General features: G+C 70.4%; 45 protein-coding genes and 1 pseudogene (1 of these 46 running past the window's edge). 20 read left to right on the forward strand and 26 right to left on the reverse strand.

Annotation, left to right across the window (positions count from 1 at the left end; all coding sequences use genetic code 11):
• The 3 genes and pseudogenes from AOK17_RS02990 to AOK17_RS03000 form a co-directional block, all read right to left on the reverse strand.
• Positions 1 to 1,425 (reverse strand): AMP-dependent synthetase/ligase (locus tag AOK17_RS02990; protein WP_055610735.1); only part of this gene is annotated, 1,425 nt, incomplete at its 3' end.
• A gap of 149 nt (positions 1,426 to 1,574) precedes the next feature.
• Positions 1,575 to 2,414, reverse strand: a pseudogene (locus AOK17_RS02995) (ThuA domain-containing protein); the annotation flags it as partial.
• Between the two features lie 41 nt (positions 2,415 to 2,455).
• A complete protein-coding gene (locus tag AOK17_RS03000) occupies positions 2,456 to 4,666 on the reverse strand; it encodes an RICIN domain-containing protein (RefSeq protein ID WP_055610686.1) in 2,211 nt (736 codons plus the stop codon).
• A gap of 387 nt (positions 4,667 to 5,053) precedes the next feature.
• Here AOK17_RS03000 and AOK17_RS03005 point away from each other — a divergent pair, with 387 nt between their 5' ends.
• The gene (locus AOK17_RS03005) at positions 5,054 to 5,938 is read left to right on the forward strand and encodes an alpha/beta fold hydrolase (protein ID WP_055610687.1); all 885 of its coding nucleotides are present in this window, start codon (positions 5,054 to 5,056) and stop codon (positions 5,936 to 5,938) included.
• Positions 5,939 to 5,957: 19 nt separating this feature from the next.
• Here the strand turns inward: AOK17_RS03005 and AOK17_RS03010 are convergent, their stop codons facing one another.
• Positions 5,958 to 6,752: an NPP1 family protein gene (locus AOK17_RS03010; protein WP_055610688.1), complete on the reverse strand. Its 795-nt coding sequence runs from the start codon at positions 6,750 to 6,752 to the stop codon at positions 5,958 to 5,960.
• A gap of 185 nt (positions 6,753 to 6,937) precedes the next feature.
• Here AOK17_RS03010 and AOK17_RS03015 point away from each other — a divergent pair, with 185 nt between their 5' ends.
• Together AOK17_RS03015 and AOK17_RS03020 are read left to right on the forward strand one after the other, a co-directional pair.
• Positions 6,938 to 8,671, forward strand: coding sequence for a phospholipid carrier-dependent glycosyltransferase (locus AOK17_RS03015; RefSeq protein WP_079052761.1), 1,734 nt, complete (start codon positions 6,938 to 6,940; stop codon positions 8,669 to 8,671).
• A gap of 88 nt (positions 8,672 to 8,759) precedes the next feature.
• Complete coding sequence (locus tag AOK17_RS03020) at positions 8,760 to 9,671, forward strand: endonuclease/exonuclease/phosphatase family protein (RefSeq protein WP_157881267.1); 912 nt, start codon at positions 8,760 to 8,762, stop codon at positions 9,669 to 9,671.
• Here the strand turns inward: AOK17_RS03020 and AOK17_RS03025 are convergent.
• Positions 9,641 to 11,389 carry an acyltransferase gene (locus AOK17_RS03025; protein WP_055610690.1) on the reverse strand — a complete coding sequence of 583 codons (1,749 nt, stop codon included), beginning with the start codon at positions 11,387 to 11,389 and terminating at the stop codon, positions 9,641 to 9,643. The two genes, AOK17_RS03020 and AOK17_RS03025, sit on opposite strands and share 31 nt — an antisense overlap.
• Before the next feature lie 201 nt (positions 11,390 to 11,590).
• Between AOK17_RS03025 and AOK17_RS03030 the strand changes: the two genes are divergently transcribed.
• Complete coding sequence (locus AOK17_RS03030) at positions 11,591 to 12,235, forward strand: DUF6629 family protein (RefSeq protein ID WP_055610691.1); 645 nt, start codon at positions 11,591 to 11,593, stop codon at positions 12,233 to 12,235.
• A gap of 110 nt (positions 12,236 to 12,345) precedes the next feature.
• Positions 12,346 to 12,963 (forward strand): dihydrofolate reductase family protein, encoded by a 618-nt coding sequence (locus AOK17_RS03035; protein ID WP_055610692.1) that lies wholly within the window; start codon positions 12,346 to 12,348, stop codon positions 12,961 to 12,963.
• Positions 12,964 to 13,078: 115 nt separating this feature from the next.
• On the opposite strand, the gene AOK17_RS03040 is transcribed toward AOK17_RS03035, so the two are convergent.
• From AOK17_RS03040 to AOK17_RS03055, 4 genes are all read right to left on the reverse strand, one after another.
• Positions 13,079 to 15,355 carry a M4 family metallopeptidase gene (locus AOK17_RS03040; RefSeq protein WP_055610693.1) on the reverse strand — a complete coding sequence of 759 codons (2,277 nt, stop codon included), beginning with the start codon at positions 15,353 to 15,355 and terminating at the stop codon, positions 13,079 to 13,081.
• Positions 15,356 to 15,732: 377 nt separating this feature from the next.
• Positions 15,733 to 16,737 (reverse strand): helix-turn-helix transcriptional regulator, encoded by a 1,005-nt coding sequence (locus tag AOK17_RS03045; RefSeq protein WP_055610737.1) that lies wholly within the window; start codon positions 16,735 to 16,737, stop codon positions 15,733 to 15,735.
• A gap of 121 nt (positions 16,738 to 16,858) precedes the next feature.
• A complete protein-coding gene (locus AOK17_RS03050; RefSeq protein WP_055610738.1) occupies positions 16,859 to 20,641 on the reverse strand; it encodes a S8 family serine peptidase in 3,783 nt (1,260 codons plus the stop codon).
• A gap of 237 nt (positions 20,642 to 20,878) precedes the next feature.
• Positions 20,879 to 21,586: an NAD(P)-dependent oxidoreductase gene (locus tag AOK17_RS03055; protein WP_055610694.1), complete on the reverse strand. Its 708-nt coding sequence runs from the start codon at positions 21,584 to 21,586 to the stop codon at positions 20,879 to 20,881.
• 126 nt (positions 21,587 to 21,712) lie between these two features.
• Between AOK17_RS03055 and AOK17_RS03060 the strand changes: the two genes are divergently transcribed.
• The 3 genes from AOK17_RS03060 to AOK17_RS03070 all read left to right on the forward strand — a co-directional run bounded on the left by AOK17_RS03060 (position 21,713) and on the right by AOK17_RS03070 (position 23,755).
• Entirely contained in the window at positions 21,713 to 22,441 is a 729-nt protein-coding gene (locus AOK17_RS03060; protein WP_055610695.1) for a TetR/AcrR family transcriptional regulator, read from the forward strand.
• 134 nt (positions 22,442 to 22,575) lie between these two features.
• Positions 22,576 to 22,878: an SCO4225 family membrane protein gene (locus tag AOK17_RS03065; RefSeq protein WP_055610696.1), complete on the forward strand. Its 303-nt coding sequence runs from the start codon at positions 22,576 to 22,578 to the stop codon at positions 22,876 to 22,878.
• A 70-nt stretch (positions 22,879 to 22,948) separates the two neighbouring features.
• On the forward strand, positions 22,949 to 23,755 hold the full coding sequence (locus tag AOK17_RS03070) for an SDR family NAD(P)-dependent oxidoreductase (protein ID WP_079052762.1): 807 nt from the start codon (positions 22,949 to 22,951) through the stop codon (positions 23,753 to 23,755).
• Between the two features lie 33 nt (positions 23,756 to 23,788).
• Here AOK17_RS03070 and AOK17_RS03075 read toward each other — a convergent pair whose 3' ends face one another.
• On the reverse strand, positions 23,789 to 24,739 hold the full coding sequence (locus AOK17_RS03075; RefSeq protein ID WP_055610697.1) for a TauD/TfdA dioxygenase family protein: 951 nt from the start codon (positions 24,737 to 24,739) through the stop codon (positions 23,789 to 23,791).
• An 88-nt stretch (positions 24,740 to 24,827) separates the two neighbouring features.
• Entirely contained in the window at positions 24,828 to 25,532 is a 705-nt protein-coding gene (locus AOK17_RS03080) for a TetR/AcrR family transcriptional regulator (protein ID WP_055610698.1), read from the reverse strand.
• A 168-nt stretch (positions 25,533 to 25,700) separates the two neighbouring features.
• On the opposite strand from AOK17_RS03080, the gene AOK17_RS03085 reads away from it, so the two are divergent.
• On the forward strand, positions 25,701 to 27,215 hold the full coding sequence (locus AOK17_RS03085; RefSeq protein ID WP_055610699.1) for an APC family permease: 1,515 nt from the start codon (positions 25,701 to 25,703) through the stop codon (positions 27,213 to 27,215).
• A gap of 49 nt (positions 27,216 to 27,264) precedes the next feature.
• A complete protein-coding gene (locus tag AOK17_RS03090; RefSeq protein WP_055610700.1) occupies positions 27,265 to 28,923 on the forward strand; it encodes an amidohydrolase in 1,659 nt (552 codons plus the stop codon).
• 19 nt (positions 28,924 to 28,942) lie between these two features.
• On the opposite strand, the gene AOK17_RS03095 is transcribed toward AOK17_RS03090, so the two are convergent.
• Positions 28,943 to 29,488 (reverse strand): GNAT family N-acetyltransferase, encoded by a 546-nt coding sequence (locus AOK17_RS03095; protein WP_055610701.1) that lies wholly within the window; start codon positions 29,486 to 29,488, stop codon positions 28,943 to 28,945.
• A 102-nt stretch (positions 29,489 to 29,590) separates the two neighbouring features.
• Positions 29,591 to 32,395 (reverse strand): beta-L-arabinofuranosidase domain-containing protein, encoded by a 2,805-nt coding sequence (locus AOK17_RS03100; RefSeq protein ID WP_055610702.1) that lies wholly within the window; start codon positions 32,393 to 32,395, stop codon positions 29,591 to 29,593.
• Positions 32,396 to 32,750: 355 nt separating this feature from the next.
• On the opposite strand from AOK17_RS03100, the gene AOK17_RS03105 reads away from it, so the two are divergent.
• Positions 32,751 to 34,856, forward strand: coding sequence for an RICIN domain-containing protein (locus AOK17_RS03105; RefSeq protein WP_107102279.1), 2,106 nt, complete (start codon positions 32,751 to 32,753; stop codon positions 34,854 to 34,856).
• A 97-nt stretch (positions 34,857 to 34,953) separates the two neighbouring features.
• Here AOK17_RS03105 and AOK17_RS03110 read toward each other — a convergent pair whose 3' ends face one another.
• Complete coding sequence (locus tag AOK17_RS03110) at positions 34,954 to 35,409, reverse strand: MarR family winged helix-turn-helix transcriptional regulator (RefSeq protein WP_206190665.1); 456 nt, start codon at positions 35,407 to 35,409, stop codon at positions 34,954 to 34,956.
• A gap of 198 nt (positions 35,410 to 35,607) precedes the next feature.
• On the opposite strand from AOK17_RS03110, the gene AOK17_RS03115 reads away from it, so the two are divergent.
• Both AOK17_RS03115 and AOK17_RS03120 read left to right on the forward strand, forming a co-directional pair.
• Positions 35,608 to 36,576, forward strand: coding sequence for an alpha/beta hydrolase (locus tag AOK17_RS03115; RefSeq protein ID WP_055610703.1), 969 nt, complete (start codon positions 35,608 to 35,610; stop codon positions 36,574 to 36,576).
• A 196-nt stretch (positions 36,577 to 36,772) separates the two neighbouring features.
• Positions 36,773 to 37,300, forward strand: coding sequence for a MarR family winged helix-turn-helix transcriptional regulator (locus tag AOK17_RS03120; RefSeq protein ID WP_055610704.1), 528 nt, complete (start codon positions 36,773 to 36,775; stop codon positions 37,298 to 37,300).
• 6 nt (positions 37,301 to 37,306) lie between these two features.
• Here AOK17_RS03120 and AOK17_RS03125 read toward each other — a convergent pair whose 3' ends face one another.
• From AOK17_RS03125 to AOK17_RS03150, 6 genes are all read right to left on the reverse strand, one after another.
• Positions 37,307 to 39,070 (reverse strand): PP2C family protein-serine/threonine phosphatase, encoded by a 1,764-nt coding sequence (locus AOK17_RS03125; RefSeq protein WP_055610705.1) that lies wholly within the window; start codon positions 39,068 to 39,070, stop codon positions 37,307 to 37,309.
• Positions 39,067 to 40,170: an ATP-binding SpoIIE family protein phosphatase gene (locus tag AOK17_RS03130; RefSeq protein ID WP_055610706.1), complete on the reverse strand. Its 1,104-nt coding sequence runs from the start codon at positions 40,168 to 40,170 to the stop codon at positions 39,067 to 39,069. The genes AOK17_RS03125 and AOK17_RS03130 overlap by 4 nt, the downstream gene beginning before the upstream one ends.
• The gene (locus AOK17_RS03135) at positions 40,170 to 40,610 is read right to left on the reverse strand and encodes an anti-sigma regulatory factor (protein ID WP_055610707.1); all 441 of its coding nucleotides are present in this window, start codon (positions 40,608 to 40,610) and stop codon (positions 40,170 to 40,172) included. The genes AOK17_RS03130 and AOK17_RS03135 overlap by 1 nt, the downstream gene beginning before the upstream one ends.
• On the reverse strand, positions 40,610 to 41,029 hold the full coding sequence (locus AOK17_RS03140; protein ID WP_055610708.1) for an STAS domain-containing protein: 420 nt from the start codon (positions 41,027 to 41,029) through the stop codon (positions 40,610 to 40,612). Before AOK17_RS03140 ends, AOK17_RS03135 begins: the two co-directional genes overlap by 1 nt.
• Positions 41,026 to 41,925, reverse strand: a complete 900-nt coding sequence (locus tag AOK17_RS03145; RefSeq protein WP_055610709.1) for an STAS domain-containing protein — start codon at positions 41,923 to 41,925, stop codon at positions 41,026 to 41,028. Before AOK17_RS03145 ends, AOK17_RS03140 begins: the two co-directional genes overlap by 4 nt.
• Before the next feature lie 141 nt (positions 41,926 to 42,066).
• Positions 42,067 to 43,239 (reverse strand): PP2C family protein-serine/threonine phosphatase, encoded by a 1,173-nt coding sequence (locus tag AOK17_RS03150; RefSeq protein ID WP_055610710.1) that lies wholly within the window; start codon positions 43,237 to 43,239, stop codon positions 42,067 to 42,069.
• Positions 43,240 to 43,435: 196 nt separating this feature from the next.
• Between AOK17_RS03150 and AOK17_RS03155 the strand changes: the two genes are divergently transcribed.
• Entirely contained in the window at positions 43,436 to 43,867 is a 432-nt protein-coding gene (locus AOK17_RS03155) for a MarR family winged helix-turn-helix transcriptional regulator (protein ID WP_055610711.1), read from the forward strand.
• A 99-nt stretch (positions 43,868 to 43,966) separates the two neighbouring features.
• Here AOK17_RS03155 and AOK17_RS03160 read toward each other — a convergent pair whose 3' ends face one another.
• The 4 genes from AOK17_RS03160 to AOK17_RS03175 all read right to left on the reverse strand — a co-directional run bounded on the left by AOK17_RS03160 (position 43,967) and on the right by AOK17_RS03175 (position 52,170).
• Positions 43,967 to 44,350, reverse strand: a complete 384-nt coding sequence (locus tag AOK17_RS03160) for an STAS domain-containing protein (RefSeq protein WP_055610712.1) — start codon at positions 44,348 to 44,350, stop codon at positions 43,967 to 43,969.
• Positions 44,351 to 44,458: 108 nt separating this feature from the next.
• Entirely contained in the window at positions 44,459 to 46,963 is a 2,505-nt protein-coding gene (locus AOK17_RS03165) for a SpoIIE family protein phosphatase (protein WP_055610742.1), read from the reverse strand.
• Positions 46,960 to 50,961, reverse strand: a complete 4,002-nt coding sequence (locus AOK17_RS03170; RefSeq protein ID WP_055610713.1) for a HAMP domain-containing protein — start codon at positions 50,959 to 50,961, stop codon at positions 46,960 to 46,962. Before AOK17_RS03170 ends, AOK17_RS03165 begins: the two co-directional genes overlap by 4 nt.
• Positions 50,962 to 51,291: 330 nt before the next feature.
• A complete protein-coding gene (locus tag AOK17_RS03175) occupies positions 51,292 to 52,170 on the reverse strand; it encodes an RNA polymerase sigma factor SigF (protein WP_055610743.1) in 879 nt (292 codons plus the stop codon).
• Between the two features lie 442 nt (positions 52,171 to 52,612).
• Here AOK17_RS03175 and AOK17_RS03180 point away from each other — a divergent pair, with 442 nt between their 5' ends.
• The 5 genes from AOK17_RS03180 (at position 52,613) to AOK17_RS03200 (ending at position 56,294) form a co-directional block, all read left to right on the forward strand.
• Positions 52,613 to 53,521, forward strand: a complete 909-nt coding sequence (locus AOK17_RS03180; protein ID WP_107102280.1) for a SigB/SigF/SigG family RNA polymerase sigma factor — start codon at positions 52,613 to 52,615, stop codon at positions 53,519 to 53,521.
• Complete coding sequence (locus AOK17_RS51515; protein WP_425424588.1) at positions 53,518 to 53,913, forward strand: DUF5133 domain-containing protein; 396 nt, start codon at positions 53,518 to 53,520, stop codon at positions 53,911 to 53,913. Before AOK17_RS03180 ends, AOK17_RS51515 begins: the two co-directional genes overlap by 4 nt.
• 295 nt (positions 53,914 to 54,208) lie before the next feature.
• Complete coding sequence (locus AOK17_RS03190; RefSeq protein ID WP_055610715.1) at positions 54,209 to 55,144, forward strand: anti-sigma factor RsbA family regulatory protein; 936 nt, start codon at positions 54,209 to 54,211, stop codon at positions 55,142 to 55,144.
• Between the two features lie 185 nt (positions 55,145 to 55,329).
• On the forward strand, positions 55,330 to 55,701 hold the full coding sequence (locus AOK17_RS03195; RefSeq protein WP_055610716.1) for a hypothetical protein: 372 nt from the start codon (positions 55,330 to 55,332) through the stop codon (positions 55,699 to 55,701).
• A 119-nt stretch (positions 55,702 to 55,820) separates the two neighbouring features.
• Positions 55,821 to 56,294, forward strand: a complete 474-nt coding sequence (locus AOK17_RS03200; RefSeq protein ID WP_245696992.1) for an ATP-binding protein — start codon at positions 55,821 to 55,823, stop codon at positions 56,292 to 56,294.
• A 52-nt stretch (positions 56,295 to 56,346) separates the two neighbouring features.
• Here AOK17_RS03200 and AOK17_RS03205 read toward each other — a convergent pair whose 3' ends face one another.
• On the reverse strand, positions 56,347 to 56,781 hold the full coding sequence (locus AOK17_RS03205) for an ATP-binding protein (protein ID WP_055610717.1): 435 nt from the start codon (positions 56,779 to 56,781) through the stop codon (positions 56,347 to 56,349).
• 266 nt (positions 56,782 to 57,047) lie between these two features.
• Between AOK17_RS03205 and AOK17_RS49800 the strand changes: the two genes are divergently transcribed.
• Positions 57,048 to 57,224, forward strand: coding sequence for a hypothetical protein (locus AOK17_RS49800; RefSeq protein WP_107102281.1), 177 nt, complete (start codon positions 57,048 to 57,050; stop codon positions 57,222 to 57,224).
• 25 nt (positions 57,225 to 57,249) lie between these two features.
• Here AOK17_RS49800 and AOK17_RS03210 read toward each other — a convergent pair whose 3' ends face one another.
• Positions 57,250 to 57,671 carry the end of a dolichyl-phosphate-mannose--protein mannosyltransferase gene (locus AOK17_RS03210; protein ID WP_079052763.1) on the reverse strand. 1,300 nt of this gene lie beyond the right edge of the window, so the window shows 422 of its 1,722 coding nt (coding positions 1,301-1,722); its start codon lies off the right edge, out of view; its stop codon occupies positions 57,250 to 57,252.

Here is a 57,671-nt window from a genome sequence, read left to right on the forward strand (position 1 = left end):
GATGTCCTTCTTGCGCCCGGTGATGCTGAGATAACCCTCGCTGTCGATCCGGCCGATGTCGCCGGTCGCCAGCCAGCCGTTGTACAGCGCGGCCCGGGTGCTCGCCTCGTCGTTGATATAGCCCTGGAAGACCGCGGGGCCCCGCACCAGGATCTCCCCGTCCTCGGCGACATGGACCTCCATGTCGGGCAGGGGGCGTCCGACGGTTCCGAACTTCTCCCGGCCCACCGGCTGCGCCGTAATTCCTCCGCTGGTTTCCGTGAGCCCGTATCCGTCGTGGACGAAAATCCCGATTCCCGAGTAGAAGAGGGCGAGTTCACGGTTGAGGGGCGAGCCGCCCGACACCGCGCCGCGGACTCTTCCGCCCAGCCCCGCACGCAGCTTTCGGTACACCGTTTTCTCGTAGAGGGCGTGTTGCAGCCGCAGATCGAAACCGGGGCCCGGACCCGTTCCCAGCCGCTGCCGCTCGGAGGCCGCGGCGAAATCCTGCGCCGTGCGGACCGCGCGCTCGAACAGGGCGCCGCGGCCCGCCTCCTGAGCCTTGCGCAGGAAGTTCTTGTAGATCTTCTCGAAGACGGACGGGACGGCGTAGAGGAACGTGGGGCGGAAGGACAGGAGGGCGGCGGACAGCGTCTCCGGGCGCAGATCGGGCACGTGCCCCATCAGCATCCCGCCGCGCATGCACAGCCCCTGGATCATGAGGCCGTACACGTGCGAGAAGGGCAGGAAGGCGAGGATGGCCGGCTGCTGCCCGGGGGGTGCCACCGTGTGGCCCCAGCCGGCCAGCAGGGTGTCGCAGGAACTCGCCAGGCTGCGATGGCTCAGGGCGCATCCCTTGGGAGGTCCCGTGGTGCCCGAGGTATAGGCGATGACCGCGGTCGAGTCGGGAAGCACGATCCGGCGCATCGACTCGACGGTGGTGACCGGTACCGACCGGCCCTGTTCCATCAGGTCGGTGAGGGCCCCGGAGTCCAGCTGCCAGACGTGCTGCAGGGTCGGCAGGGTGGCGCACACGGAGCCGACCGTCATGATGCCCTGCTCGTCCTCCACCACGACCGCGACACAGCCGGCGTCCTTGAGGATCCAGCCGACCTGCTCGTGCGACGACGTGGGGTAGATCGGCACGATCTCCGCGCCCACCGACCAGAGCGCGTAGCTGAGCACGGTCCACTCGTAGCGGGTGCGCGCCATGACGGCCACGCGGTGGCCCGGGAAGATCCCGGCGGCGATGAAGCCCCGGGCCACATCCACGACTTCGTCCCGCAGCTCGACCGCGGACACCGGTTCCCAGGCCCCCGGAGCGGCGTCCGAACGACGGGCCAGCTGAGACAGGGTGGGATCGCGTTCAGCCGTCTCGAAGAGACTGTCCGCGAGCCCTCCCTGCATCAATGGCCGAGCCGGTCTGACAACTTCCAAGGGGTGCATGTGCCGCTCCAGAAATTCCGCGCAGAGCGCCCCTCCGATGGAGTCCGGAATCGAGGCGTTCGAAATCTAGCCCACGGCGGCGGTGGGTGTAGCACGAACCGTCGAACGCCTGGCTTGATGTCCTTTCCGGAAAGAGCGGTTCAGGTGGTGCCGAGCCACTTCAGCCCGTCGAGCAGAAAGCGGTTCTGGGTCGCACTCGCGAACGTGGAGGACAGCGGGGTGTTGGAGGCGTAGTCCATTGCGTTGTGGCCGAAGTTTGCATACAGCATGCGGTACTTCGCGTTCGTCCACAGGATCGGGTAGTACCCGCTGTACCAGGTCTGGTTGGGATCCGTGCCCAGCGGGAAACTGCTTGCGTCGACCGAGGCCAAGATCTTGATGTCCGGATTCCGCCGTAGGTCGTTGGACCAGCTGTACCACTCACTGACCGACGAGGTGAACGTGGCGGGCAGGTTCCTGGTCGAGGCGTGCGTGCGGTCCTCGGTCCGCAGGACGGCGGTCGTCGGACCCCAGGTGTTGGACTTGAAGTTCCCGCTGCCCAGGAACTGCTGGTGGTACCAGGGCCAGTTCTGAGCCGCGGTCGTGAACGCCGAGACGTGGAAGCCCAGCCAGCCGCCGCCCCCGCGCATGTACCGCTCGAAGCCCGCCCGCTGGTTGGCGGTCTGCGGCAGTTCGTCGAGGAACAGCACGACCTGGTACGCGTTCACGCCGCCGTTGGCCAGGAGGTTCCAGTCGGTGCTCGACGTGTAGGTGAAGCCGTTCTCGGCGGCCCGGGCCGGGAACCACTGGTTGGCCTCACGGACGAAGCTGATGTGCGCGGCGTCCCACGTACCGCTGTAGAGGGCGAGCACCTTGAACGGGGCCGCCGTGGAGGCCGCCTGGGCGGGCGGCGCGGCGAGGCCCAGCAGAGTTGCCAGCAGTACGAGGACCCGCAGGGCGAGGACCCGCGGAGTGACGCGCGCCGGACCGGAGGATCTGATTCCGAGCATGGAATGTTCCTTCCTTTTTGCGATCAGGGGGCTTTTCGCGATCACGGGTGGCTGACGAGGTTGGCGACGTTGGTGGCGGAGTTGGACGGGCCGCCGCGGTCGTTGATGACGTGCCGGATCGTTCCGGTGCCGCCGAGCGAGACCGTCACCATGCTGCGGAAGCGCACGTTGGCGTTGTTGGGCGCCTCGATGGCGTGCTCCGCGGTGACGCCCGGGTTCACGTTGAAGTAGCAGTAGCTGCCGAAGCCGTACACCTGGTGGCTGGTCACGGAGTTCGCGACCTTGTAGGCGGCGTAGCCCTGGGTGGAGCCGTTCATCCAGGCCGCCTGGTTGGGCGGGTCGTAGGGCATCTCGTTCTGGTAGAAGTACGTCCGGCCGCCGTTGCCGTTCCAGATGGTCTGGTGCTTCTGGTAGTGCTCGACAAACAGGCCGTACATGGTGACGTCGTCGCCGTTGACCACGAGCCCGGTGTCCGCGGTGTTGGTGTTCCAGCCGACACCGCTGCCGTGGTCGGCGCGCCAGATCCACAGGTGGTCGCCGATGACGTCGTCGCTGTTGATCGTGAGGCTGGTGGTGGCCTTGCCGACGGCCGCGCCGCCGACGCGGAAGAACACGTCGTGCAGGGAGCTCGGGTTGGCGCCGTGGTCCGCGGAGGAGCCGCTCGGCCCCATCTCGAGGAGCTGCGCCGAGTTGGTCGTTCCGGCGTCGACGAGGATCCCGGCGAGCTTGACGCCGTCCACGTCGGCGACCGTCATCGCGGTGATGCCGTTGTCCGGGATGAGCGTCGCGAGGCCGAGACCGAGCACGACGGTGTCGGGGCGGGTCACCTTGAGGGTCTGGTTCAGGTGGTAGACGCCAGGGGTGACCAGCAGGTTCTTGCCCTGTGCCAGCGCGTCGTTCATCTGGGCCGCCGTCGCGCCCGGCTTGACGATGAAGAAGTCCGACAGGGGCAGTGAGGCGCCGGCCGGTGCGCCGGACGCCCAGGTGGGGCCGCGCGAGTTGGTGCGTACGGAGGGCACGAACACCTTGTAGGCGCCGGCCGTGTCGACGTACAGGAAGGGCTTCTCACGGGAGACGGGTGTCTGGTCGACCGTCGTGTACGGGGGGTTGGGGAAGGTGGTCGCCGGGGCGTTCTGCGCGCCGACGAAGACCATGTTCCAGTTCGAGCCCGTCCAGCCGGCCCACTCGGTGTTGCGTGACAGCCACTGCTGCTGTGAGCCGGACCTGACCTGTCCGTCGATCTTCGTGTCGGCCATGTAGCCGCCGCTGGACCAGCCGCCGTCGTCGAGCTGGAGGTTGCCGCGCAGATGCATCCGCCGGTACGGGGCCGCCTGCGAGACGGCCCAGCGGTCGGTGCCGGAGGTCGGAGTCACGGACAGGTTCTCCGCCGAACGCCAGAAGTTCTGGGTGCCGTTGCCCTGGAACCAGTCGGCCTCGGCGTGCACCGCGCCGCGGATCGTGACGTCGTCGGGGGAGAGGCCGAGGCCGGCGACCTGGGTGTAGAAGCCGACGTTGGCGTCCGCGTTGTAGGTGCCCGGCTTGAAGAGGAAGGCCTTGCGGGCCGTGCCGAACTGGTTGGTCTCCTGCTGCGCGAAGGCCGAGTTCAGGCTGCTCTGTACGGTGGCGGCCGGGGTGGACGGGTCGAAGACGGTCACGTTGGGCCCGAAGTCCGGTGTCCCGGGCGGCTGTTGGGCATCGACCGGGTTGACGTGGAAGGACTGGGCGGCCGAGCCGTTGCAGGTCCACTGCTGAAGCTGGGTGCCGTCGGAGGTCGAGGCGCTCGGCACGTCGAGGCACTTGCCGCTGTGCCGGTTCACGAAGTGATAGGTCCCGGCGCTCTCGGCGACGGCCTGCCACTGCTGGTTCGTCCCGCCGCCGTACGTCCACAGCTGCACGGCCGCGCCGTCCGCGGCCGAGACGTCGGCGACGTCCCAGGTCTTTGTGACGTCGCCGCGGCTGTCGACGCGGACCCGTCCGTCGGAGGTGTCGCGGAGCTGCCACTGCTGGGCCTGGCTGCTGTTGCACGCGTACTGCTGGACGGCGGTGCCGTCGGCCGTTGCGGCGGCGCGGGCGTCCACGCACTTGCCGCTGCCCGCGTTCACGACCGTGGCCCAGCCGGTGGGGAGGGCAGCGGCCCGATCCGCCTTCGTGGGTGGGGCCGCGGCCACCGCGGTCGCGGCCGACGCCACCAGCGCGAGGGCGGTGAGGAGCGTGGGTATCCGACGGCCGGGTGATCTCTTCGATCTGAGCACGGATTCTCCTGTGCGAGTGGGGGGTTGAAGAATCGCCGTTCATGAATATGAACGATGGGCGCATGTGTGGGAACTCGGCGATCGGTGAACCTAAAGGTCTGAACCAAGCTCGTCAAGATCTGAAGCAAGGACAGCAAGAAATCGCCCCTCGCCCGAAAGGAGTTGAAGGTGGCGCACCCGGGGAAGCCACCGGAAGCTCGCTGAAAAGTCGCCGGCGAACAGCCGGGAGGGCGGCCGGGAAGGCGGCTGGGAGCGCGGCCGGGAGAGCGGCGGACTTTCCCGTCGCGGACAGGCGGTCCGCCGTGCCCGTCATTACGATGAGAGAGATCGTGGCGCCGCCCCGCGGGTCCGCGTGCGAGGGGGCCGACCGACGTCAGGAGGGCCGCCGTGAGCACGATCGCGGTGAAGTCCGCCCAGCTGAGGAGCGGGCTGGTGCTCCCTTATGCCGAGGCGGGCTATCCGGAGGGGCTTCCCGTGGTCTTCGTTCACGGCCTCGCGGACTCCTGGTGGACGTTCGAGCCGCTGCTCAGGCAGCTCCCCGCCGCGGTGCACGGATACGCCCCCACGCAGCGGGGCCACGGCGACGCCGAACGGCCTCCGGACGGCTACCGGCCGGAGGACTTCGCGGGCGACCTGGTGGAATTCCTCGACGCGGTCGGCATCGGCCGAGCCGTCCTGGTCGGGGTGTCGAGCGGCGGGGTGGCCGCACGGATGGTGGCGGGGAGCCATCCCGACCGGGTGGCGGGCCTCGTCCTGGCGGGCGTCCCCGCGACACTCGCCGACAAGCCCGGCATCACTGCTCTGTGGGAGAAGGTCCAGGCCCTCGAAGACCCCGTGCCGCGCGCCTTCGCGGAGGACCTGCTCGGCGACCTCGCGAACCGGCCGCTGGGCCGTGGACTGCTGGCGACGATGGCCGAGGAGAATCTCAAGGTGCCCGCACGGGTGTGGCAGGAGACCATGCGCGGCCTGCTGGAGGCCGACCTCGCCGCGACACTGCGGGGAATCCTCGTACCCACGCTCGTTCTCTGGGGCGACGCGGACAGCGTGCTGCCGCGCGCCGACCAGCAGCGGATCCTCGACGCGATCCACGACTCGGCGCTCGTCGTGTACGAGGGCGCCGGGCACCTTCTGTACTGGGAGGAGCCCGAACGGGTCGTCCAGGACGTCGTCGGCTTCGCCGCCCGGGTCCTGCCGGCCCGCCCCGGCGGCGACACTCCCGGCAGTGCCGGGAGGCCGCAGGCACAGGGCGACGGGGGCGGGCCTTCCGCGTGACGTCGGGTCAGGCGACGGGTCAGGCGTTGGGGTCGAACGCGATCCCGGACGGCTTGGCCGAGGACAGGTGCGAGTTGAACGTGCTGTCCTTGATGCCGAGCGTGGCACTGCCGAAGTTGTACGAGGTCAGCGTGTCGCGCACGCCCGCGGGATAGCCGTTCCAGCCGACCAGCGGCGGGTACTGCCAGGTCCCCTTGTGGTTCTCCGGCGGCTCGTCGCCGGAGGTCGCGGCCCGGAAGCAGTGCGTGCTGATCCCGTCCTTGTGGTAGACGATCTTCGGGTGCGTCCCGTCCCAGCGGATCGCCGAGCGGTTGTGGACCGTGAACGAGCCGTGGTTGGACGTCGAGACGTACTGGGCCTCGTTGTTCTGCACCCACACCACGACGTGCTCCCAGTCGTGCCGGTGCCCGCCGAGGCTGGTGCCGGCCAGCGCCTGGTCCTTCTCGAAGTAGAGGGCGTACACGATCGCGCACCAGCCGTTGTTGCACTTGGAGCGCGAGTAGCCGTTGGTGTTGTCGAGGTCCGAGGCGTCGCGGCACTGGCCGTTGAGGGCGCCGCTCGGGTTGAGGCCGCCGTTGACGACACCGCCGGGGCCGATCGCGGGCGTCGAGTAGCAGCCGTCCGTGTCGTAGTCGTAGGCGGGCTGGAACGTCTGGTCCAGCCCGTCCGCGTTGGCGGGCAGTGCGCCGGGCGGGGCCGCCAGGGCGGTGGACGGGAAGACGAAGACCAGAGCGGCGGCGCCCGCGAGGACGCCGAGTGACCTCCGGCGCAGACGCCGGGATCCGGAAAGCTTCGATGCGGGACTGCCGTTCAAAGTGTCCTCCTGATCGGCCCTGTGCAGGCCAACGCCCTTTGTGACATGTGCAGTTCAGAGTCCCGGGTTTTCACTCGCGTGCCAAGAGGCCGCAGGCGTCACATTGGTTAAGGACCGCCCAACACTTGGGCCCCGCATCGGGAAAGAGCGCCACGGAGGGTGGGGTTGATGGGAAGGTGGGCCCCATGAGCGCGCCGCGGATCACCGGGCTCGACGGTGACGAGCACACCGCGCCCGACCTGCCCGTATCGACGGCAACGGGCGGGTGGCCAGGCAGATTCGGTGGACTCAAGCGCTTTCTGCGGCACCGGCGTTCGCTGTACGTGCTGGCCGTCGTCGCGCTCCTCGCCCAGATGACGGTCGCGATGGTCACCACGGCCGTCGAACAGACCCCGACCATCGACGAGCCCGTGTACGTGGCCTCGGCCGAGGTCTACCTCAAGGAGCACAGCCTCCGTTACAACCCCGAACACCCGCCCCTGGGCAAGCTGATCATCGCCTCCGGACTGGTGTTCACCGACGCGCACCTCGACTCCGGCTTCGTCGGCAGCCAGTCGGCCCTGGGGCGCAGCGTCCTGTACGAGTCGGGCAACGACCCGGAGCGGCTCATGCTGTGGGCACGGCTCCCGGTGATCGCGCTGACACTGCTGTTCGGGCTCGTGGTCCTCGCGTTCGCCCGCGATCTCACCGGCCCGGCGGGCGGGTTGGTGGCCCTCGCCCTGTACGCGTTCTCGCCGGACGTCATCGCCAACGGATCCCTGGCCACACTCGACGTCCCCGCGGCCGGATTCCTGCTCACCTCCGTCTGGCTCCTGTGGCGCGCGCGGAAACGGCCGTACCTCTGCCTCCCGCTCGCCGGGGTGGCGCTGGGCGCGGCCGTGGCCACCAAGATGAGCATGCTCGCGGTGGTTCCCGTCCTGATGCTGCTGGCCGTTCTGTCGTTCTGGTACGCCCGCAGGACACCCGGGCTCGACGCACGCGAACGGCTGCGGATCCTCGCGCGGGGCGCCGCGGTCGCCGTCGGCATGGCCCTCGTGGCGGTCGCCGTCGTGTGGGCCACCTACCTCGTCGTCGACCCCCGGCTGCGCTGGACACAGCCCGAGAACGTGCCGGACATCCGCGGCATGCGCGGCCGTGTCGCCGCGTGGCTGCCCTTCCCGGAGGCGTACCGGGACGGCATGCGCATCCAGTTCGGCTTCGAGTACGACATCTGGCAGGGCTTCCTGTTCGGCCGGCTGTACGAGGGCTCGCTCTGGTACTACCTGCCGGCCGCGCTCCTGGTGAAGACTCCGCTCGGCATGCTCGCCCTGTGGCTCGCCGGCGCAATCGCGGTCCTGTCGCTGCGTCGGCTGCGGCCCGCGGCGCCGTACGTACTCGTCCCCGCGGGCCTGCTCCTGGCCGTGTCCATGAACGGCGCCCGCGACCTCGGCGTCCGGTACGCCATCTTCGTACCGATGTTCGCGGCGGTCGCCGCCGCCGGTGTGACACTCCTGCGCCGCCGGTGGGTGTACGGCGTGACGGCCGCGCTGGTGTGCTTCGTGGCCGTCAGTTCACTGCGGACGTTTCCGTACTACCTGCCGTACTCCAACGAGGCGTTCGGCGGGCCCTCGAAGACCCATCTGCGGCTGCACGACTCGAACGTCGACTGGGGGCAGGACCTCGGCCGCCTCGCCCATCGCCTCCACCGGGACCACCCGGGCGAGCGGGCGTGGCTCGTCTACAAGGGCGCGGGTGTGCCCGCCTACTACGGAATCGACGCGGCCAACCCGCTCAAGGCCCCGCTGGGCGAGGTGCACGGGCTGCTCGTCGTGTCCAACTCCTCGGCGGCCAAGGCCGACGGACGGCTGGCCGCACTGCTCGACACCAGCACACCCCTCGACGACGTCGGCCACTCGATCACGCTCTACCGGCGACGCTGAGCGCCCCAACTGCCATGGGGGACTGCGCCATTCACATCTGACACATTGGTCCGACCGGGTCACAGGTTACGACGGTATCTTCGATGTCATGACAACGCGTCGTACGAGGAGACGCGGCGGGGCCAGAGCAATTGTGCTGGCCCTGTTGTGCGTTCTGGTGGCAGTCCCCGCGGGAAGCGGTGCCACCCCCGACGCGGCTGCCGCACCCGACGTGGCCGCCCGGCCGAACGTCACCCAGGGCCACTACGTCGGCACCTTCAACATCTACGGAAACATCGGCCATCGAGGCGACGCCGGCGACTGGATCGAGGAAGAAGCCGACGCCATCAGAAACCTCAGGCGCGGCGGCATGGACCGCTGGCTGTTCATCGGCCTCCAGGAGGTCTGCCAGGCCCAAGGCGAGCGGTTCGCCCGGGAGTTGGGCCTGCGCAGCGCCTTCATCGACACCGGTACGGACTGCGTCGACGGCCAGCCGTACGGCAACGCCATCCTGTTCCACTCGGCCACGAAGATCCTGCCACCTGCCCTGCTGCCCAACCCGGACAACAGGGGCGGGGAGCGGGGCATCATCTGCGCCGTCGTACGCGCTGCCGGGGACCAGGGCCCCTCGGGACCCCAAGTCACCGCGTGCAGCACGCACTTGAGCGCCGGCGTTACGAAGGACCGGGAACGAGAGGCCCAGGCCGCGTTCATCCGCCACGGCTGGAAACCGGACGGCACGCACACGCTGGGTGCGGACGGCCCGCTCGTCATCGCCGGTGACCTGAACGCCCCGCCCGACGCGCCGGAGTTGGACGTCATGTACGACGGCGTCGAGGCGAGCGGCCCTCGTGGGTCCGGGCCGTTCGCCTTTCCGACCTACGAGGACGGCCGCAAGCTCGACTACCTGTTCGTGTGGGGAGAGCGGGGCGCCGCACGCTGGGCCGACACCGGCACCCGCCCGACCATCCACTCGGACCACGACTTCTACTACAGCGAGTTGTCGATGGGGATCGGCTGAGCAGGGATCCGCGATACGGGTGAGCGCGCGGCTTCCGGGCGGTGGACGCCGCGTGGCCGGTAGCCCAGCCGGTCCGCCACACCCACCAGATCGGCCAGCAGCCAGATGATCGCCAGCCACATCTCGGTGCCCTGGAGACCCGGATCCCGACCGGGACCCGCACCGCCCTCGCCGGGCGGACCGAACCCGAAACCGGCCCCGTCCCGCCAGCGCTCCAGCGCCTGGGCCAGCTGTTCCCCGGCCCAGGCCCGCGCCTCGGCCGCGCGGTGGCGGGTCTGCTGCCCCACGAGCCACAACGGGTGCGCCACATCCAGCACATTGCACGCGTTCTGACGGCCCGCCGCGAACCAGCGCGGATCGCCACCATGGTCCAGCACGGTGTCCACCACCCGTTCCGAGTACGGCACTTGCAGCCCGAACTGCGCGAACGAGCCCCGCGTCAGGCGGTAGTAACCGTTGACCAGTTGAAGTCGGCCCGCTGCGGGCGAGGCCGCCTCGCCCCACATCCCCGTCCAGGGATCCACCCGGGTGCCCAGCCAGCCGAACAGCGCTTCCAGCGTGCCGGGCGCTCCTGCCTCGGCACCCAGCTCCAGGTTCCGGTGGGCGCCGGTCGCCCAGCAGTCCACCCACGCACCGGCCGACCACGCCTCCGTCCGCCACGGCAGCGAGTCCAGGCGAGCGACGAGCCGATCGGCCGTCATACGCCCTACGACGTGGACCGGGTGGGCGAAACCCGAGCCCAGCAGGTCGAGCGCGTAGCCCACGGACAGCACGTGGTACTCGGCGGTGCCGTCGTCGATCCAGCCGTCCGACGCCGGAGCCGGCAGCACACCGGGACCACCGTCCGCGGCGAGTTCGGGTACGAGTCCGCTGTCGGGGTCCTGCAGCGCGCGCAGCCGCTCAATGTGTTCGGCGGCAGCCAGTTGCGGGGGATGCGAGCGCAGGAGGAGATCGGCGATCTCGACGGCGTCGCAGTGGGCGCGGACGGTCTCGGGCGCTCCGGGCCGGTCGCTGTAGCGGCCCGTGTCCGCGTTCCAGCCACGGGCGAGGAGGTCGGCGGCCTGGCTCCGGGCCCGGTCCGCGAAGCGGGCGACGGCGTCCCCCAGGGAGTCGGCCGTAACCGGGCCTGCGGCGGACGTGGACCCTTGACCGCGGCGGTCCCGCAGCGGGCGGGCCGGGTTCCCGGCGGCGACCGTCCACGGCGGCAGGTCCTTGGTCACGACGGCGCCCGCGCCCACCACACAGTGGTCCCCGATCGTCACCCCGTCGAGGACGACGACGTTCGAGCCGATCCACACGTCGTCGCCGACGGTGATGCCCTTGCTGGTGAGGGGCTGCCGGTGCACGGGCCGGTCGGGCGCGAATCCGTGGTTGAAGCCGAGCAGGGAGCTGTGGGCGCCGATCCGCACACCGTCCCCGAGGGTGATGCGGCCCCGCACGGTGGCGTACGGATTGACCGTGCAGTCGGTGCCGGTCGTCACTTCGCCGGTGACGTACGCGTGCCCGGCGATGTAGGAGTTCTCGCCCAGACGCAGGACGTCGGTGAACACCCCGGCGGCGGGGGAGACGTAGGTGCGCGGACCGAGACTCGCGCCGCCGGCCGTGAGCCGCTTCTGAAGCGCTGCCTGCGCGGCGCGCTGCTCGTCGGACGCACGACGGACGAAGTCCCAGGGGCAGTAGTCGAAGTAGGAGTCGTCCACCGAGCTTTCCGAGTTCATCGCACGCGAGTCTAGAGAGCGCTTGCTGCACCCGGCAATCCTTCTGCCGCCGGTCCTGTCACTGGTTCTGCCGTCGGCCCCGTCGCCGGTCCTGCCGCCGGTCAGGGGCATGGCGGTCGTGTCACCGCGGGCGTCGGCGGGCCGGGCCGTACGGTGGCCACCGCAAGGCCGGACCCGTGAGTCGAAACACCTGGTGGCGTGATGTGCTGGAGCGCGACGGCCGATCTCGTGGCGGGCTGCGGCATCGCCGCCGTCGGAGTCGCCTGCGTGGCGCGGACCCGCAGGGTCGGTGACCTTCCGCTGGCCGGGCTGCCGTTGCTGCTCGGGGCCCATCAGGTGGTCGAGTCCCTGGTCTGGCGTTCCGGGGGAGGCACCGGACCCGCCACCGTGGCCTGGGCGGCGATGGCGCTTCCACTGCTGGCGCTGTGGGTACCGGTGGCCGTGCTGTGCGCGACGCCGCCGGGTGCCCGCCACCGGCTGGTCATCCCGCTCGCCGCCGGTCTCGCCACCGCGGCGACCCTCTCGTACAACCTCGCCACGCACTCGGTGACCGCCGATATTCGCGGCCACACCGTCGGCTACGTCATCGATCTGCCTCGGGCCGAACTTCTCGTGGCGGGCTACCTGCTGGCCACGGTCGGCTCCCTGCTGCTCTCCGGCGACCGGACGCTGGTGCTGCTCGGCGTCCTGGTCGCCGTCGGCGCGGTGGTCTGCTGGGCGCTGTGGGAGCTGGAGTTCGTCTCGACGTGGTGCGCGTTCGCGGCGGTGTGCTCGGTGGTGATGTACGGCTGGGTGCGCGGGCGGTCCGTGTCACCGGGCGTTCCTCGCGTGAGGGCCGAACGGTGACGGCGACCCGTGGCAGCGGCCTGTAGGGAACCGATGAGTTTCGGCGCGGCGCACAGTCGGTACTGGCGCGGAGGCGGTGAGCGCCTCGAACCGAGGAAGGGCAGTGCACCGTGAGACTGATTCTGCAGGAGTTCCTGTCGCTGGACGGTGTGGCCCAGGGCCCCGGGTCCCCGGAGGAGGACACCAGCGACGGGTTCACGCGGGGAGGCTGGCTCGTGCCGCACCTGGACGACACGTACATGCGGATCGTCACGGGCTGGCTCGACGAGGCGGACGCGTTCCTGTTCGGCCGCCGCACCTACGTCAGCTTCGCCAGGGACTGGCCGAAGATGAACGACCCGGACGACCCGATCGGCACCAAGCTCAACGGCCTGCCGAAGTACGTGGCCTCGCACAGCCTGACCACGGCCGACTGGGACCCGACCACCATCCTCTCCGGAGATGTGCCGTCCCAGGTCGCCGAGTTGAAGCGGCAGCCCGGCCGCGAGCTGCAGATCCACGGCAGCGCCCGCCTGGGCGCGTCCCTGCTGGCCGCCGGGCTGGTCGACGAGGTGCGCCTGATGATCGCGCCGGTGGTCGTGGGCGGCGGACGCCGGCTGTTCCCGGAGAACGGCACGCCCTCCGGGCTGCGGCTGTTGCACAGCGAGACGACACCGAGCGGCGTGACGTCCCAGATCTACGAGACGACGGGCCTGCCCCAGTACGGGACCTTCGACTCGGGCGCGTAGGTCCCGTCAGGGCGGCTCAGCGGCTGGAGGGGCTGTCCCGTCCATGCTCTGTCGTCGAGGGTCGCCGCCGCGCCCGGTCGGCTTCCGAGCGCGGCGGTGTCTCTGAGGCGGTGACTCAGAAGGTGAGACTCCAGCTGTCGAGGTAGCCCGGGTCGACGGTGAAGATGCCGGGCGTGTTGTCCGTGACGCGCAGCTTCCATGTGCCGTTGGCGGGTATCGCCGACGCGTCGACCGTGAAGGTCGTGTGCAGTTCGGAACCGGTGTCCCAGACGAAGTCCTTCACGAGCAGCGCCGTGCCGTCCTCGCCGACCAGATGGATGACCTGGCCGCCGATGAAGTCGTGGATCAGGTCGACGGTGACCTTGAGATCGCTGGAGGCGTTGCCCTCGCGGCCGGTGACGGTGATAGGCGACTCGATGGTGCGCCAGTTGGGGATGTCGAATCGGGCGGGGTTGACGAAGTGGTCGCCGCCGGAGGCCAGGACCTTCCAGGTGAAGGGCAGCGTGCGGGTCTCCGCGGCGGAGTTCCTGATCGTCACGGCGGTCGTGAAGGCACCGGCCGATGTCGGGGTGCCGGAGATGAGTCCGGTCGCGGAGTCGATGGACAGGCCATCAGGCAGGCCTGTGGCGGAGTACGTCAGGGCGCCCGGTCGTGTGGTCGTCGCCTCGATCGGACGGCTGGTCGGCTGGCCGACGGCGGAGTCCCTGGCGGAGGGCGCCTTCGCGGCGATGTGGTTGACGTAGCGGGGGCCGACGTTGACGGCCGCCCAGGCGTTGCCGACCGCCTCGTACGCGTCGCTGGACACGCCGAACAGATCGGCGGCTGCCTGGAGCGTGGCGGTGCGGGCCCCCGCGTAGTCGGTGCTGCTGGTCATGTAGCGGGTCAGCGCCCGGTACCAGACGTTGGTGGCGTTGTGCAGGCCCAGAGCTGCGACCGGCAGGCCGTCGTAGGTGGGGCTGTCGTAGGCGATGCCGTTGACGGTCCTCTTCCCGCTGCCCTCGGCGAGCAGGTAGAAGAAGTGGTTGGCCACGCCGGAGCTGAAGTGCGGGTCCAGCTTGCGGGTCTGTTCGGTCCAGTGGTCCTGCGAAGTGCCCTTCACCGAGGCGTCCTTGGAGGGCTCGTCCATGTACCGCAGGGGTTTCCCGGTGCCGCGCACATCGGCCAGTTCGCCGACCAGGTAGTCGGGCACGTCCTTGGCGCTGTTGGCGAAGAACTCCACGGCGGTGCCCATGATGTCGCTGGTGGCCTCGTTCAGACCGCCGGACTCACCGGAGTACGTGAGGTCCGCGGTGGCGGAGGTGACGCCGTGGGTCATCTCGTGGGCGGCGATGTCGAGTTCGGTGAGCGGACGGGCGTCGTCCAGGCCGTCGCCGTAGGTCATGCAGAAGCAGAGGTCGTCCCAGAAGGCGTTGGCGTATCCGTCGCCGAAATGCACCCGGGAACGGGCGCCGACACCGTCGTCGGCTATGCCGTTGCGGCCGAACCGGTCGTGGTAGAAGTCCCAGGTCTTCTGCGCGCCGTAGGCGGCGTCCACGGCGGCCGTCTGGCGGTCGGCGGGCGTTCCGTCGCCCCAGACATCGTTGTCATCCGTCAGGAGGGTGCCGAGCCCGCCCGCGCTCACGTCGTACGTCGTGTGGCCGCCGCGCTGGGGGTCGGTCAGCTGATAGAGGTCGCCGCCGCGTACGGAGCCGACCTGCACGGTGCCGCTGTACTGGCTCACGCCCGTACCGGAGTGGACCTGCTCGAAACTCCCCAGCAGCGCGCCGCTCCTGGCGTCGGTCACGATCCGCAGACTGCTCGGAGTCCCGTCCTCCTGCACGCCGGTGACGACGGTTTCCCAGGCGAGCGCCGGTTCGGCGGCCCCGTTTCCCGCCCAGACGACGAGCCGCGGTGCGCCTTCCGGCGAGGCCTCGTCCGTCTTCTTTGACTCGGCCGCGTCCAGCGCCGACTTCTCCGCCTTCGCGGCCGGGACGGAGGCCTTCGTGGTGGATACCGAGATCGTCGTGGGCGAGGACTTGGAGACTGTACGGGTGCCGCCGCGTTCGTGAATCACCAGGTCGCCGCCGAGTACGGGCAGCCCGGCGAACGTGCGCTCGTAGCGGGTGTGCACGGTTCCGTCGGCATCCTTGATGACGTCCTTCGGTATCAGCTTCTCCCGCTCGCCCAGCTTCAGGGAACGGGCCGTGGCCGTACGGGAGTCGGCCGCCACCGAGAGCATCTTCCTCCGCTGCGCGGGAGAGAGCCCGACGGTTCTGGCGCCGGGTCTTGGCTCCGCCTCGATCTGCCTGGGAGCCCGATCCGAGCGGGCGGTCCGGGTCACGGGCTCGGCGCTCCAGGCGGGGAGCGTCGAACCGAGAAGCGCGACCATCGTGCCGACCGCGATCGTCGCCATGCGCGAGCGAGCGGAGGTGCGACGTCGGGATGGCGGAGAATTCTGGGGCGACGGCGCCGCCCCGGTCGTACGGAAGGTGTCCGTCACTGCTGCAACTCCTAGTGTCCGGCTGTCTGGTGACAGCCCGTCAGAGTGCGGAGCCGGAGGGCGGGACGCCTCCGGCGGGAGAGGTGCGAGTGGCGACCGTGCGGTCACTGGATCGTTTCAGCGTGCGGGGCGACTGTCACCACTGCGGAGATCGTTGTCCGAAATACGGTCAGTGGGCGTCTGTTGTGTCCGTCGCCGCACGTGGCGGATCACATGGGCCTTTACCTGGCGGCAACACGGCTTCCGTCAGCCACTTTGGCCACTTCCCGCCCTACCGCCCAAGTGGCCTGTCACAGCCAGCCCCGGCGCGCGGCCTGCCAGGCCAGCTGCATACGGGTGGCCGCGCCGGCCAGCTCCATCATGCGCTGGATGTGACGCTGCACCGTGCGGCGGCTCAGGCCCAGTTGGGTCGCCACCGCCTTGTCGGCGACGCCCGCCACCAGGAGGGCCAGCAGCCGCCGGTCGATCGCGGACAGCGGGTCGGGTCCGCCGACTCCGTCAGTCCCGGCGACCGCGCCCGAGTCGTCGACGTCCAGCGGGACGGCGTCCTCCCAGTAGCGCTCGAACAGGGCGATGAGGGCGGCGAGGAGATTGCTGTCCCGTACGAGTGCGGCGGTGGGTTCGTCCGGGCTGCCGTGAGGGCCGCCCGGCACGAGCGGGCAGACCGCGATGGCACGGTCCGCGACCGCGAGGCGCAGCGGCAGATGTGGAACCGCACGGGCGACCTCACCTGCGCGGACGCCCGCAACAACGTTGTCAACGGCTCCCTCGTCGTCGAAGAAGGCCTTCTCGTACAGCACTCGGTAGCGCACGCCGCGCGCCAGCGCCTCGAACTCCGAGCTGTTGCTGCCCGACGGCATCGCCACGTACTGGGCCTTGCAGAACCAGAGCATCTCGTCCTGCGCGCTGGCCTGGATCTGGCGCAGATGCTGGCGCAGCGCCTCGGCGCCCGTGATGACCTCGATCAGCTCGCTGGCGTCCCGGCGGCGCATCGTGTCGCGGTACACCTGCAGCAGGCTGGTGGCCTCGGCCCGGGCGAGGTCGAGCGCGTCGGCGTTCCGCTTCAGCCGGGGCATCAGCGCCACGTCCGGGGGAGTGGCCCGGAAGTGCCGGGGCAGCACATCGGTGTGGCTCGCCATGCCCTTGACGGCCAGCGCGTCGAGCACCCGCTCGGCCTCGGCCCGGCTCAGCCCGGTGCGCGCGGCGACATCACCGGCCGAGGCCTGACCCGCCGTCACCAGATGCCGGTAGACGGACTCCTCGGCGTCCGACACCCCTGCCGCCTCCAGCGTCACCGTGCCCTCCCCGAGACCGACCGGCTCCAATGTTCGAACACCGTACTGCACGGGTGTCACAGGCGGTGAGGGTGAGCGGGCCGTCCTGCGCCCGCTCACCCCCCGGTTGTGCACGCAGTACCTATCCGCGGTGCAGGTAGGCCCGTTGCACGGTCTGCCGCACGGAGTTGCCCGCGGCGTCGCGCGCCGTCACTCTCAGTGTCACGTACGCGTCACCGCGTACCCGCGACGGCTTCTTGACGGCGGCCTCGAACACGTTGTGCCCGCGGTCCTTCACCTCGGCCCGGCTCCAACTCCCGCCGTCGTCGTACGAGGCCTCGACCTGGACGCTCACCCCGCGCGGTGCGGCCAGCGTGTCCTGGGCGCGGACCGACAGTCCGACGGTGTGCGTGCGGCCGGAGCGTACGGCGTTGGACGCGTCGACCGGTACGTCGTAGTCGAGTTGGAGCAGCGGCAGGGCCGTCGCCGTGCCGGCGCTGCCCGAGCGGAACGACCAGGACGTCTCGGTGCCGGTCCCGTACACCCACTCCTGGGACACGCGCGAGGTGGTGAGATCCAACCGGTAGTCGGCCGCCCCGGACGGGACCTCGAAGTCCGTCCAGGCGCTGTCGGCCTCCGCCGTCTTCCGGCCGTTGCGGTACAGCACGGCGGAGGCCGAGTCGCCCTGCGCCGCCTTCGCTCCGCCCGAGGTGCCGATCCCGCCGCCGCCCACGAGCAGCCGCGACCGGTGACCTGCCTGCGAGTCGGTGAACTCCGGGATCCGCAGGCTCAGTACGTCACCCCTGCGCACGGACGGAGTCGCGGTGCCGCGCGGGATCGACGGCCGGACGACGGCCCCCTGCCAGGTGTCGCTCGTCCGCTCGCCCGCCCGGTACGTGCGCGGCGCGTCCGCCATGCCGACGAGCAGCGGCTTGTCCACGTCGAACGTCGTCTCGTGGTGCACGAAATGCTGCCAGGCGGTGTCCCCGGAGCTCACGTACTCGGTCCGCTCGAAGCCGGTCGGCACGTAACGGGTGTACTGCAGCCAGGCGGTGTCCTGGTACGGCCGCCGGGCGAAGCGCTGCTCACTGGCCCACGGGGCGCCGCCGTTGTCGGCGTACCTGGCCCGTACGACCGCGCTGTTGCGCTCGGAGACCGTGTGCACGACCTTGTCCGGAATCCGCTGCGAGGACACCTGCATGACGTCGTACAGATACGGGCTGCGCGCGGTGCCGGTGAACTTCACCGTGGTGTGCCCCTTGCCGATCCGCTTCAACAGAGCGGCTCCCGCGCTCGCGCCGATCCGGACGGTGGGCACGCCCCAGCGGTCGCCCTCAGGATGCCAGCGGGTCCACGCGATGTCGCTGAAGTGGACCAGCACGATGCCCCGTACACCGGCGGCTGCCGCCTGCTCCGCCAAGTCCCTTTCGTTGAGGCCCTGTTCGTTGGTGATGACCGCGAGCTTTCCGCGGGCCCGACTGAAGTCGGGCGCGGTGGCGTCACCCGCGTCGACCGCGGTCAGGCGCGTTCCCTTGTCGTCGAAGAGGGGCGAGGAGGGCATGTAGTAGGCGTCCAGCGGGTCCTTGCCGCCCGACACCGCCATGTCGAGGAGCGGCGCGACGAACTGCCAGCGCGACGCGAACTCGAAGGTGCCGTCGGTGACGGCGGAGGTCGGACTCACGTACAGACGCCTGCCGACGTCGAAGTACATCGTCCCCTGGAGCAGGCTGTGCCCGTCGATCTTCCGGTACGTCTGGTAGCTGAGGATGCCGCGCTGCTCGGCCGGCCGGGGCGTGCGGATGTCGACCAGGGTGGTCCTGCGCGCGTCCAGCGTGACGGACATGTCCTTGGTGACCTTCACCTCCGGCACGACCACATGCCGCAGCTCCTGCCCGTCGGGGGCCGGGTCCAGGGACGAGTAGTCCAACTGGTAGGTGCCCTCCTCGACTTCGGCGACGGCCGGGTCGGTGCCGGTGTAGCCGACGAAGCCGTCGGCTCCCCAGATCGTCGGCAGAGCCTCGACCTGATTGCCCTTGTGGTCGACGGTCTTGACGGTGAGGCGGTGCACCGGCCCCTGCACGACGAGGCTCACCGTGGTGTGCACGGTGACCTTCCCGTCCGCGGAGGCCGCGGTCACGTACCCGTAGTAGTCGCCCTGCTGGGCACGGGCCGGATCGACCGTCAGCGGAACCTCGGCCGTGGCGCCGGCCGGTACGCGGACGGAGGCGGAGCCGAGCCGTACCGCCCCCTCCGCCGGCTCGCGGCCTCCCGCCGTGGCCAGGCGGGTGGTGAGTGCGAGCGTGACGTCGGCGTCGGAGGTGTTCGTGTAACGCAGCTGCGTCGTACGGGTGTTGCCGCCGCCGGTCTCGAACGGGCCCAGTGCGACGGTGCCCGTGGCGGTGACCGGCCCCAGGGCGGCGGCTTCCACATCGACGAGGCCGCCGCCCTGCTCGGTGACCTCCTGACCGTCGGCCGTGCGGGCCGTGCTGACGAGCGCGTCCTTCAACCGGGCCGCGCTCCAGCCGGGATGCCGCTGGGCGAGCAGCGCGGCGGCGCCCGCCACGTGCGGGGCGGCCATCGACGTACCGGAGGCCGCCACATGGTGTGCGTCGACCGGGTCGCCCATCGTCGTGCCGGCCGCGCGGGCCGCGACGATGCCGACGCCGGGCGCCGTCAGATCGGGCTTGACCGCGTCGTCACCCGCGCGTGGACCGCGGCTGGAGAACGGGGCGAGGCCGCCGTTCCGGTCGACCGCGCCGACGGTGAGGGCGGCGTCCGCGGCACCGGGGGAGCCGATGGTGCCCGTGCCCTGCTCGCCGTTGTTGCCCGCAGCGACGACGAACAACGCGCCTGTGCGCTCGGTGAGTTCGTTCAGGGCGAGGCTCATCGGGTCCGTGCCGTCGCTCGGACTGTCCGAGCCCAGACTCATGTTGACGACCTTGGCACCCGCGTCCGCCGCCCACTCCATGCCGGCGATCACCTGGGACTCGGTGCCGTAGCCGTCGTCCCCGAGAACCTTGCCGACGAGCAGGTCGGCGCCGGGCGCCACCCCCTTGCGCCCGCCACCGGACGCGGCTCCGCTGCCTCCGACGATGGACGCGACATGCGTGCCGTGCCCGAAGGCGTCCCCCGTACCGGAGCTGCCCGAGAAGTCCTTGGCCTCGGCGATCCGTCCGGCCAGATCCGGATGGGACTGGTCCGCGCCGGTGTCCAGGACGGCGACCTTGACGGACTCGCCCCGATAGCCGGCCTTCCACACGGCGGGCGCGCCGATCTGCGGGACACTGCGGTCCAGCGTGGCGTCCACCCGGCCGTCGAGCCACACCCGAGGGGTGTCGGCGGCCCGTGCGGCGCTCACCGGGCCGTCGCCCGGGGCCAGTTGCTTCCAGAACCTGCCGAGATCCTCCTCGGCGACCCGCACCGACCTGGCGCCGATGCTGTCCAGCCGGCGGACCGGCGAACCGTCCTCGGCGAGACCGGTCAGCCGCCGCACGGCGGACGCCGCCGCGCCGTCGGCTCCCGCCACGATCAGCGGAAGCGCGTCGCTGTGCGCCTCGTCGTACCGCTGGGCGAGCAGCGCGCTCACGTCGAACAGCTTCCGGTCCAGGCGCCCCGCCGAGACCAGGTCCCCGGCGTCGGACGGCAGGACCGTCAGACGCCTGTCCTGTTCGTAGGTCCTGAAGAGGATGTGCCGCCGCCCGGCACCGGGTGTGACCGAGGCGGTCCGCCGCCCTTCGGCGTCGGTGCCCACGGTCACCCGGTCACCCGTGATCAGGCGCACGGTGCCGAGGCTCTTCGGCGCGGGAGCGTCGGCCGCCGCTGCCGCCGTGGGCCCCGTGCCGGTGCCGGCGGCCACCGGCGCCACGGCACCCGCAGCCAGGGCGAGTCCTGTCGATATCGCCGCCACCAGGCGGATCCGTCTCATCAGTCCCGTGCCTTCCGTCGTACGCGCGGAGAAGTTCATGCGCTGGACAGAATCCGGTGGTACGGAATGCCATGTCACTCGATTCCGGTGGCACAGGTGGGACATGTCGCAACAGCGACACCAACGCGTCCCGGTGTCCCATCGCCGAGGAACTGGCCCCCGTCTCAAGCGAACTGGCCCAATTCGCCGGCGGTCTCACCCGATGACGCGGGCCGGGGCCTGGAGCAACACGTCTCTTCAGTAGCCGATCGTGAAGCGCCGCTGCACGAACCGCGGAAGCTCCGCCTCGTCGATCAGGGCGACCGCCGCGTCCTCCGCCGAGATGCGGCTGCGCCCCTCCGCGTCGCGGACCGCCTGGTCACCGCCGATGCGGAAGCGGCCGGTGCGCTCGCCGGGGGCGATCTCCATGGCGGGGCTGAAGTAGGTCCACAGCCGGTTCGAGGTGCGCAGGACATCGAAGCCGTCACGGGCGCCGCGCGCCGCCGCCGCGTAGGCGCGGGGCAGTCCCAGCCAGTCGAGGATCTCGTGCATGCGCTCGTCCGAGTCGGCGAGCGCCAGTCCGGGCTCGACCTCCAGGCTGCCCGCGCCGCCGATCACGATCAGCCGGGTCCGCGGGTGGCTCTCCAGCGCCTTCGTCAGGGCGCGCGCCACGGTGGAGTGGGTCGTGGGGTCGTCGATCGAGCGCCGGACGGTGTCCTCGAAGTCCTTGGCGGCGTTGCCGGGCTGGTAGGCGCTGATGAGCACGTCGAGGCCGGGCAGCACGGCCGTGATACTCGCCGCGTCCAGGACGTCGACGCTCGCCCAGGTGATGTTCTCCCTCTTCTCGTCGGCCCGTGGCCGCGACGCGTCGCGGCTGAACGCCCTGACGTGATGCCCCCGTTCCAGGGCCTCGGCAACGACCCGGCTGCCGATGGTCCCCGTGGCTCCGACGACTCCGATGTGCATGGTTCTCCCCCTACTCGCATGCGGCACGAGGGCGCGGTCAACCGGATCGGTTGCGCCCGTGCGGTGACTATACGGCGTGAAGTTTCTATACGGCCATCAATTCCGGTGACGCTGTAGAGTGCCCGGGTGGCAGGTACGGCGAGCAGGGCGGGAAGCACGGGGCGGCGCGAGCGGCTCCGGGCCGAGACGACGGCCGAAATCAAGGACGTGGCACTGGAGTTGATGGCCTCGGGCGGGCCCGAAGCCATCACCCTGCGGGCCATCGCCCGCGAGATGGGCATGACGGCCAACGCCATCTACGGCTACTTCGCCACCCGCGACGACCTGGTCACCGTGCTCATCGGCGACGTGTACACCGAGCTGGCCGACGCCGTGGACACCGCGTGGGAGAGCGCCTCCGCCGACAGCCCGGCCACCCGGATCCAGGGCTGGGCCGGCGCCTTCCGGAACTGGGCCCTGGCCAACCCCGAGGGCTTCCGGCTCGTCTACGGCGACCCCGTTCCCGGCTACGACACCCCCCACGGAGGCGCCGCCCCGGAGGCCGCCCACCGGGTCTGCGCCGGGCTCACCGCGCTCGCGGCAGCCGCCTGGCCGTACGCCGAACACCTCCATGAAAGCAGCGAGTTCGCGTGGTCCGACTTCGACGCCGGGCTCGTCGACAAGGTCCGCGCGGACTTCCCCGGTCTGCCGCCCGCCGCCGTCGCGCTCGCCCTGCGAATCTGGGGGCGCCTGCACGGCCTGGTGTCACTGGAGGTCTACGGCCATCTGCGCACCCAGACGACCAGCCCGGACAAGCTCTTCCGGGAGGAAGTGACCCAGCTCGTACGGTCGTTGGACATCCCGCTGCGCAGCTGAGGCCGCGCGCGGGTGAGTACCCACCCCGCCGACCTGAGTATGTGAACTCATGCCTCACCGGACCCGGCCGAAGAGACTGGACCGCAGCGGGGAGCCGGAGCGGCCGGAACCTCTCGTACGAGGGAGCAAGCACGATGAGTTCAGTCACCGGGGGCCAGACGTTGGGCGCTCCTTTCGGTACCTGGCCCGCCCGTCTGTATCTCGCGGTGTCCGCCGCGCTGATCGTCTGGCTGGCCGTCGTGTCGTCGCAGCCCTCGGGCGACGCCTCCTTCGCCGCCGTGATCCCGATCCTCTTCACGGCCCCGACCAGTCTGCTGATCCTGGCGATACCGGACGTATCGGTGGGCTGGCTGTACGCCGTACTCGGCGCGTCCGCCGTGGCCAACGCGTGGCTCATCGACCTCGTCTGGCGGCGGCTCAGCAGCCGGAAGGGCTGACCGGAGGGGCTGACCGGAGGGGCCGATTCGCCCCTGCTGCGGCCGACGTCGTGATGCGTATGCTCGCCCGATGACCGGACAAGAGATCACACAGGGGAGCCGCCAGGGCCTGCTCGCAGGCCAGGTGGTCATGATCACGGGTGCGTCCAGCGGCATCGGCGCGGCAGCGGCACGTCTGTTCGCGGAGGAGGGCGCGGCGGTCGTCCTGACGGCCCGCCGCGCGGAGCGGTTGAACAAGATCGTGGAGGAGATCACCGCCGTCGGCGGGCGGGCGCTCGCGGTTCCGGGCGACGTCGCCGTCGCAGCAGACGTCCGCCGCGCGGTCGAGGCGGCCGTGGAACACTTCGACGGTCTCGACTCCGCCTTCAACAACGCGGGTTACGCCACCGTCGGCACCCTCATGCACGAGACCGACGACGAGGTGTACGACCGCACGATGGACGTCAACGTCCGGGGCGTGTGGAACTGCATGAAGCACCAATTGCCCGTGATGCTCGCGTCGGGCAAGGGGGGTTCCATCGTCAACACCAGCAGCACGGCGGGCCGTTACGCGACCGGGGCCTCCGTCCCGTACGTCGCGTCCAAGCACGCCATCCTGGGGATCACCCGCGCGGCGGCGGCCGAGTACGGGGACCAGGGCATCCGCGTCAACGCGCTCGTCGTCGGTACGACGCGCAGCGAGATGATCGAGGAGGCCGTGCGGCAGTACCCGGACCTGGAGCAGGCTTTCATCGCCCCGCAGATCCAGAAGCGCATGGCCTCGCCCCGGGAGATCGCCGAGGCGGCGGCCTGGCTGTGCAGCCGGCGCTCGTCGTTCGTCACCGGTGTGGCGATGCCGGTGGACGGCGGCATCTCGGCCCAGGCCAAGGCCGGCTGAGCTCCGCGGATTGCCCGGCCCGCCCCGTCGTTCTCACCAGCGCTGCGGTTCGCTCCCCACGATCGGTGCCGACGGTTTGCCGTCGACGCCGACCGGGACGTCGCCCGCGAGCATCACCCGGTGCATGACCCGGGGATGATCGAGATGGGCAGTGTCGCTGGGGGCCAGGTGGATGGTGGCCCTGTTGTCCCAGAAGGCCACACTCCCCGGCTCCCAGCGGAACCGCACGGTGTACTGGGGCCGGGTCGCCTGTCCCAGGAGCATCTCCAGCAGCGGCGCGCTCTCCATGCGGGAAAGACCCAGGATCTGCTCGACGTAGTAGCCGTTGACGAACAGCACGCGCTCGCCCGTCTCCGGGTGCACCCGCACCAGCGGATGCTCGGTGGCGATCTGCCGGTCCAGCAGATGCCGTACGTACGCGTCGTCGCCGGGCCGTGGCTGATAACCGACCCCCAGCCGGTGCTCCGCGCGCAGCCCGTCGATGAAGTCGCGCAGGGGCCCGGAGAGCCCCGCGTACGCCGCCGCCAGGTTGGACCAGGTCGTGTCGCCGCCGTACGGGGGCACGTCCTCCGCGCGCAGGATGGTCGCGGCCGGCGGATCGACGCGGGCGCCGTGGTCGCAGTGCCAGCCGCGCAGCAGTGAGTGCCGGCGCCTGCGCAGCCACTCGTCGTGGTCCATGCCGTAGCGCCCGCCGAGTTCCAGCCGGTCGGCCGTCGTCTCGACCTCCGGGAAGTCCGGGGGTGACGCGCTGCCGCGTTTGCCGAGGCGGACCGGTTCGCCGAACCGCTTGGCGAACGCGACGTGCGAGGAGTGGTCCAGGCGCTGCCCCCGGAAGAACACCACCTTCCAGCGCAGCACCGCAGCGCGGATCCCGGCGACCACCGTGTCGTCCAGGTCCCCGGCCAGGTCGACGCCCGTGATCTCCGCGCCGATGTGTCCCGCGACCGGCTTCACCTCGACCTGTGTGTCCCTGTCCGTCGTCATACGGGCTCCGTCGATCGCTCGTTCCGACTGGTCGGGGCAAGCATGACCGCTCCGTCCGGAGTACGACAGTGCGCCTCGGGGGAGCGGTTCACGTCCGCGGGCGAAGGGCCGAGGCCTTGGCCGCCAGTGCGTCGAGCAGCAGGTCAACGGCCGGCTCGAAGGAGCTCTCGGCCATGGCGTGCAGCTCGCCCCGCACCTCGCTCAGCGCGGGATGGGACTCCGGGTCGACCGACTGGTAGGCCTCCGTCCACGCCCGCTCGTCGGCCTCGCGCTGCTCCCGGGGAAGCGCATGGCACGCCGCGTCCAGGGCCGCGTGGCTGAGAACCGTGTCGATGAAGGCCAGGTAGAGGCGGACGGCGTCGGCCGGCGGGAAACCGGCGGACAGCAGCAGACCGACCCCGGTCTCCACGGCACGGAACTCGTTCTCACGGCGCGTGACCCGGAACGAGGCCATGGCGGCGGCCCGCGGATGAGCGAGGTATCCGGCACGTACCCGCATCGCCATGTCGCGCAGCGAGGCGACCCAGTCGGGACCCGCGACGAATCCGACCATGGTGTCCCCGATGATCCGGTCGGCGATGGCCAGCAGCAGATCGTCGGTGTTGCGGAAGTAGCGGTAGAGCGCGCTCGGGTCGCACCCGAGGGCCGCGCCGAGGCGGCGCACGCTCAGCGCCTCCGGACCGTGCTCGCCGATCAGCCGCAGCGCGGTCTCGGTGATGAGCTCCTTGGACAGCACGACGCCCGAGGCGGTCGGGCGACGGCGTCGGCGTTCCTGCGGGGCGCGGGTGGGCATGAGGGCGGATCCCTTCGCACGGTCGACGGGCCTGTGCACGCTCAGTGAACGGCTCACCCCAGCCTTATGTCAACAGGATTGACGCAAGGTGTGCGGCCGTTGTTCCATCCTTCGCAACCCCCACACGGCTCTTCCTCCCGTCCCTCTCCCTCCTCGTGAGGAGCCCTGATGTCCTCCCTCGCTCCCGGCCAGTCCGCCCCTGACCGCCCGCCCGCCGAACTGCGCCGCTCGCTCGGCGTCGTCGACGGTGTCGCCATCGCCGCCTCCAGCACGGCGGCCACCACCAGCATCGCCATCGGCATGGGCGCCATCGGCACGATCGTCGGTCTCCAGGCCCCGGCCCTGCTGCTCCTGGCGTTCCTGCCCGTCCTCGGCATCGCCACGGCCTTCGCCCGCCTCAACCGCTCGGAACCCAACTGCGGCAACGGCTACACCTGGGTCGGCAAGTCCCTCGGCCCCTGGCCCGGCTTCCTGGCCGGCTGGGTCACCCTCGTCGGCTCGATCATCTTCCTCGCCTACACGAGCGCGGTGACCGGCTCGGTCGTGCTGATCTTCGCCAACAAGGCCGGCCTGGACTCCCTCGCCGGGATCGCCCTCGACCCGACGTCCACCGCAGTGAGCACGGTCGTCGGCCTGGTGGTCCTCGCCGCCGTCACCGTCCTCGCGATCACCGGGGTGCGCAGTGCCACCCGGCTCCAGTTCGGCCTGCTGGTCTTCGAGTACGCCGTCCTGCTGGTCTTCTGTACGTGGGCCCTGGTGACCGGCCATCAGGACTTCTCCTGGGCGTGGTTCAACCCCTTCGAGATCTCCAGCGGCACGGCCTTCGCGCAGGGCATGGTCCTCGCGGTGTTCTTCTTCTGGGGCTGGGACGCGGCGTTCAGCGTCACCGAGGAGACCAGGAGCCCCGGCGACTCGGCCCGCGGCGGGTTCATCGCCCTGTTCGCCATGCTCGGGCTCTTCATCTTCGCCTCGGTCGCGTTCCAGCGGGAGATGAGCCTGCCCGAACTCATCGAGAACGGCCCGCAGGCCCTCCCGTACCTCGGCGCCAAGCTCGCCGCCGAACCCTGGGCCAGCCTCCCGCTGCTCGCCCTCATGTTCTCGGCCGTCGCCTCCGTCCAGTCCTCCGTCATCCCCACCGCCCGCGGACTGCTCGCCATGGGCCGCGACCGCACGATGGGCCCGGTGTGGACCCGGATCCACCCCAAGTACGGCACGCCCGCCGCCGGAACCGTCCTCGTCATGTCGATCGCCGCCGCCATCGCCCTGCTCGCCATGGCCATCCCCAAGCTGAGCGACATGCTGCTGGCCGCCGTCAACGCCATCGGTCTCGTCGTCGCCCTCTACTACGGCCTCACCGCGCTCGCCTGCGCCGTCCGCTTCCGGGCCGCCCGCCACGACGGGCCCCGCGAGGCACTGCTGGCCGTCGGCGTGCCGGCCGCTTCCGGACTGGTCCTGCTGGGCCTCGGCGGCTACCTCGGATACTCGTACCTGACCATGACCGACCACATCGAACTCAGCCCCGACAACGGCTGGTTCATGCTCTCGCTGCCCGTCACCATCGTGCTGAGCGGACTCGGCATGGCGGCCGTCGCCAAGTACGCCCGCCGCTCGCCCTACTTCACCACCGGGCGCGGCACCGACGCCGACGCGCTCGCCCTCCCGATGGACCGCACTGCCGTCTGATCTCCTCCCGATGGACCGTCCGACCCCTCCCCTCTGGAGCGTTGAACCCATGTCCCACCCCCAGGCTGCCGACCTCGTCCTCACCGGCGGGCCCGTCCACACCGTCGACGCCGCGCGCAGCCGGGCCACCGCCGTGGCCGTGCGCGGCGGGCGGATCGTCGCCGTCGGTCACGACGAGGTCCACGAGCTGATCGGCACCGGTACCGAGGTCGTCGACCTCGCCGGACGGCTGCTGCTGCCCGGCTTCCAGGACGCCCACGTCCACCCCCAGGGCGCGGGCACCGAACTGGGCCTGTGCCACCTGAACGACACCGTCGACCCGCAGGAGTACCTGCGGCGCGTCAGGGTGTACGCCGACGAGCACCCGGACGCCGAGTGGATCACCGGGGGCGGCTGGTCCATGGAGGCCTTTCCCGGCGGCACGCCCACCGCCGCCCTGCTCGACACGGTCGTCCCCGACCGGCCCGTGTTCCTGCCCAACCGGGACCACCACGGAGCCTGGGTCAACTCCCGTGCCCTGGAACGGGCCGGCATCGACGCCCGCACCCCCGACCCGTCCGACGGCCGCATCGAACGGGACGCCGACGGCAACCCCACCGGCATGCTCCAGGAAGGCGCGGCCCACCTGGTGTCCCGCCTGATGCCCGACCCCACCCCCGAGGAACAACTCGCCGCGCTGCTGAGGGCCCAGTCGGTCCTCCACTCGTACGGGGTCACCGCCTGGCAGGACGCCATCGTCGGCGAGTACGCGAACATGACCGATCCGACTCCCGCCTATCACGAGGCAGTCGACCGCGGTCTGCTCACCGCCCGGGTCGTCGGCGCGCTGTGGTGGGACCGGAGCCGGGGCGGCGAACAGATCCCCGAACTCGCCGCCCGCAGGGAGGAGTTGAGCCGGGGCAGGTTCCGGGCCACCAGCGTGAAGGTCATGCAGGACGGCATCGCCGAGAACCACACCGCCGCCCTGCTGGGCCCGTATCTCACCCGCTGCGGCTGCGCCTCCGACAACTCCGGACTCAGCTTCGTCGAGCCGGACGAGCTGAAGAAGTACGTCACCGAACTCGACGCGCTCGGCTTCCAGGTCCACTTCCACGCGCTCGGCGACCGCGCGGTGCGTGAGGCGCTTGACGCCGTGGAGGCGGCCCGCGCGGCCAACGGGTGGCGCGACACCCGCCACCACCTCGCCCACCTCCAGGTCGTCCACCCCGAGGACGTACCTCGCTTCCGCGCACTGGGCGCGACCGCCAACCTCCAGGCGTTGTGGGCCGCCCACGAACCGCAGATGGACGAGCTCACCATCCCGTTCCTGGGCCCCGAACGGGCCGCGTGGCAGTACCCGTTCGGCGACCTCCTGCGCGCCGGAGCCACCCTCGCCGCGGGCAGCGACTGGCCGGTCAGCAGCCCCGACCCCCTGGCGGCCCTCCATGTCGCCGTCAACCGTGTCGCCCCCGACGCACCCGAGGACACTGGGGCCTTCCTGCCGGACCAGAAACTCGACCTCGGCGCCGCCGTCGCCGCGTACACCGCGGGCAGCGCCCACGCCAACCACCTCGACGACACCACCGGAAGTATCACCGTCGGCAGGCTCGCCGACCTGGTCGTCCTGGACCGGGACCCGTTCGCCGGACCGCCGGAGGAGATCGCCGCCACGCGGGTGCTCCAGACGTTCGTCGACGGCCGCCGGGTGTACGCGGCGGCCGACGCGTGACGGACGGGACGAGGACGGGCTACGGATTGTCGGACGACTGCCAGTCCGAGGCCAGCAGGCCGAACAGCAGGTCGTCCGTCCACTCGTCCTTGAGCCAACTGGCCTGCCGGAGAAGCCCTTCCTGGACGAATCCGACCCGTCGCAGCAGCCGGGCCGAACGGTCGTTGCGCGCGTCGCACTCGGCGGAGACGCGGTGCAGTCCCCGGCGTTCGAAGAGATCGCCGAGGACAGCTCGTACGGCCTCCGTGGCGTAGCCGTGTCCCTGCCGGTCGCCGGCCAGGGTGAAGCCGAGCTCTGCCTGCATGCGGTTCTCGTGCAGGCAGACTCCGACGTCCCCCACCAGACAGCGGTCGGCCTTGAGCTCGATCGCGTACTGGAACCATCCCGGTTCCTCGGGGGACCCCGTGGCCAGGCCACGCACCATCCGCGCCGCCGAGTCGAGCGACACCGGCGCGGTCCAGCTCTGGTAGCGGGCCACCAGCGGATCGGAGCGGTACGCGGCCAGCGGCGCCGCGTCCTCGGCACGGAAGCGGCGCAGTACGAGCCTGGGAGTCTCCAGCAGCATGGCCCGATCGTCCCACGACCGCGATACGCGCCCGGCTCCGCGGAGCCCTGGACGTCGGGCCATGCACGGACGGAGCCTCAGGACACGTACACGGCCAGGGCGTCAGGACACGTAAGAGGCGTTCTGCGCCGTGGTCACCACCTTCTGGCCGTCGGCCTGGGCGAGAAGGCCCGCCGACACCCAGGAATTCACCGTGCTCTGTACACGCGAGACCAGCGCGGCCTTGTTGCCGAAGGGGGCGCCTGCCCAGATCTCGTCCAAGAGCGTGGTGCCGTCGGACCTGGCCGGGTTGTTCACGCCGGAATCGGTGGTGCCGAACACCACCTTGGGCTCCGAGCGCCGGAAGTAGGCGTGGGTCGGGTCCTCGGTGCCCTCGGAGAACGGGGCGAACTCCGTGCCGTTCAGGGTGTAGTGGAGCGGCTTGCCGGACACGGGGGAGAGGCTCGGCAGCAGGTCGCCGGAGAGGGCGGCGTTGCGGTAGAGCCCGAACTGCACATAGCTCGTACCGGAGTTGCGGGCGACCAGGTTGACCGGGCCGTAGAAGAGGGTCTGCAGTCCTGAGTCGTCGAGGGCCTTCTCGACCCGGGCCCGGAAGGGGACGGCGACCTTCACGACGTCACCGCTCTGCCAGGTCCGTGAGACGGCGAAGTAGCTCCCGGCGACCGGAGTCCCGCTCACCGCACTGCCGTTGACCGTCACCCGGAAGCCGCTCGTCGCCCAGGACGGCACCCGCAGCCGCAGCTCGAAGGCCGCGCTGCCGCCGCCGAAGGTGAGGGTGGAGCCCTGCTCCCTCGGATAGTCCGTGGTCTGCGTGACCGTGACGCCCTTCTCGGCCCAGGTCAGGGTGGTCGGGCTGTAGAGGTTGACGTACAGCGCGCTCCCGTCGGCCTTCTTGAAGTACACCGAGTCCTGGTACTTCGTGGCGCTCTCCATACCTGTTCCCTCGCAGCAGGTGGTGCCCTGCTTGGGGGTGTAGTCCCGGACATGACCGGGCGTCAGGCCGATGAAATAGGTGACGAGCGGCTTCTCCGCGTCGGCCTTGTCCTGCTTGGAGCCGAGGACCTGGTTGTAGAGGGCCCGCTCGTAGTAGTCCATGTACTTCGGGTCCTGCTCGTGGAAGAACAGCATCCGGCTGAGCTTGAGCAGGTTGTACGCGCAGCACGACTCGGCGGTGGTGTCGCTGATCGTCCCCGCGATGACCCCGCGCGCCTTCCAGAACTCGGCCGTACTGGTCCCGCCGATGCCGTACATGCGGTGGGGCACGACCATGCCCCAGAAGTTCTTCGCGGCGGTGAGGTAGCGGGCCTCGCCCGTCGCGTCGTACAGCCGGATCAGGCCGGTGAAGATGGGGATGTGCTGGTTGGCGTGCAGTCCGTCGAGCGTGTCGGTGTTCGCGGCGCAGGCGTCGATGAGCTCGTCGAGGTCGAACAGCCTGGCCAGCGCGAGGTGTTCGGCCTTGCCGGTGATCGTGTACAGGTCGACGATCGTCTCGACGATGCCGCCGAACTCCCCGCTGGAGAAGATGCCCCACATCCGCTGCAGAGTGGCCTCGGGCAGCTTGGACAGCCGGGAGTACATCCAGTCGCACATGCCGGACGCGAGGTCGAGCGCCCGTGCGTCGTCCGTGGCGAGGTACGCGTCCAGCAGGCCCTTGAGGATCTTGTGCGCGGTGTAGTAGGGCGCCCACACCTTGGTGTAGTCCGGGCTGGTCCGCGACTCCAGGTCGATGAACTGCGTCTCCGGATAGGCGGCTAGGAACCCGGTGTGGCTCGGCCCGCCCCAGGTCCTGCGCAGCGTCGCGGTCAGCCCGCGGCCCGAGGCGTCGGCGAACGTGCCGCCCGTGGTCTCGTCGAAGGTGTACGAGGCCAGGGTGCCGCGGCCCGCCGAGGAGGCGGCGGCGCGGTTGCTCTGCAACGACGTGATCTCGGCGGCGGTGAGGGCCCGCGACCAGACGTTGAACTCGTCGTAGACGCCCGCGAACACCGGGTCGTCGAAGTTCGACCGGCCGAGCCAGTTGTTCGTCAGGGCGCCCAGGGACGACGGGTTGAGCGTCATCGACGTGTTCTGGGCGACGGAGGTGCCGTTGACGTAGAGGGTGCCGGTGCTGCCCGCGATCGTCACGGCCAGGTGGCTCCACTGGTTCAGCGGCAGCGCGGCGGTGCCGTTGAGTCCCTGTTCCCCGCCGGGCCCGTTGGTGGAGATGGCGAAGCGCGGTACGCCGGTCGCGTTGCGGGCGGCCAGGTACATGTACCGGGTGTTGTTGTTGCCGAAGTCGAAGACCCGGGTCCAGTTGGCGCCGTGGGTGGGCTTCACCCAGGCCGACAGGGTGATCGTCGCGGAGCCGTTGAGCACGGCTGACGGCAGGCTGACGTACTGGTAGGAGCCCCGCACGTTCTCTGCCGCGGTGCCGAACTTCCCGGTGGCGCTGAGCACCGCCGGGTCCTTGCGCAGGGCGGCGCGCACGTCGGTCAGAGCACCGACCATGGTGCGGATCTTGTCGGCGTAGGCCTGGTCGCCGGTGCTCGCGTACGCCTGGGACAGCATGGTCAGGAAGTGGCCGGTGTAGTGGCCGCGGAGGTTGCCGTTGGCCTCACCGTCCAGGCCCTCCCAGCCGCCGGGGGCGACCGCGCCGCCGGTGGAGAGCCCGGCGTTGGCGCGGAACACCTGGAGCAGCCGGTTCACGTCGTAGCCGCGGCCGTGGTCGAGCATCAGCTGGCGCTTGGCGGCGAAGACGCCCTGACCGACCTTCACGTCCTTGAGCTCGAACGGCCGGAGTGTCCAGGCGGAGGGCGCGGGCAGCGTCGCGGCGGCGGCCGAGCCGCCTCCCGCCGCGTACGAGAACGCCGGGGTCGCGGTGGCGAACAGTGCGGCCTGGAGGAGTCTCCGTCTGGGGAGGGCGGGGGCCATTCGTTCCTCGTCTCTGCGCGGAGGGTCGGGACCGGGCGACGGGTGTACGTGCGTCGACGGTGTTCGAAATGCCGTACGGCGTGCGGAAGTTCGACCAAAACATAGATTTGGGGTGGGGGCACGTCAACGCTTCCGGCGCGTTCGGCTCCGGTTAATTTGGCGCGACGGGTGTCCGTCGTGGGCGCCGCCTCCCCGGTACCTGTGCGACTGATGGAAATCCAGTGGTGACGATCCGTTGACTTCCGTGTGGTGCGGGCCTAGCTTCAGCGTCCCATCGGTTCGACGAATCGTTCACTGTTCGGTATGTCGACCACTCTCTGTGTGCTGGGTTGCCGCGCCCCCGGAAGGAACCCCCATGCCCTTTCAGCAGTTCGTCCCCCGTGCAAGACGCCTGTGCAGAGCCGTCGTTGTCCGTGCCGCCGTTCTCGCCCTGGCCGCCGGCGCCCTGGTCGGTCTCCAGGAGCAGCAGGGGGCTGCCGATCTCGACCGGACGCAGCCGGTCGCGGTGACGTCGAATCAGATTCCGGTGCCGACGGCCCCGATGGGCTGGGCCTCCTGGAACACCTTCGCCGCAAAGATCGACTACAACGTCATCAAGACGCAGGTCGACGCGTTCGTCGCGGCGGACCTGCCGGCGGCCGGTTACAAGTACATCAACCTCGACGAGGGCTGGTGGCAGGGCACCCGTGACAGCGCGGGCAACATCACGATCGACGAGTCCGAGTGGCCCGGCGGGATGAGCGCCATCGCCGACTACATCCACAGCAAGGGCCTCAAGGCCGGCATCTACACCGACGCCGGCAGGGACGGCTGCGGCTACTACTTCCCGACCGGCCGTCCAGCGGCCCCGGGCAGCGGCAGCGAGGGCCACTACGAGCAGGACATGCTCCAGTTCTCGCAGTGGGGCTTCGACTACGTCAAGGTCGACTGGTGCGGTGGCGACGTCGAGGGCCTCGACGCCAGGACCACCTACCAGGCCATCAGTGACGCCGCCGCGAAGGCGACGGCCGCCACCGGACGGCCGCTGACCCTGTCGATCTGCAACTGGGGCAAGCAGAACCCGTGGAACTGGGGCGCCGGCATGGCCGCCCTGTGGCGGACCAACACCGACATCATCTTCCACGGCAACTCGCCCTCGTGGGACAGCATGCTGACCAACTTCGACACCAACGTGCACCCCACCGCCCAGCACACCGGCTACTACAACGACCCGGACATGCTGATGGTCGGCATGGACGGCTTCACCGCCGCCCAGAACCGCAGCCACATGAACCTCTGGGCCGTCTCCGGGGCACCGCTCCTCGCCGGAAACAACCTGGCGACCATGAGCACCGAATCGGCGAACATCCTGAAGAACCCCGAGGTCATCGCGGTCGACCAGGACCCGCGCGGCCTCCAGGGCGTCAAGGTCGCCGAGGACGCCTCGGGCCTGCAGACGTACGGCAAGGTCCTGTCCGGCACCGGCAAGCGGGCCGTCGTCCTGCTCAACCGCACCTCCAGCGCGCAGAACATGACCGTCCGCTGGTCCGACCTGGGCCTGACCAACGCGTCCGCGACGGTCCGCAACCTCTGGACGCGGGCGAACGTGGGCAGTTTCGGTACGAGTTACACGGTCAACGTCCCCGCCAAGGACTCGGTGATGCTCACGGTCACCGGCGCCACCGAGGCCGCGAGCACCACGTACGAGGCCGAGGCCTCCGGCAACACCAAGGGCGGCTCTGCGGCCGACGCCACCTGCGCCAACTGCTCCGGCGGTACCAAGGTGGGCGGTGTCGGCAACGGCGCGGTCAACACCCTCCGGTTCAACGCCGTTTCGGCGGCCGACACGGGCACCAAGGTCGTCGACATCGCCTACGTCAACGGCGACAGCGCGGCCCGTACGGCGGTCCTCCAGGTCAACGGGCAGACGGCGACCAAGGTCTCCTTCCCGCCGACCGGCTCCTGGACCACGCCCGGCACCGTCTCGGTCGAGGTGTCCCTGACCAAGGGCTCGGCGAACACCCTGACGTTCTCCAACTCCTCCGCCTGGACGCCCGATCTGGACGCGATCGAGGTACGGCCGCTGCCCGGCACCAACGGCACGCAGTTCACGGGACAGCAGTCCAGTCGCTGCCTCGACGTCGACAACAACACCATCACCAACGGGACCCAGGCGCAGCTGTGGGACTGCGCGGGCGGCGTCAACCAGTCCTGGACGTACACCGCGCGCAAGGAACTCGTCGTCTACGGCAACAAGTGTCTCGATGCCTACCAGGCGGGGACCACCAACGGCACGAAGGTCGTCATCTGGGACTGCAACGGCGGCAACAACCAGAAGTGGAACGTGAACGCCGACGGGACCGTGACGAATGTCAATGCCGGGCTCTGTCTGGATGCCTACAACGCAGCGACCGCCAACGGTACGAAGGTCGTCCTCTGGACATGTGGTGGGGGAGCGAATCAGAAGTGGACTCGGCAGTAACCGGGTGAGTCCTTCGCCGGGGCGCGGTGACGAGCCTGCGGCCCTGTGGTGGCTGGACGCGCAGTTCCCCGCGCCCCCTGAGGGGCGCGGGGCGTCCTCAGCGGGTGACGTTTGTCGTGAGTAGGCGGAGCAACTGCTTTGCCGTGGCGTCCTGTTCGGGGGACAGGCCCATGGCGTCGCCGATGGCGAGAGGGACGGTGTCCGCGCGTTCCCTGAGCCGGGCTCCCGCGTCGGTGAGGCGCAGGGCGACGGAACGCTCGTCCTCCGCCCGGCGCTCGCGCCGCAGCAGGCCGTTCGCCTCAAGGCGCTTGAGGAGCGGGGAGAGGGTGCTCGACTCCAACTGGAGGGCGTTGCCCAGGTCCCGTACGGAGATCTGGTCCTGCTCCCACAGTACGAGCATCACCAGGTACTGCGGATAGGTCAGTCCGAGTTCGTCCAGCAGGGGCCGATAGCGGGCGGTGACCGCGCGTGAGGCCGCATAGAGGGCGAAGCAGAGCTGGTCGTCCAGGAGCAGGGAACCCTCCTGGCTCGGTTCGGCCCCTGGTGTGCTCACGGTGTCGCTCCCTGTTCCTGTGCCTGCTCCGGTGCGTCGCACGGCGATCTCCACTCTACCGTTCGAGTCTCCTCGATTCTATCGTGCCCTAATGAGTTGCGCACGACTAAATAGCGCGCTACTTTCGAGGTGTGCCGCCGCTCCGGCGAAAGACCGTCGACGGAGCCTGCCCACGGCACCGGATCCGAGGAGATCGCCATGACCGACACCACCGGCAACCGTCCCGTCCTGGAGCCCGCCGCCGCGGCCTTCTCCGAGGCGACCGCGAACCCGCCCTACCTGTTCGACCTCGGCCCGGCAGAGGGCCGTAAGACGGTTGACGAGGTGCAGTCGGGCGACATCGCCAAGCCGGACGTCGACGAGGAGTGGGTCACGGTCCCCGGCGGTCCGACCGGACAGGTCCGGGCACGCATCGTCCGCCCGGCGGGTGCCTCCGGCGTCCTCCCGGTGATCATCTACATCCACGGCGCCGGCTGGGTCTTCGGCAACGCCCACACCCACGACCGCCTGGTCCGCGAGCTCGCCGTCGGCGCGAACGCGGCCGTGGTCTTCCCCGAGTACGACCTCTCGCCCGAAGCCCGCTACCCGGTCGCCATCGAGCAGAACTACACCGTCGCCAGGTGGGTCGTCACCGACGGCGTCGGCCACAACCTGGACGCCTCCCGGATCGCGGTGGCGGGCGACTCCGTCGGCGGCAACATGAGCGCGGCCCTGACCCTGATGGCCAAGGAGCGCGGCGATGTGCCCCTCGTCCAGCAGGTCCTCTTCTACCCGGTCACCGACGCCGCCTTCGACACCGGTTCCTACCACCAGTTCGCCGAGGGCTACTTCCTGCGCCGCGACGCCATGCAGTGGTTCTGGGACCAGTACACGACCGACGAGAAGCAGCGCGCCGAGATCACCGCGTCCCCGCTGCGGGCCACCACCGAGCAGCTCACCGGTCTGCCGCCGGCCCTGGTCATCACCGGCGAGGCCGACGTCCTGCGCGACGAGGGCGAGGCCTACGCCAACAAGCTGCGCGAGGCGGGCGTCCCGGTCACGGCGGTCCGCTACCAGGGCATCATCCACGACTTCGTGATGCTCAACGCCCTCGCCGACACCCACGCGGCCCGCGCCGCCATCAGCCAGGCGGTGACCGTACTGAAGGGCGCCCTCGCCACCGGCTGACCGGCCGTCCGGCCACCGACCCGGCCTCCCGACCCCACGCACCGCGCGGAGGGTCGGGAGGCCGGACGGCGTTCGGCCCCGAGCGGCACGGACACGCGTACAACGAGCGGGATTCGGGCCGTGTACCGCCCGGTTCTTCGGGTAGGGCCGACCTACATGACAGCTGCCCTGTCCGGAGCTCACTGAGAGAGCGCTTGTGGAGACCGACCGGCCCACGGGCCGCGACCAGAACCCCGTCAACGAGCCGGAGACGCTTGCCCGCCAGGTCGTCGACACGGTGGAGAGTCTGGTGACGCTCTGGTTCGCGGCGGCCGAAGACATCGTCCCGCAGTTGTCCGCACGTCAGCTGTTCGCCCTGCAGACGGTCCGCCGCCGGCCCGAGCTCAATCTCACCGCTCTGGCCGAGCACTTGGAGATAGGGCTGCCCACCGCCAGCCGGCTGTGCGGCCGGCTCGTCTCCGCCGGGCTGCTGCAGCGGACCGTCCAGCCCCACAACCGCCGTGAGGTGCGCCTTGTGGTCACCGCCGACGGACGGCGGTTCCTGGCGGACGTCACCGAGCGGCGATCCCTGTTTCTCGCGACCGTGTTCGAGGCGATGACACCCGGCGAACGGGCCTCTCTGCAACGGGGACTCGGCGCCTTCCAGCAGGCCCGTGCCCGCACACGTCCGCAACCGCGAGGTGACGGGCAGGACGGCGGGGGAGGAACGGTGGCCGGCGGCTGAAGCCCGTCAGACGGGCAGTCCGGTGAGGGAGGGCGCTGCCGTCTCCGCCCCCCGGCTCGGGAGGTGGCACAGCAGCAGACACACGTCGTCGTCCCGCTCGGAGTCGCTCAGCAACGGCTGCAGGAGACGGTCGGCCGAGCCGTCCAGGTCCGTGTCGAGCTCCTCGGAACGGAAGGCCCCGAGCGACGCGGCCAGACGCTCGATACCGGGGTCTATGCCGTGGGCGCGGCGCTCGACCAGCCCGTCCGTGTAGAGGGCCAGCGTCGAACCGGGGGCGAGGCGCACGGTGTGGTCGCCGATCTCCTGCCGCAGCGGGATGCCGAGCATGGCACCGGGCTTGGCGTCGAGTGTGTGCACCTGTCCGTCGGGGGTACGCAGCACCGGCGGCGGGTGGCCCGCGGCGGCCCAGGTGAGCGTCGGATCGTCGGGGTGGAAGCGCGCGATGACGGCCGTCGCGTACAGATCGGGCTGCAGGTGGTGCAGGAGGATGTGCAGCCGGGTGAGGAGCTGGCCCGGCGTGGCTCCGTCGACGGCGTACGCGCGCAGCGCCGTGCGCAACTGGCTCATCATGACGGCGGCGTGCAGCCCGTGCCCCGTCACGTCGCCGATGACGGTGATCAGGCTGCCGTCGGGCTGACGGAACGCGTCGTACCAGTCCCCGCCGATGTTCAGACCGTGGGTGGCCGGCAGATAGCGGGCCGCCAGACGCAGTTCAGGAGTGGTGGGGAGGTCAGTGAGCAGGGCCCGCTGCAGTGTCTCGGCGATGTCCCGGTTGTGCTCGAAGCGCCGGGCGTTGTCGATGGCGATGCTGGCGCGGCGCGTGAGCTCGATCAGCATGACCGCGTCGTCGGCGTCCCAGCGTTCGCCGGGCGGCGTAAGGATCAGCACCCCCAGCGGCGCCCGCCGCGTCGGCAGCGGAACGCACAGCAGGGGCTGCGTGGGATGCAGCGCCGAGGGCGGCTGGTCGTCGACGCCGGGCAGGCCGCCCGGATGGTCGGCGGCGTACTGAGGGCGCCCGCTGCGGGCCGCGACCACGGCGGCGGCCGGACGCGGAGTCTGCCGCGGCTCGTCGTCCTCGCCGTCGAACAGCCACACGTCGACACTGCGGGCGTACTCGGGCACGAGGAGGCTGGGGAGTCGCCGCACGATCTCGTCGTGGTTGAGCGAAGCGGTGAGTACGGCGCTGGCGTCGGCCAGGAACGTCAGCCTGCGGCGGGCGCTCTCCGCCTCCGTACGCGCCTTCCGCTCGGCGGCGAAGAGTTCGCGCTGGGCCCGTCCCGCCGCGTCCAGTTCGGCGTGCAGCGCCAGCACGCCCTGGTTCGTCTGGTGGAGCTCCTCCCGGTGGAAGTCCACCAGACCCTCCTGCTCGCCGAGCTTCTCCAGGACCAGGGCCGTGTCCTCGTCGGCGCCCAGCAGCGCCTCGGCCAGGATCGCGGGATCGTCCGCCACGGGGCCGACGTCGGAGAGGTCGGCGCCCTCAGGGCAGGTGACCGTCATGTGCCACGGCGGCTGCCCGTCGGCGCCGGCGTCGTCGAACGAGGTCACGACGGCCCGCAGAAGACCGTCCCCGGGAGGCACCGCGGACGTCGTTTCCAGGCAGAGCCGCCACGTGCCGCCCTTCGTGAGGCACTGCCGCAGATGCGCGCTGAGCGCGGTGGTCAGCCGGGTCCGCTCCAGACCGGGCACCCCGTACGCGGCCGTCAGACGTGCCGTGTCGATACGGGCCCGTGCGGCCTCGGTGACCGTGCTGATGTGCCAGGTACGCATCATGGTGTGCCGTCCGGCGGAACGGGGCTCAGTACGGCGACGGCGGTGTCGTCCCGTACCGGCCGGGCGGAGCTGCTCGCGTCGCGCACCGTCACGGAGGCGATCACAGCCGGGTCGAAGGACGCGAGGCAGGCGTCCGTGGGCGGGGTCCAGCGGCTGGGCAGCCCGTCGCTGTGCAGGACGAGCAGACAGTCCGCTCCCCACGTCGCATGGTGTTCGGGGATGGTCGTGGGCCGGTGGGCTCCGACTATGCCGGGACGCGACAGCAGGGGCCGCCAGCCCTCACCCGTGCGCAGCCGGGCGCCGATGTTGCCGATCCCGGAGAAGGTCAGCCGCCCGGTCTCGGTGTCGAGCTGGGCGACGGCGACCGCGGCGCCCCTGGTGGGGCGGAGCTCCGCGTCCAGGTAGCGGAGCACCTCGGCCGGCGGCAGATGGCCCGAGCGGCGCAGCGCCTCCACCGCGGCGGACGAGGCCCGGGCGGCGTCGGGGCCGTGGCCCAGTCCGTCGGCCAGCATCAGGGTCGTACGGTGGCCCGACCTGACCCACGCCCAGGCGTCACCGGAGAACTCCGCGCCGGCGAAGGGGATGTTGACCCCTCCCGCCCGAGCCGCGGCGGCAACCGGTGGGGGAGTGGCCGCGTGGCCGAGACCGCGGGTGCCACCGGTCCTGGCGCCACCGGCCCTGGTGGTACCGATTCGCGCCAGCGCGACCGTGCCCCGGCCGGGCACGCTGTGCAGGTCGAAGTCGTCGGTGATACGCCGGCAGGCACCGAGCCCGGCGCCGAGGGTGGACGCCGTGGAGAAACCGTCACGCAGGGCGGCCGGGACATCGGCCATGCCGGGACCGTGGTCGATCGCGGCGATCTGCACCACGGAGGTCGCCTCCTGCCCGGCCGGCAGCACGGGAGGGGGCACGGTCTCTATGAGCAACTGGCCTCCCTTGGCGTGCTTGAGCAGATTGGTGGCGAGTTCGGTGGCCACCAGCGCGGCTGCGGCGGTGCGGTTCCTGTCGAGTCCGGCCAGGGCGGCAGCGCCCTCCGCCGCGACCCTGGCGTCGCGTACGCGTGTCGAGTCGTGGACCGGGACGTCCCAGACGCGGGGCATCAGTGCTCCTCCCGGTGCCGCGGCGGACGGACGGTCCACGAGGTCACGGTGACCGTGGTGCCGTTTCCGGGGCTGCTGTCGACCGCGAACTCGTGGACCAGCCGGCGGGCGCCGCCCAGACCCATACCGAGGCCGTCCCCCGAGGTGTAGCCGTCGCTCAGAGCCCGCTCCAGGTCCGCGATGCCCGGTCCCTCGTCGATGAACGCGAGCCGCAGCCCCGGTGCGTGACCGTTTCTCAGGACCGTGGCCTCCACCTCGCCGCCACCGCCGTGCACCAGAGTGTTGCGGGCCAGTTCGCTCGCCGCGGTGACCAGCTTGGTCTGTTCCACCAGACCGAAGCCCAACTGAGCGGCCGTCTGGCGCACATGCTGCCGTACCCACACCAGATCCATGTCCGAGTGGATCGGCAGGCGGGCGTCGACACAGCCGACTGTCTGCATCACGGACTCTCCCGCCGTGTGCCGCGGGAACGGTACGGCGAGGCCTCCCCCGCCAGGAGTCCGAGGGCGTCCTCCGTGGTGAGCGCGGTGCGCAGACCCGGCAGCGTCAGACCCAGTTCCACCAACGTGATCGCGACCGCGGGCCGCATGCCGGCCACCACGGTCTGCGCGGCGAGGAGCCCCGCCTTGGCCGCGATCTCGGCCAGCACCCGCCCCAGGAACGAGTCGACCATCTCGACCCCCGAGAGGTCGATGACCACACCGGTGGTCGAACTGCTCGCGATGGTCTCGCTGATGTCCTGCTGGAGCTGCTCCGCCGTACTGTCGTGCAGATCGCCCTGGAGGGTCACGAGGAGGACGTCGCCGAGCCGCAGCACCGGGACGGACCCCCACGGAGGTCTCGTGTGCGCGTGGGTCACCGCGCGACCGCCCCGCGGGACACCGGGTCCACGATGCCGGAGCCCTGCTGGTCGAGCGCGTACGCCAGAGCGTCGGCGAGGCTGGCGCGGGTGACCACCGTGCCCAGGTCCAGACCGAGGTGGACGATGGTCTGCGCGATGGCCGGCCGGATGCCGGAGACGATGCACTCCGCTCCCATCAGCCGCGCCGCCGCGACCGTCTTCATCAGGTGCTGCGCCACGAGGGAGTCGACGGTCGGCACACCCGTGATGTCCAGGATCGCGAAGCGCGCGTGCTGGTCGACGACGGACTCCAGGAGCGTCTCCATCACCACCTGGCTGCGGGCGCTGTCGAGCGTGCCGATCAGCGGTACGGCGACGATGCCGTCCCAGAGCTTGATGACCGGCGTGGCCGTCTCCAGCAGTTCCATCCGCTGCCGGTCGATGAGGGCCCGGCCCTCGTTCAGCGCCGACTCCATGACGACCAGCCGCAGCGTGCCCATCAGTACGGTCGCCGCGGTGGCGCACTCCCGTACGTGCTCGGCGGACGACTGCGACAGGTCGGCCACCAGGAGGTCCACGACGGGCGGTCGCAGGGCGTCCACCTCGTTCGACACCTGTGCCGAGCCGGCGCCGGCGCGTGACCGGGCCGCCGCCGTGCGCGTCAACTGCTCGCGCACCACGGTGAATCCGTCCGCCTCGGTGTCCTCGACGCGTCCGGCCGAGGCCACCGCGGCCAGTGCCTCGATCACGGCCTTGCCCGCTTCCACCGCTTCGTCCCTGGACACGGTGAAGACCGTACGGAACAAGGGGGTGTCGGCCCACCGCTGGGCGACCTGCTCGCGGCGGCGCCGCAGGAAGTCCCCGACCTCCCGCGCGGGCGATCCATGCTGTCCTGCCGTTTCGTGCTCCGGCACCTGTTCCACTCCTTACGTGCGTTACGTGCGTCGTATCGCTCCGAACTTGCCGAAGGCAACGAGAAAGCGATGTAAAGCTTGCCGGATGACAACTGTAGCCGTGGCGCCGTCCGGCGGGACACCTGCGGTGCGGGTGCCCGCCTAGGGCGCCGGCTGCTTCCCGTGCCAGTCGAGACAGACCACCAACGCGTCGTCGTCCGGCTCGGGTCCGCCGCGATGCCCCGTCAGCTCCCGCAGGACCGCCCCGGGTACTTCGGGGGCCGGCACCAGGCTCGTGGAGGTGACGGCCCGGGCCAGTGCCCGGTCGCCGTACCGCTCGCCGCCCGGTGCCACGACCGCGTGGACCCCGTCGCTGACGAGGACGAGCCGGTCGCCGGGCTCGACGGTGAACTCCTGCGCCACATAGTCGGTTTCCTCGAACATGCCCAGCGGGAGCTGAGCCTCCATGCCCACGGTCGTGACGGACCGGTCGCGCAGCCGCAGCATCCGCGGCGAGCCGGCGTCGACGACCCGCAGGCGTCCGGTGGACAGTTCGAGGTCCAGCAGCAGCACCGACAGATGCGCGGCGCCGCGGTAGTGGGCGTACACCGCCTGGTCGGCGAGAGCCGCCTGGTCCGCGATGGGGATGCCCGCCCGCCGGGCGTTGCGCAGCGCGTTGATGCCGAGGCTGGTCAGCAGCGAGGCGTCGATGCCCTCGCCCATGCCGTTGGTGACGTACAGCGTCAGCCGGTCGGCGGTGACGCACCAGTCGAAGTTGTCGCCGAACACGGCGTAGGCGGGCTCCAGTTGGGCGCCGAGTGTGAACTCGGGCCGGGCGCAGGAGCGCGCGGGCAGCAGCTGCCACTGCATCTCCGCCGCAAGCGTGAGCCGGTCCCTGCGCCGCGCCAGCAGATACAGGTCGGTGTCGCGATCCGCGACGACCACCTCGTGGCCCAGGACCTCGGCCACCTCGGCCAGTTCGGTCCGGCACTCCCCGGCCGCCTCGGCCGAGGGCAGGGTGACGGTCAGCACTCCGAGCCGGTCGCCGCGCACGGTGACCGGCAGATGAAGACGCACGCTGCCGCCGCCGTGGTCCTCCGTGTACGGCTCCTGCGACCCGAAGGCCCGGCCGGCCGGGCTGTCGTGCACCGGCAGCGGGTCGGGGGCATGCTGGACCGCGGACACGGGCTGCAGCAGGGTCAGTCCGTAGTCGGCCAGGAATAGTTCGGCATCCTGCGCCGCGTACTGGTTGCACAGCACCTCGCGGACCGCGTCCAGCAACTGGTGCGGTGCCGCGGAGCGCAGTGCGCGCTCGGCTGCCACGAATCTGTTCACGATGGTGGATATGCCATTCTCTCCGCGTCGTCGTCGGGTCCGTTTCGTCGGGTACACGACGCCGACGGTCTGTTGTGTGAGTCGGTCATTGGGGGCCGGTCGCCCGTGGCGGCGGGCTGACAGCGTCCGGGAAGCCTGGGAGAGTGTCACCGTGACTTCCTCCTACGCGCGCCCGCGACCCCAGGAAGTGGCGCGTGTGACCTCAGAGGCGGCGGAACTGCTGGAAGTCCTGTGGGGGCGTGCCTCGACGGCTCCGGTGTCGGCGTCCCAGCTGCGTGTGCTGTTCATCCTGGAACACCACGAGGGCATCAACCTGCGCACGCTCGCCGACGCCCTGGGTTCCACGCCTCCCTCGACCAGCCGGCTCTGCGACCGCCTCCAGGCCGTGGGGTTCGTCGAACGCAGACCCGGTGCCACGAGCCGTCGCGAACTGCGGCTGTACCTCAGCCGCCGAGGAAGTGCCTTCCTGGTGGATCTGCGTTCCCGCCGCGAGCGGGCTCTGCAGTCCGTACTGGAGCACATGCCGGCCGCGCAACGGACCGCGCTGCTGGAGGGCCTGGTCGCCTTCTGTGCCGCCGCGGCGCAGGAGATCCACGAGGACGACGTTGCCGACGCCAGGACGGCCTGACCGCCTCGCGGAACTCGCTCCGTGTGACTGTTCGTTGTCATCCAACGTCCCATCCCTGACCCCCTCCCCACGCCGCCGTACTGTTCGCGCTCCCGTCGTTCAGATCTCGGGCTCGCCCCGCGGTCTGTCCACGAGAGCGAGCGCTTCGTCGACGGTGTCGGACACGGGCACGGTGATGCTGACGCCTGTGAGGTCCAGGATCCGCCGCACGGCCGGTGGCGGCCCGATGATGTGCACGCTCCCGGAGGACTCCCGGGTCTGCTGGTACGCCCTGATGATGATGTTCATGCCGGACGAGTCCATGAAGGGCACCGCCGAGAGATCGAGCAGGAAGTGCCGGCGGCCGTGCTGGAACTGGTTCGCCAGGTGATGCTGCAGCCCTGTCGCGGTGTCGATGTCCAGATGGCCCTCGACCGTGAGCAGGGCGATGCCCTCGCGAGGCAGTGCTACCTCGACGGACAGCGGGTTCTGGGCAATGGACACAGGTACCTCCCGAAGAATTGACGGCTTGGCCCGGTTACCCCCCTGTGCGCATTCGATGCCCCCGGTGGCGGCCCGCGCGACGTGATCAGACTCTCGTCGGCGCCGCGGCTACGACACGCGGATGCCGATGATGCAGGTGTCGTCGTCGGTGTCCGACCTGCTGTACGTGAGCAGCCGGTCCAGTTGCTGGTCGAGCGTGGACGGGGCCGCACGGACCATCGTCAGCAACTGGGTCATGGACTCCTCCATCGAGCGGTCCCGGCGCTCGATCAGGCCGTCCGTGTACATCAACAGCGTGTCGTCGACCGCCAGTTGGACCTCGTCCTCCTCGTACGTCGCCTGGGGCGCCGCGCCCAGCAGCAACCCCTTGACGAGGGGCAGGGACGTCGCCCCCGTGTCGCGTACCAGCACGGGGGGCAGATGACCGGCCCTGGCCCACCGCAACGTACGGTTCTGAGGGTCGTAGAGGCCGCAGACCGCGGTGGCGGTGACGGTGCCCGTCAGATGGTGCGCCACGCTGTTGAGCCAGGTCAGCAGCTGGCCCGGGCCCGCGCCCGTCACGGCCAGTCCCCGCAGCGCGTTCCGCAGGACGACCATGCTGGTCGCCGCCTCCATGCCGTGACCCGCCACGTCACCCACGCACAGGAGCACGAGACCGGACGGCAGGACGACCGCGTCGTACCAGTCGCCGCCCACCAGATGCTCCGTCTCGGCCGGCCGGTAGCGGACCGCCACGTCGATTCCGGGGGCCCGCAGCGGATCCTGGGTCGGGGGCATGATCGCGTGCTGAAGCTGCAGCGTGAGGCGGCTGCGTTCGGTCGCCTGCTGCTCGGTGTGGGCGAGCTGGACACGGGTGGCGGCGAGCGCGACCTCCGTCCAGTGCTGGGCCGAGATGTCCTGGTATGCACCGCGTACGACGAACAGCCGGCCGTCGGCGTCGAGCACCGGCTCGGCCACCACCCGGATGTGGCGCGTCACCTCGTCGGGACGCCGGAGCCGGAACGAGGCGGACGCGGGTCGCCGGTGATGGAGCAGGGTGCGCAGGAAGCGGCCGATGGTGACGGCGTCGTCCGGATGCGCGTGGACGGGCAGCTCCTCCAGCGGTACGGGCGCGCTCGTCGGAGGCCTGCCGTACAGGGTGAAGAGCTGGGTGTTCCAGGTGATCTCACCTGTGAGCAGATTCTCCTCGAAGCCACCGATGCGGCCCAGGCGCTGTGCGTGCTGCAGGATGCTCGCGAGCCGTGCCGTCTCGTCCTCGATGCGCCAGATGAGCAGCACACTGTTGGCGTGCCGGCTGATGCTGATCTCCGCCACGGCCGACAGCGGCACCTGGTCGACGAGAGCCGTCAGGTTCATGCGCTGCGCGCGGAACGGCTCGCCCGTGGCGTAGACGCGCTCGATCCGCTGGAAGAGGTCGCTCTCCCCGGCGGCCATCGGGTACGCCTCCAGCAGCATCGCGCCGTTGACGAGCCCGCGCGGCCGGCCGGCCGGATCGAGGAAACGGCTGTTGACGTGATGGATGTGGAAGTCGACGAGCTGCCCGCCGTCGAGATAGGGGACGAGGACCAGGGCGGGGTCGTGCAGCCCGTCGGCCAGGTCCACCAGCTCGGTGGCGTCGGGGACGACACGCGGCTCGCGCAGGGCTTCGTCCCCGTGCACGAAGGCGTACGTCTCCAGCGTGCGGGCGCACAGTTCCGCCAGGGCCTCCACCTGGCGGACCACCTGGGGCGGTTGCGGTTCCAGGCGGGAGGGCCAGACGATCTCCAGCGCCCCGTGGATGCGGCCTCCGGTGCCGGCGGGAATGGCGGCCCTTCCGCCGTCGGGGTACTGGTGCTGGCCGATGGAGGGAAGACCGGTCTCGGCCAGTGATCCGATCCACTGCCCGGCGCGCTCGGAGAGGCTGGTGCGCGCCACCGTCACCACCCCCGGGGGCACGTGGTGCCAGCGCCCGGCCTCCGCAGGCGAGAACCCGGCACTGCCGGCCAGCGTCAGGGAACCGTCGGAACGCACGGTCCAGATGGCCACGGCCACCGCGCCGAGCGGGGTCAGCGCGTGCTGCAGCAGGGAGTCTGCGACTGCCTGGGTGTCGGGGGCGGCCAGCGCGCCGCTCTCGGCCTCCCGCATCCGTACGGCGGGGGAATGACCCCTCGACGACGTATCGCCCGTGGGAGCGTCGGTGGACTTCGCCGCGGTCAGGAAGGCGTCGGCCACCTCCGAAAGCCGGTCGCGGGCAGCCTGGTTGATGACCTCGACGGCGAGTTCGAGTGTGCTCACCCCGGCCTGCTCGGTGAGTTCGGCGAGCTGGCGGGCGGCCTGTGCGGGCCCGCACCCCAGCCGCTCCACCAGGATGCCCTTGGCGAGTTCGATCAGGGCACGTCCGTCGGCCTCGGCCTGGGCCGCACGCACCTCGCGGCGCAGACGTTCCACCGTGGCGGCGAGCCTGCCCACCGGGTAGGTCGTGAGAAGGGCGGCCGAATCATCGGGCGACTCGTCCGCAGACTCGTTCCCCGGCTCATCCCCTGACTCGTCCGCCGTCTCGTCGGCCGGTTCCTCCGCGGACTCGTCCGGCGACCGTCCCTCGGCCGGATCAGGACACTGCTCGGTGCGGCTCACGCGGGCAGCCACTGGCGGACGCAGGCGATGAGGTCGTTGGTGTCGACCGGCTTGGTGACGTAGTCGCTGGCCCCGGAGGCGAGACTCTTCTCCCGGTCGCCGGGCATCGCCTTCGCGGTGACGGCGATGATGGGAAGCCCCGCGTACTGGGGCATCTTCCGGATCTCCGCCGTGGCCGTGTAGCCGTCCATCTCCGGCATCATCACGTCCATCAGGACGAGCGAGATGTCCGGGTGGTGGAGCAGCGTCTCGATGCCCTTGCGGCCGTTGTCGGCGTGCAGGACGTGGAATCCCTGGAGCTCCAGGATCCCGCTGAGCGCGAAGAGGTTGCGTGCGTCGTCGTCGACCACCAGGACCGTGCGGCCGAGGAAGGCGTCCTCGACGGGGTGCGGTGTCTCGGGCTGCGGTCCCTCGGCGCGGGCCAGGGAGGGAACATCTCCCAGTTCCTCCGCGGAGAGGTGCAGGGCGATGCGCTCGCGCAGTTCGTCGAGGCTCGACAGGAACTCCAGGGCACGTGTGCCCGCACGCGCCTGCAGCGCCTGTTCCTGCGCCAGATCCGCGCGGTGACCGCTGTGGACGAGGACCGGAACGTTCGCGAGCGCGGAGTCGCCGTGCATGGCGTCCAGGAACCGGGTCGCCTCGCCGTCCGGCATGCCCAGTTCCAGAACGACGCAGTGGCAGGGTCCCGCGGCCAGCGCGCTCGCCGCCTCCTGTGCCCCGACGGCGGTGATGACGTCGACCGTGCCGCGTGGATCACCGGTGTCCGGACCATGGGCGACGTCCGCGACCGTGCTCTCGGCGACCAGGGTCAACAGGCCGCGCTGCCGTTCCTCGACGACCAGCAGCCGACGCCTGCGGCTCCGGGGCAGGGCTCCCGGTCCCGAGGGCGGAACGTGCGTCGCCGACTCCTCGGACGGAGCCGCGGTGAGGGCCTTCTCGGACGACCGGTCGCCGTTCAGGAGGTCCTCGAAGTCGGCGCGTGCCACGGGCAGGAACAGCGTGAACGTACTGCCCTGGCCGAGGGTGCTGGCGACGGTGACGGCACCGCCGAGCAGCTGCGCGATCTCCCGTGTGATGGACAGACCGAGGCCGGTGCCGCCGTACTTGCGGCTCGTCGTCCCGTCCGCCTGCTGGAAGGCTCCGAAGATCGTCTCCAGATGCTGTTCCGGGATCCCGACCCCCGTGTCCCGCACGCGGAACGCTACGATGGTGCCGCCCCGGAGCACGCCGTCGGGCACTTCGTCGTCGGCCGCCGGTTCGATACGGAGCTCGACACCGCCCTGCTCGGTGAACTTGACCGCGTTCGACAGCAGGTTGCGCAGCACCTGACGCAGCCGGGAGTCGTCGGTGAGGAGGTCGCCGGGCGCCCCGGGCGCGGTGCGCACGGTGAAGTTCAGGCTCTTCTGAGTCGTCATCGGCCGGAAGGTCGCCTCGACGTACTCAAGGAGCTGCCGCAGCGGGACCCGCTCGGGAGCGAGCTCCATCTTCCCGGCCTCGACCTTCGACAGGTCGAGGATGTCGTTGATCAACTGAAGCAGGTCGGATCCCGCGGAGTGGATGATGCCCGCGTACTCGACCTGCTTCGGGGTGAGGTTGCGCGAGGGGTTCTGCGCCAGCAGCTGGGCGAGGATGAGCAGGCTGTTCAGCGGGGTCCGCAGCTCGTGGCTCATGTTCGCCAGGAACTCCGACTTGTACTTGGAGGCCAGCGACAACTGCTGGGCGCGGGTCTCCAGTTCCTGTCGCGCCTGTTCGATCTGCAGGTTCTTCGCCTCGATGTCACGGTTCTGCGCGACCAGCAGTGAGGCCTTCTCCTCCAGTTCCTCGTTGGAGCGCTGCAGTTCGTCCTGCTGGACCTGCAACTCCTCCGAGCGGGCCTGCAGTTCGGTGGTCAGACGCTGGGACTCGTCCAGCAGCTCGTCGGTCCGCGCGTTGGCCACGATGGTGTTGACGTTGACGCCGATGGTCTCCATCACCTGGCCCAGGAAGTCCTGGTGGATCTGCGTGAAGCGGGTGACCGAGGCCAGCTCGATGACTCCGAGCACCTGGTCCTCGACCGTGATGGGCAGCACCACCAGGGCGGTCGGCACGGTCCGGCCGAGCCCCGAGGAGATGGTCACGTATCCCGGCGGCAGCTCGTCCACGGAGATGGTGCGGCGGCTGCGCGCGGCCTGACCGACCAGCGAGCGGCCGAAGGGGATGCGGACGGGACGCCCGTCATCGTCGGGCCAGCCGTAGGAGCCGACGAGCCGCAGCTCGTGACCGCGCCCGGCCTCCTCCGCGAGGTAGAACGCGCCGTACTGGGCCGACGCCAGGGGCGCGAGCTCGTCCATGATCAGCTCGGCCACCACGGACAGGTCCCGGTGGCCCTGCATCAGGCCGGAGATCCGCGCGAGGTTGGTCTTGAGCCAGTCCTGCTCCTGGTTGGCCCGGGTGGTCTCCCGCAGGGACTCCACCATGGAGTTGATGTTGTCCTTGAGCTCAGCGACCTCGCCGGACGCCTCGACCGTGATCGAGCGCGTCAGGTCGCCCTCGGCGACGGCGCTGGTGACCTCGGCGATCGCGCGTACCTGACGGGTCAGGTTGCCCGCGAGCTCGTTGACGTTCTCCGTCAGCCGCTTCCAGGTGCCGGAGACACCCTCGACCTCGGCCTGGCCGCCGAGCCGTCCCTCGCTGCCGACCTCGCGGGCCACGCGGGTGACTTCGGCGGCGAACGCGGAGAGTTGGTCGACCATCGTGTTGATCGTCGTCTTGAGTTCCAGGATCTCGCCCCGGGCGTCCACGTCGATCTTCTTGGACAGGTCGCCCTTGGCGACCGCCGTCGTCACCAGCGCGATGTTGCGCACCTGGCCGGTGAGGTTGTTCGCCATCGAGTTGACGTTCTCGGTGAGGTCCTTCCACGTGCCCGCCACGTTCGGCACCTGGGCCTGCCCGCCCAGGCGGCCCTCGGTGCCGACCTCGCGGGCCACCCGGGTGACCTCGTCCGCGAAGGCGGACAGCGTGTCGACCATCGTGTTGATGACGTCCGCCAGGGCCGCGACCTCGCCCTTGGCCTCGACCGTGATCTTCTGCGACAGGTCGCCGCGCGCCACGGCGGTGGCGACCTGCGCGATCGAGCGGACCTGGCCCGTCAGGTTGGACGCCATCACGTTGACGTTGTCGGTGAGGTCCTTCCAGGTGCCCGAGACACCGCGGACGGTGGCCTGCCCGCCGAGGTTTCCGGCGGTGCCGACCTCGCGGGCCACGCGGGTCACCTCGTCGGCGAACGCGGAGAGCTGGTCGACCATCGTGTTGATGGTCTCCTTGAGCGCGAGGATCTCGCCCCGGGCGTCGACGGTGATCTTCTGCGACAGATCGCCCCTGGCCACCGCGGTGGCCACCTGGGCCACGTTGCGGACCTGGGCGGTCAGGTTGCTCGCCATGAAGTTCACGGAGTCGGTCAGGTCGCGCCAGGTGCCCTTGACGCCCTTGACGTCCGCCTGTCCGCCGAGTCGTCCCTCGGTGCCGACCTCGCGGGCCACGCGGGTCACCTCGTCGGCGAACGCGGAGAGCTGGTCGACCATCGTGTTGATGGTGTTCTTGAGCTCCAGGATCTCGCCGCGGGCCGGCACGTCGATCTTCTGGGAGAGGTCACCCTTGGCGACCGCCGTCGCCACCTGCGCGATGTCGCGGACCTGGGTGGTGAGATTGCCCGCCATCGCGTTGACCGAGTCGGTGAGATCGGCCCAGGTGCCGGAGACGCCCGGCACCTCCGCCTGTCCGCCGAGCGTCCCCTCGGTACCCACCTCGCGCGCGACGCGGGTGACTTCCGAGGTGAACACGGACAACTGGTCGACCATGCCGTTGAAGACGGTGGCGATGTCGCCGAGGAGGCCCCCGCCGTCGTCCGGCAGACGTGTGCCGAAGTCTCCGTCCCGTACCGCGGTCAGTCCGGCCAGGAGCCGGCGCAGCTCCGGTTCGCCCGGTGTGCGGCCGACAGCGTCGGTCGTCTGGCTGGTCATGCGCACCCTCGTTCCGTTCAAGACAAGAGTCCCGTGAAAGGGGGGACTCGGAACTTCAGGCCCACTGCCGGACCCCTCCTCGTCGGCGCGGACCCGTGAATCGGGGGCCGCCCGTCGAAGAAGTACGCCGCAGGCTAACCCGAAGGTCATGCCGTGAACAAAGCTCGAGCCAGATTGGTGCCGGGGAGGGTGATCTTGCCTGGAAAACGCCACCGGAGCCGCGCACGACGGAGCCCGCCGCCCTGCTGTCGCGAGGTGGGAACGTTCGCGAGAGCGGGACGGCGGGCTCGACGATTCAGTGCGGCGTCAGGCTGCCGACGGGACGGTGCTTCACGCCACCGAGGGATCGAGCAGACCGGCGCGCAGCCGCTTGATGATGCGGCTGATCAGTCGCGACACATGCATCTGCGAGATGCCGAGGACCTCACCGATCTCCGCCTGGGTCCGCTCCTCGACGAACCGCAGATGGATGATGAGGCGCTCGCGCTCGTCGAGTTCGGCGATGAGGGGGGACAGGGAGTGGAGGTCGTCCACGAGCTCCAGCGCGTGGTCGTCCTCGCCGATGAAGTCGGCCAGGACGGTCTCGCCCTGCGAGTCGCCGTCGGAGGTGAGGGCCGCGTCGAGCGATGAGGAGTTGTAGCAGTTCGCCGCCTTGCGGGCCTCGATGACCTCTTCCTCGGGCAGCGACATGAGCTGCGACAGCTCGGCGGTCGTGGGCGTACGCCCCAGACGCGTCCGCAGTTCCTCCGTGGCCTTCGCCAGCTCGACCCGGGCCTCCTGCAGCCGGCGCGGCACATGGACGGCCCAGCTCGTGTCGCGGAAGAACCGCTTGATCTCGCCGACGATGTAGGGGACGGCGAAGGAGGTGAACTCCACCTCGCGGGTCAGCTCGAACCGGTCGATGGCCTTGATGAGCCCGATGGTGCCGACCTGGACGATGTCCTCCATCGAGTCGCCCCGGCCGCGGAACCGGGAGGCCGCGTACCGGACGAGGGACAGGTTCATCTCGATCAGGGTGTTGCGCGCGTACTGGTACTCGCGCGTGCCTTCCTCCAGCACGGCCAGGCGGTCGAAGAACTGTCGGGACAGCTCGCGAGCGTCCTTCGGCTTGATCAGCGACGGTTCGTCGATGAGAGGCAGTGCCGTCTCGTCGACTGTCTGCGTGCGCTGTGCCGTGGCCGTTGTTTCGCCTGCCGTCACGGCTGTCATGCCGTCCACCCCACTCGTCGGCGCTGATGTGTCAAAGCCCGCATGCCCTGCTTCGGGCCGCTCACTCCCTCCAAGAGGTAAGAGAAATAGGTTGCCGGGAGGATCTGGCCGGAAGTCGCCCCTTTGTTCCCTTTCTTGAGGGGGTTTCGGGCGGGCGCCGACCGGAGACGAGGCCAGGCCGGAGCCGTGACGGGACGAGAATCCCGCCGCCGCACCGCGTGGTCGATTTCGAGAAGCGGTGTTTTCCCTCGGGAAGCACGGGCAAGCGGAATTTCGTGCTTCGGACCGGAGGCACGTCCGTAGGAGCGAGTAGGTGTGAGCTCCGGGGGCCTCCGGGCGTCTCGGGCGACACCACTCCTCCTGCGGCATTCCCCCGCAAGCCAATGCTCAGGAGCGAATCCATATGTCTAGCGATTTGTCGATTAATCGACCTGGCGAGCCCATGAGCACGGAGACGGCTGTCCGGCCGGACTCATCCACCCGGCCGTCCGCCCATGCGAAGCACCCGTCCACCCACGCGAAGCACTCGCACGACGACGCTCCTGACGCCGCGGCCGCGTTCGCCCGGCTCGCCGAACTGGAGGACGGCCCCGAACGGGACGCCGTACGCGACGAACTGGTGACCGTATGGCTGCCCATGGCCCACCGGATCGCCGGCCGTTTTCGCGACCGGGGCGAGTCGGTCGAGGACCTGCGCCAGGTCGCGGCCATGGGGCTGGTGAAGGCCGTCGACCGGTACGACCCCTCGCGCGGGGCGTTCGAGAGTTACGCCGTGCCCACCATCACCGGTGAGGTGAAGCGCCACTTCCGGGACCGGATGTGGGCGCTCAGAGTGCCCCGCCGGGTCCAGGAACTACGGAACAAGGTGCGGCTGGCCCGTCGGGATCTCACGCTGAATCCCGGATCCCCGGAGCCGACGGTGGCCGCGATCGCGGCACACACCGGGCTGACGGAGGACGAGGTCGGCGCGGGGATGGAAGCGATGGAGAGCTTCAGCACGCTGTCCCTTGACGCCGAACTCGCCTCCGCGGAAGACAACTACAGCCTCGCGGACACGCTGGGAGACGTCGATTCCTCGTACGAGCTGGTCGTCGACCGGGAAGCGGCCAGGGAGGGACTGCGCCGGCTGCCCGAACGCGAGCGGGCCATCCTGTACATGCGCTTCTTCGAGGACATGACGCAGACGCGCATAGCCGATGTGCTCGGCATCTCCCAGATGCACGTCTCACGTCTCATCACCCGCAGCTGCGCGCGTGTCAGGGACGAGGCGATGGGCGGGCAGCAGTCCGGAGCCGGTCACCCCGATGCCGACGGGCGGACCGACAGCGACGGACGCACCAGGGCCGCGTGACACGGAAAGCCGGTGAGGCCCAGAAGGCCGAGGAAGCCGAGGAGGCCGGAGGAGTGAGTCCGATGCTGATGCCCCACCCCGCGACCCTGCGCAGGCTCGTGGACGAGTACGAGGCGCTGATCGTCCCTGAGGACGAGAGCGGCGCCGTGGCGAAACCGGACCAGCGGGCGCAGGACCTCGCGTACACCCTCTGCGTGTCGACCGGCACGCGAGACGTGAGGCGTGCTCTGGAGAGGGCGCGCCGCCATCTCGCGGCCGTCCGGCGGCCCGTGGTTCCGATGCGGCCCGTGGCACCCGTAGCACCCGTGGAGCCGGTGGCGCTGCCGGCTCCACGGCCTCCCGGTACGGGCGGTCCCGAGGCGCGTGACGGCGGAGAGGCAGTCTCCAGGTGAACCCCGCGGGCCGGGCGCGCAGACGTGCGACCGGCCCGCGGGATGCGCGACGCCGACGCGGGCACGTTCATGGAACGTCAGTGCGACGGCGTATTGTGGCCCCCGGGGTGGCACCGGTGGACCTGATGGGCAGCACGGACAGATCGTTGTCCGTGTCGAGGTCCCGCGGCGGTGGGCCGCCCCGGCCGAGTCGGCCGACGGTCGGCTTCGTGCCCGGTGCCCACGAGACCCGGGCCGGGCGGTGGCGGATGTCCCAGACCTCTCGGCCCCTACCCCCGAAGACTGGTGGGGCGGCATGACGACGACGGCGACCGAGGACGCCCCCTTCGTCCATCCCGCGCTCTTCTACCGCGGTGACGAGGAGTACGTGGCCGGGACCGTGCCCTTCCTCCTGGAGGGACTGGCGGCGTCGGAGCCCGTCGCGGTGGCCGCCCCCGTCCCGCGGCTGGAAGTGATCTCGGCCGCGCTGGGAACGGCGGCCGAGGCCGTCCACTTTGTCGACATGACCAGAGCCGGCCGCAACCCCGGCCGCATCATCCCGTCGGTCCTCCGGGCCTTCGCCGACGCCAGGCGCGGCGGCCCTGTGCGCATCATCGGCGAACCGATCTGGTCCGGTCGCACCGCCACGGAGTATCCCGCCTGCGTCCAGCACGAGGCCCTGATCAACGCGGCGTTCCGCGGCCGGGACGTGACCATCCTCTGTCCGTACGACGCGCGGACGCTGCCGGACGACGTCCTCGCCGATGCCCACGCCACGCACCCTCTGCTCATCACCGCGGGTCATCAGTCGGTCAGCGGCGCCTACGACCCGGTGAAGGTGCTCGACCGCTACAACGAACCGCTGCTGTGTCCGCCAGGGGCGGCGACCGTCCGGTTCGACGCCGAAGCCCTGCCCGTCACCCGGGACTTCGCGCTCCAGGAAGCGCGGGAGCGGGGGATGGGAGCCGTCCGCCTCCAGGATCTGGCGCTGGTCGTGGCGGAGTTGACCACGAACAGCGTGGTGCACGCCGGCGGCAGGGGAACGCTGCGCCTGTGGGCGGAGAGCGAGCAGATCGTCTGTGAGGTCCAGGACACCGGCCGCCTGACCGACCCCCTCGTGGGCCGCCGCCCGGCACCCCCCGACCAACTCGGCGGCCGAGGCCTCCTCCTCGTTCACCACCTTTCGGATCTGGTCCGCGTGCACACCGATGAGCACGGCACGACGATCCGCAGCTACGTGGCGCGCGCATAGAGCACGCGGACGTGGCGGCGTGCGCGTAAAGCACGCCGGAAGGCCCTTTCGGCGAAATCGTTGCGAATGCCAGTCCATCGGCAGGGTATTTGCTGCCCGTGGAGCACGACGGGCGGCGGACGTCCGGCCGCGGTGCTCCACCCGGTCTCACACGAGACGGAACGCACACGGACGGAAGGAGCGGCGTGGTCACCGACAGAATCTGGTCGTACGCAGGGGACAGCGGGCACACGGAGGGGCAGCAGCTCACGGGGTTCACGGTGGTGGCGTCCGACGGCACGATCGGGCATGTGGACCGGCAGGCCGACGACTCGGGCCTGCGCCATCTGATCGTGGACACCGGAGTCTGGCTGTTCGGCAGCAGCGTGCTGATACCCGTGGGCGTCGTCACCGCCGTCGACACGCAGGCCAAGGAGGTCAGGGTGGCGTGCACCGAGGAGGAGATAAAGGCCGCGCCGCGGTTCAAGACCGATCGAGAGACGCTGGACCCCGAGTACCTCGCCGGTGTCGGCGGCTACTACCGGAGTCTGCCTCCACGACAGGCGACCACACCCTGACCCGGCACGACGGTCGGGGGATTCGCACCCATGGTCGTGCGCTCAGTGGGAAGACGGATGTCGACGGACCCGTTCCGGGACCCGGCATCGAGCGAGCAGATCTCAGGGGCACGACGGATATGGACCGAATCGACACGACTGCCTTCGCGTCGCCCGACCACATGCCCGATCGCAGGGCCGGTGGGACGTCGATGACGGCCGTTCCGATCACCACCGCGGCGATGGCCCGTGCCCACGTCCGCGCCGTGGTGCTGGAACAGTGGAACACCCCGTCCCGCAGGGCGACGGAGACCGCTGTCATCGATCTCCTGCTGGTCGTCTCGGAGCTGGCCGCGAACGCCGTCCGGCACGGGGGCGGGCTGGTCGGGGTCGAGGCGACGCCCACGCGCGAGGGCGTGCGGCTGGCCGTGCACGACAACAGTGACGTCGTCCCCGCCGCCGCCTTCGGCTCGGGCGGCCTTCCCCCGGTCCATCACGGCAACGGCTTCGGCTGGCCGCTGATCATCCGGCTGGCGCGCGACATCGCCATCGAAAGGCGCCCGGGAGGCGGCAAGACCATCAGCGTCCTGGTGCCGCTCCAGACCGCGCCGTAGCTACTGCGGTGAATCAGGAGCCGTAGGACAATCCAGGGAACGCCGGGGAACGTCACCACGGCATGAACACGTGGATGTCCTTGCCCTTCTCGGTCGGCACCACGCTCACCTGGTCGCACAGCGTATGGATCAGATGCCACCCCACGCCCCCGTCGTTCCGGCCGGGGCGGAACGGGCGAGGTGCCGGTGGCGTGGTGCTGGTGTCGTGCATCGTCACGTGTACGCCGTCGAACGTGCGCCGCAGGTGCAGCGTGAACGGCCCCGGCGCGTACTGCACCGCGTTGGCGGCCAACTCCGTGACGACAAGCAGGATGTCGTCCCAGCGTTCGGGCTCCGCCGGCGGCGAGGCGCGCGTGAGCGCAAGGAGGAACGCCTCCGCGGCGAGTCGTGAGCCCGTCACATCGGACGGTTCGCCGGCGAATTCGGTGGTCTGGGTGTAAGTCTCCTCGGAAGGCAGTTTGTCGTCCCAACGCGGCTCGATCGCCATCACGGCTTCCCCCAGCCCACTCCCTGTGGGGCTGTGGTGCTTGCTTTGCTTCCACCGTTGCTGCTTCCCGACGGCAAAGGGCTTACTCGTCCGGTTCCGGAGACGATGGCAGGGACTCCGGAATGCGGCGGTCTGCGGGGATTCCGCTGTGGTCGGCGAGTACCACGATCAGCCGGGGTCATGGGTGTCTGATCCGGCCGGGCCGGGGCACTCGTCGAGTGGGAGTGGGAACTGAACCCATTCCGGAAACCCAGAGAGGGGAATCCATGCTCGGCATGGCAGCGGCCGTCCTGTTCCTCATCGCGTTCCTGATCAATGCCGCGGAGATCTCGACCAACGACGTCTTCACCTCGACCAACGTGATGCTGATAGGGCTGATCGTGCTGGCCCTGCACCTTGCCGGGGTCGGCAGCGGCCTGGCTACCAGGGGCCGCCGAAGGTGACATACGGAGCGCGGTCCCGTATCCCTCAGATCCAGGTGTCGAGCCACATCCTCGAATGCCAGTTGGGATACGGGATCGTCGCACCCGTGTAGATCGGGAAGAAGTAGATGAAGTTCCAGAGGATGAGCAGCACGAGGACACCCGCGCTCATCGCTCCCACGGCCCGGCGTCTCTCGCTCGACCCCGGCGGCCCGAGCATCGCGCCCACCAGCATCGCGACGGCCAGGCACAGATACGGCACGAAGACGACCGCGTAGAACGAGAAGATCGTACGGTCCTGGTACAGGAACCAGGGCAGATAGCCGGCGCCCACCGCGCACAGGACGGCGCCCGCGCGCCAGTCGCGGCGCAGCGCCCACCGGTAGAGCAGATAGAGCAGCGCGAAGCACGCCGACCACCACAGCAGCGGGGTGCCCAGCGCGAGCACCGCCTGGGAGCAGCCCGACG

It is taken from the genome of Streptomyces phaeochromogenes, from assembly GCF_001418655.1.
GTDB lineage: Bacteria > Actinomycetota > Actinomycetes > Streptomycetales > Streptomycetaceae > Streptomyces > Streptomyces phaeochromogenes.

Excerpts from the sequence above, each read along its gene's own strand:
- AOK17_RS03015 (WP_079052761.1), top strand. The coding sequence starts at position 6,938 with ATGAGCGCGCCGCGGATCACCGGGCTCGACGGTGACGAGCACACCGCG.
- AOK17_RS03020 (WP_157881267.1), top strand. The coding sequence starts at position 8,760 with ATGACAACGCGTCGTACGAGGAGACGCGGCGGGGCCAGAGCAATTGTG.
- AOK17_RS03025 (WP_055610690.1), bottom strand. The coding sequence starts at position 11,389 with ATGAACTCGGAAAGCTCGGTGGACGACTCCTACTTCGACTACTGCCCC.
- AOK17_RS03030 (WP_055610691.1), top strand. The coding sequence starts at position 11,591 with ATGTGCTGGAGCGCGACGGCCGATCTCGTGGCGGGCTGCGGCATCGCC.
- AOK17_RS03040 (WP_055610693.1), bottom strand. The coding sequence starts at position 15,355 with ATGGCGACGATCGCGGTCGGCACGATGGTCGCGCTTCTCGGTTCGACG.
- AOK17_RS03050 (WP_055610738.1), bottom strand. The coding sequence starts at position 20,641 with ATGAGACGGATCCGCCTGGTGGCGGCGATATCGACAGGACTCGCCCTG.
- AOK17_RS03055 (WP_055610694.1), bottom strand. The coding sequence starts at position 21,586 with ATGCACATCGGAGTCGTCGGAGCCACGGGGACCATCGGCAGCCGGGTC.
- AOK17_RS03065 (WP_055610696.1), top strand. The coding sequence starts at position 22,576 with ATGAGTTCAGTCACCGGGGGCCAGACGTTGGGCGCTCCTTTCGGTACC.
- AOK17_RS03070 (WP_079052762.1), top strand. The coding sequence starts at position 22,949 with ATGACCGGACAAGAGATCACACAGGGGAGCCGCCAGGGCCTGCTCGCA.
- AOK17_RS03075 (WP_055610697.1), bottom strand. The coding sequence starts at position 24,739 with ATGACGACGGACAGGGACACACAGGTCGAGGTGAAGCCGGTCGCGGGA.
- AOK17_RS03080 (WP_055610698.1), bottom strand. The coding sequence starts at position 25,532 with ATGCCCACCCGCGCCCCGCAGGAACGCCGACGCCGTCGCCCGACCGCC.
- AOK17_RS03085 (WP_055610699.1), top strand. The coding sequence starts at position 25,701 with ATGTCCTCCCTCGCTCCCGGCCAGTCCGCCCCTGACCGCCCGCCCGCC.
- AOK17_RS03090 (WP_055610700.1), top strand. The coding sequence starts at position 27,265 with ATGTCCCACCCCCAGGCTGCCGACCTCGTCCTCACCGGCGGGCCCGTC.
- AOK17_RS03095 (WP_055610701.1), bottom strand. The coding sequence starts at position 29,488 with ATGCTGCTGGAGACTCCCAGGCTCGTACTGCGCCGCTTCCGTGCCGAG.
- AOK17_RS03100 (WP_055610702.1), bottom strand. The coding sequence starts at position 32,395 with ATGGCCCCCGCCCTCCCCAGACGGAGACTCCTCCAGGCCGCACTGTTC.
- AOK17_RS03105 (WP_107102279.1), top strand. The coding sequence starts at position 32,751 with ATGCCCTTTCAGCAGTTCGTCCCCCGTGCAAGACGCCTGTGCAGAGCC.
- AOK17_RS03115 (WP_055610703.1), top strand. The coding sequence starts at position 35,608 with ATGACCGACACCACCGGCAACCGTCCCGTCCTGGAGCCCGCCGCCGCG.
- AOK17_RS03125 (WP_055610705.1), bottom strand. The coding sequence starts at position 39,070 with ATGATGCGTACCTGGCACATCAGCACGGTCACCGAGGCCGCACGGGCC.
- AOK17_RS03130 (WP_055610706.1), bottom strand. The coding sequence starts at position 40,170 with ATGCCCCGCGTCTGGGACGTCCCGGTCCACGACTCGACACGCGTACGC.
- AOK17_RS03135 (WP_055610707.1), bottom strand. The coding sequence starts at position 40,610 with ATGCAGACAGTCGGCTGTGTCGACGCCCGCCTGCCGATCCACTCGGAC.
- AOK17_RS03170 (WP_055610713.1), bottom strand. The coding sequence starts at position 50,961 with ATGACCAGCCAGACGACCGACGCTGTCGGCCGCACACCGGGCGAACCG.
- AOK17_RS03175 (WP_055610743.1), bottom strand. The coding sequence starts at position 52,170 with ATGACAGCCGTGACGGCAGGCGAAACAACGGCCACGGCACAGCGCACG.
- AOK17_RS03180 (WP_107102280.1), top strand. The coding sequence starts at position 52,613 with ATGAGCACGGAGACGGCTGTCCGGCCGGACTCATCCACCCGGCCGTCC.
- AOK17_RS03190 (WP_055610715.1), top strand. The coding sequence starts at position 54,209 with ATGACGACGACGGCGACCGAGGACGCCCCCTTCGTCCATCCCGCGCTC.
- AOK17_RS03200 (WP_245696992.1), top strand. The coding sequence starts at position 55,821 with ATGGACCGAATCGACACGACTGCCTTCGCGTCGCCCGACCACATGCCC.
- AOK17_RS03205 (WP_055610717.1), bottom strand. The coding sequence starts at position 56,781 with ATGGCGATCGAGCCGCGTTGGGACGACAAACTGCCTTCCGAGGAGACT.
- AOK17_RS49800 (WP_107102281.1), top strand. The coding sequence starts at position 57,048 with ATGCTCGGCATGGCAGCGGCCGTCCTGTTCCTCATCGCGTTCCTGATC.